The sequence below is a fragment of the Staphylococcus cohnii subsp. cohnii genome (assembly GCF_002902365.1).
Taxonomy (GTDB): domain Bacteria; phylum Bacillota; class Bacilli; order Staphylococcales; family Staphylococcaceae; genus Staphylococcus; species Staphylococcus cohnii.
The window spans coordinates 1-45,611 of sequence record NZ_PPQC01000025.1; the positions used below are offsets into that span (position 1 = coordinate 1).

The window sequence follows — 45,611 nt, forward strand, 5'->3', positions numbered from 1 at the left end:
TCCCTTCAAAGTTTACATTTTTAAGTGTCTACTTTGAAGGGAGCATATCACATGATATTCAAGCTCATTATATTTGTACAATGTGAATGATAATTATTGAGGGATAACTAGTTGTTGTCCATTATGAATATCATTACCTTGTAAACCATTAGCTTTTCTGATTTTTTCTACATTTTCAGGAGAACCACTTCCATAATATTGGATAGCTATTCTGTATAGATTTTGACCATTTACAGTATGCGTTTGTTGTCCTGAATTGTTGTTTGAAGATTGATTGTTCTGTTGATTATTTTGTTGATTGTTTTGGCTGTTAGTTGCTTGGTCTTGATTTGCTGAATCATTACCTTGATTCGTAGCTTGGTTATCTTGTTGAGATTGATCGTTTTGACCACTTTGTGCATTTTGATCACTTTGATTGCTTTGATCTGATTCAGTAGCTTGATTTTGATCGCTAGTAGCAGCATCATCAGAATTAGAATCAGTTTGATTTGAACTATCATTATTATCTGATTCAGCGCTATCGTCATTGTTTTTATTTGCTTTATCACTATCAGCATCTTTGTCTGAATCTTTTTTGTTGTCTTTGTCTGAGTCAGCATTTTTATCTTTATTATCAGCTACTTTTTTGTCGTCGTTGCTGCCACTATCATCATTATTACCAGTTAGTGCCATACCTCCAAAAATTCCGATTGCTGCTAAAATTAAAATTGCTGCTATAATAGGCAATATTTTTCCGAACAAACCGCCTTTTTTCTTGTTGTTATCATCATCATTATTATCGTTATTATTGTTACCATTACCATTACTTCCACCAGAGCCGTTGCCATTTGAATGTGCAGCTTTTGCTCCTGCGGCTCCTGCACCAGCTGCGGCTGCTCCGCCAGCTAAGGCAGCACCTTTTTTCTTGTTCTTATTGTTATCATCATTATTATTATTGTTACCGTTGCCGTTATTTCCACCGGAGCCATTGCCATTTGAGTGTGCAGCTTTTGCTCCTGCAGCTCCTGCGGCTCCTGCACCAGCCGCGGCTGCTCCGCCAGCTACGGCAGCACCTTTTTTCTTGTTGTCTTTATGCTCTTTATCTTTTTCAGACTTAGTATTAGTTTCTTCAGTATGTTGATCTTTATTATTAGTAGCACCTACGTCTGTGCTAGCACCACTTTCTTCTTTATCTTTTGTTGATGTGTTATCATCTTTTGAATCAACAGATTCGTCTTTTTTGTCATGATGTTTTTTAGCAGCATAGGCGCCAGCACCAGCTGCTGCCGTTCCACCAGTTACGGCAGCACCTTTTTTGTTATCGTTTTTATCTTCAGAATGGTTGTCATTGTGTGTTTCGTTATCTCTATCTTTTTCATCTCGGTTTTGATTAATATTATTGTTTTCTGAAGGGTCTTGATTCTTACTGATTTCATCTGTATTAGATGATGAATGTGTGTCTTGTTGTTGCTCATCATCTATTTGATTTGATGTATCATTATTCTCATCAACAGGTGTTTGGTTTCTTTCATTTTGATGTGTTGCCGTATCTCTTCTACGTTGTCTTCTTTGAGCATTTCTAGGAGGGAATTGTTCGTCTTTTTTATCAGAAACTTCCTCTTTTACGTTGTCAACGGAATCGTTAACAGAATCCTGTACATCATCATGATGTTCTTTTGGATCAATAGATTGACGATTTTTCTCAAAATCATCTTTGAAATTATTATTAGACAAATTCATCATCCTTCCGTCATTTAATTTTAGTATATACTGTTTTACCCTAAAAGGTAGTATATATGTATAAATTTTATATGAAAAATAAATAAAACTTTAGTGTATATCTAGTATTATAGCTTGATTGAAAAAGTGAAGTAAAGCATTTATCTTTTATTTGAATATATTTTGTAATTTTTCTTTATAATCCATTTTTCTTTTCACTTTTTTACTATTAATTATATGAATTGGGCTTAATTCTGAATCATTATCACAACACTGGGTTGGTTTAGTTGTTAAATTTTCACCGAAAAATTCTATCATATATGCTCTGCGACATTGATCTAAGTTTTTATAGCCTAGCATTCGATAATAACCTCGTTGTTTTCGTTCAAAAGCTGTTTTGAAAATAGCACGTAATTGTTCAATTTTATAATAGCTACTAAGAACGTCTAATATTTCATTTTTTTCAGGTGGTAAAAACATACCTAATTCAAATGCACTCACATCTTCTTCAGTAATGATATCGGCAAAGAGTAACGTTTCTAATAAATAGCTGTCATCTGGTTGATAAAGACTGATTGCCTGGCTTGACTTACCATCACGGCCTGCACGTCCAATTTCTTGCATATAACTTGATGGGCTCGTAGCTAAATGAAAATGTATGATTGTTCGAATATCTTTTTTGTTTATTCCCATTCCAAAAGCACTCGTTGCTACAATAATGGGTATTTCATTATTTATAAATTGATGTTGTACTGTATGTCTTTCCTGATAGGTTAAATCACCATGGTATATTCCTGTTAAAAAGCCATATTGGTAAATTGCTTTGGCTAAAGTCAGGCACATTTTTTTAGATGAAACATATATGATTGTTGGTCCTGATTGTTCTAACATTGGAAGTAACCACTTTAACTTTTCATGATCATCTTCGAAATTTTTGTGAGATAATGTAATATTTTCTCTATTCGTCGTTGTTTTCACAACAGTAAATGTTTTATTTAACATGTGATTTAGGTCGTATGTTAAATATGGTGGTGCTGTAGCAGTCAAAGCAAGTATGTTTGCTTTAGGAAAATGATTGATGATTTTCCCTACAAGTGCATAGTGTGGTCTGAAATCATAGCCCCATTCAGATAAGCAATGCGCTTCATCTAAAACAATTAACCCTAAATCCAAACTTTGTATAAGTTTAAAATTATGTGGTTGCAACAAAAATTCAGGACTTAAAAATATGAAGCGACTATGTCGCAAAGATTGTATATTTTGTTTTTTTTCATTTTCATCTAATCCTGAATGGATACATGAAACATAATGCTCACCTTGAAGTTTTAATTGCATGACTTGATCATCCATTAAAGATATTAATGGTGAGATGATGAGCGTTGGTTTTTGCTTAATATAGGTTGGTAATTGGTAACATAGACTTTTTCCGCTACCAGTAGGTAATATACCCAAAGTATTTTTATCATTTAATATATGTTCTATGATTTCTTGTTGTCCAGGTTTAAATGTATCAAAACCAAACCATTTTTTTAATTCATGATGTAACATTTAAATCACCTCTTTCAAAACCGATGATTAATAGTTTTATTTCAAAGTAATTTAATTTAGGAAATTTTTCTTTGTAGTTTCTTAGTCTTTCGCTACGGTTTTCTACATAATAACTTAAAAAATGTGTATACGTCTTCTCGTAGATAAATGTATCGTAGTGTGATAAATATCCTTTAATAAATAATTCTAGTATATGATCTTCGATTGTGTTTGGTTTTACATTTTGTATTTTGGCTAATTGTTTAAAATTGAGTCCTCTTTTTATGCCTTTGTAAGTTTCTTCTGTTTTAAAAAGTAAAGTAGGTAAAATAATCAATTGACTTAAAATAGGATATTTAGTTACATTTTCTAATTCAAACATCATTATTACTAAATCATTCATTTCTAGTACAAACAATTGTTGTTGAGAAATGCCTTCTATTAAGCTAACTTGTTGTCTTGTATACATACTTTCTTTATATCCTTGTAAATAGTAATGTAAGTACGTTTTATTATTCTTTTCCGTAATTGAAGAAAATAAAATGTTTAATTCGTTATTTATTTTGTATGATATGTCCTTATTTTTAAAGTTGTTATATACTTTTTTTACTCTATATTGAATTGTACTGTTGTGGGTTACAGGTACAAATTGAAATGAATCATGAGCTACATTCGAAATTGTTTGAGTTAATAATTGAATTGCCTTAAAAGTATTTAATAAACTATCGTATGTATACCTTGGATGTGTACGAATTAATTGCGTATCATCAACATCTTGTGTTTCATTTTGAGCATATCCAACAAATGATGGATATTTTAAGTTTGGTAAGCTATGATACAATGATAATAGTTGTTGGCTACAGGCGTCAAAAAAGGTTTGATGGGACTTTTTGCCTGTGATAATATTATATATGCTTTTTTCTGTTTTGTAATTATGTGCTTGCGTTCGTGTAAAGTGAATTAAATTATACATGTGTGCTCCCTCATTTTATAAAACAAAAACATTTGAAAAAATTTAAAACAGTAACTACAATACTAATTGTGTTATTAGTGTAGCATGTTTGTTAAAGGAGGCGAAGAGTTTGGCTAAATATACAATTGTTGATATGGATACATGCATTGCATGTGGTGCTTGCGGTGCTGCTGCCCCTGATATATATGATTACGACGATGAAGGTATTGCATACGTTATACTAGATGATAACCAAGGTACTGCGGAAGTACCAGAAGAATTATATGAAGACATGGAAGATGCATTAGAAGGTTGTCCGACAGATTCTATTAAAATTGAAGAGGAATCTTTTGACGGCGACCCTTTAAAATTTGAATAATAAAATTAATCACATAGATATTCATTTTTGAAAAAATTTAATTTGTATAAGCTCAGTGTATTCATTGTATTAATGAAAATGCTGAGCTTTTATATTATGAAAATATAAGCATTATGCAAGTTATCATTTTGAAATGAACGAGTAAAGCTTTGTACATAAATCTTATGTACAAAATAAATGACCAATCCGTATACAAAAGGATTGGTCATTTTTTATTTAATATTTTACGATTTTATGCGTGCTTGCTTGCCTGGGTATGGTGCGATCCTGTAGTCTCTCACTCATACTATTCCCCCCGGCGTCAGCACGTTACAAAATTGATATAAATGAGGCGTATAAGCACAACAAATAAAGAGACATGATAAATGTTAATAACTTCAAGTTTAAAATTTATCAAAGCCTTTTAATAACAAAAGAAGCTGAGATAATAAATTTATCTCAGCCAATCTCATGTCTTGTATACTTATTTGTTTCATATCTTTAGATTAAAACGTGTACTTATCTATTAGTTAAGTAAAATTTTTTTTAAACGTTTGAATAGTAGCATAAATATTAAAGAAATTATGATACCTTTTATTATGTTAAAAGGTATAACACCTGAAACTATAACAATTTTAATATTTTCAACTACATTAGTTAAGTTCATGATCATACCATATAGTGGTAATAAAACAAAATAGTTTAAAATACTCAAGACAATCGTCATGACAATTGTCGCTATAGCAAATCCAATAATTTGTGTTTTGACAGTATGTTTATTTTTAATAATATAAAAAGCACTTAAAATAAAGCTCGCACCAGCTAAGAAATTAGCAATGGGACCCACTGGATCACCTATATTAAATAAGAAATTAAGTAAATTTTTTATAAATAATATAATAATACCGGCTACTGGCCCTAAACTAAAAGTTGCTAATAAAGCTGGAATATCACTAAAGTCTAATGTTAAATACGGCGGTAAAAACGGAATTGGAAATTTGATAAACATCAAAATAAATGACACCGCACTTAACATACTTATTGTAATAAGTCGTTTGGTTTGTTGTTGCATATTCAATTATCTCCTTCCATTCATCTTACACAGAAAAGGAGGATTTAATTGCACAACAAAACCCTCCATCTTCTCCCATCCAGACTATACTGTCGGCTCTAGATTTACACTAGATCAGCCATTTATCTCATTAATAGATAAACGGGTCGCAGGCTTAAATTACTGCCGGTTGGGAATTACACCCTACCCCGAAGATGAATTTCTTAAATTTTATAAATATATCATAGCCTATTACTCAGATAAAAACAATAGTCGTGCTCTATTCTAAGTAAATGATATTAATTTAAAAAAAGACGAGATTGGAAATCAATATTAAAATAGTGATTTCTTATCTCGCCTTTTTCAGAACACGCATACTTCATAAATATTCATATTTATAAAGTGAATTAAATTTTACTTTATAATAATTAATTGATACTCAAGTGTTTTCATGTTCATCTGTTGGTTTTGGTAGATTTATTATAAATGTAGTGCCTTTGCCAAGCTCACTTTTAACGTCAATCGTTCCACCGTGTTCATCGATAATCATACGACAGATAAACAGTCCTAAACCAGTCCCTTGTTTACCCCGTTTACGAGCGGTATCAACTTTATAAAAACGATCAAATACTTGTTGTAAGTGTTCTGGAGCAATGCCAGATCCTGTGTCTGAAATGTATAAGATATTTTCAGTTTCTGTTTCTCCATAACTAATTGATATTAAATCACCAGGTTCTGTATATCTGGTTGCATTATCAATAAGATTGGACAACACTTGTTCAATTCTATCAGTGTCGAAATACCATAATTGATTGTGCGTATTTGGATTTAAATTCATCGTTAACTTTAAATCATTTGCTTGTTTTTGGTATTTTTGTTGCATTCTACTTAGCAGCGGATCAATCGGTTGTTTTACTTTTTCTACAGTTAGTCCTTCGGCATCCATTCGTGCAACATTAAGTAATTCATTTACTAATCGATTTAAACGCTTTGTTTCGTCAAGTACAATTGACAATGATTCATGTATTTTGTCTGGCTCTGTTACAATACCATCAACAATCGACTCTGTATATCCTTGTAATAATGAAATAGGTGTACGCAATTCATGTGATACATTAGCAATAAAATCTTTTTTCATTTGATCAATATTATGCTCATTGGTCATATCACGAATAATAGCTACAATACCACTTCTACCATCAGGTTGAATTTGTTCAATATAACTTGTAATAATGACAAAATAACGGGTACTAATTTCGTATTCTTCGAATTGTGTTTGTTGGGTTTTAAATGTTAATTCGTTTTGACGATCAAGTTTTTCTAAATCGTGAGCATCTAATATTTTCAAAATATTTTGTGCCATCTTGTTTGATATGATTATTTCTTGTTTATCATTAAAGCCAAGTACACCTTCAACCATAGAATTTATTAAACTATCTCTGATATTTTTAGATGAGGATAATGCGTCTATATGTTGTTGTATTTCGGAACTCATCGTGTTAAAAGCACGTGATAATTCTCCAATTTCATCTCGAGAATTAACAGGAACTACTTGAGCATAGTCACCTTTAGAAACTTTTAATGCTTGTGTCCTTAAATTTCTAAGCGGTTTTGTAATTCGTGATGATAAGAAAAAGGCAAACACAGTTGTAATAGATAAAAAGATTATTGCAATAATTAATATAATGACTGTGATCACATTATTGGTATCTTCTATCGTTTTCAAATCTTGATAGATAAAAACACCACTATATTTACTATTATGAGGACTAGACTCTAGATTTTTAGATGGATAGCCTATTAAAACATAAGTTTTTTGCTGTTTATTCATATCAATTGTCACGTGCTCTGATATCTGTTTTCCTCGATCGAACACTTTTTCATAGTTTTTATTACCTTTTATTTCTTTGAACATTTTTTCTTTTGTTTCATCATTATTAATACTATCCATATGTTTATGGTTCATGATGATGAGTCCTACTGGCCCCTCAATGAGAGATTTACTATGTTTTATGGCAGTTGCTTTATCATCTGAATTCTCAACTAAATGACTTATTCTTTTAGCATCTTCAAGTAATGAATCTTCTGTTTCTTGCGTAAAGTAAGATTGTATAAACGTTATAAGTGCTGCACTTAATAAAATTAAAACTGTCGTTACTATAAAGATTATAGTTAACCACAGTTTTACTACTACGTTATTGAGTCGGTTCATTTTCAGATTTAACCTCAAATTTATAGCCAACGCCCCAAACAGTCTGAATCATTTGGGCAGCTTCATCAGAAACGCGATTTAATTTCTCTCTTAAACGTTTTACATGTGTATCAACAGTACGCAAATCTCCGTAAAATTCATAGTGCCATACTTCTTTTAAAAGTTGTTCACGATCAAAGACTTTATTTGGCGTTTTTGCTAAAAAGATTAAAAGTTCATATTCTTTTGGAGTTAAGTTTACTTGATTGCCATCTGCTAGCACACGGTGTGCGTCATTATCAATAACAAGATGTTCAAATTCTATTAAATCTCGTGCATGTGGTTCGCTTTGTTCTGTATGTGCAACTTGAGTTCTTCTTAATAAAGCTTTGACACGTAAAACCACTTCACGTGGTGAAAATGGTTTTACAATATAATCATCTGCGCCGGATTCAAAACCTTCTACGCGGTTTGTTTCTTCTCCTTTAGCAGTTAACATAATAATTGGTGTTTCTTTTTGCTCTCTTAATCTAGATGCGACAGTAATGCCATCCATTTCTGGCAACATTAAATCTAATAAGATACATGCATAATCATGTTCCATTGCCATTTTGTATGCTTCTTGTCCGTCTCTAGCTTCATGAGTTTCAAAAGATTCTCTTTCTAAGTACAATTTCAATAATCGTCTGATTCTATCTTCATCATCGACGATAAGTATTTCATTTGCCATAGGTTCGTACCCTCCCGCACTGCTAACTTTCAATTTCAACCATATTATATCATAGGTTGAGCTATAAAAGTGTTTATGAATGAAAAGTTTGTGAAAAAATTATCAATATCAAGTTTTGTTAAAGTAAAGTCATATTTAATGTCCGTGTTCTGCAATTTGACGTAACGTTTTTACTTCATGAGGTGTAAGTACGCGACCTTCACCTGCATTGAGTCCTTTTAGGTTTAAAGGGCCAAATTCTATACGCTGTAATTTTGATACTTGATGACCAAAGTGTTCAAACATGCGTCTGACTTGTCTATTGCGACCTTCAGTTATTGTAATTTCAACAAGTGTAGTGTTTTTATCTTTATCTTGATTTTTAATTTTAACTGTCGCAGGTTGTGTTTTTCCATCTTCTAAATTAACACCTTGTTCTAATGCTTTAACTTCTTCACGCATAAGGTAACCTTTTAATTTAACTACATATTTCTTTTTGATTTTATAACGAGGGTGTGTCATTAAGTTAGTGAACTCACCATCGTTAGTAAGTAAAAGTAACCCTGATGTATCATAATCTAAACGACCGACTGGATAAATCCTTGTCTTAATTTGTTTAAAATAATCCGTAACGACCTTTCTACCTTTGTCATCTGATACGCTAGTGATAACTTGCGAAGGTTTATAGAAAAGAATATATAGTTTATCTTCTTGTTCTAATTTAATTCCTTCAACTTCTACCATATCTGTCGGTTTAACTTTAGTACCTAATTCTGTTTCAATTTCACCATTTACTTTTACTTTACCTTCTGTAATTAATGTTTCAGCTTTACGTCTTGATGTATAACCACTATTTGCGATACGTTTTTGTAATCTTTCTGTTTCTTTATTCATTATTATCTCCTTTTTGATTTACTAAATTACTAAAGAAAGCTTCTATTTCTTCGTCTTCTTCATCGGTAGTTGGTAAATCATCTAATTGTTCAATACCAAATACATTTAAAAATAATGCTGTTGTATATAATTGTTGACTTCTGGAATCTTCCTCATCTTTAGCTTCAATTAAACCACGTGCTATCAGAGTTTTGACTGCTCCGTCAGAATTAATGCCTCTAATCATTTCGATATCACTTCGAGATAATGGCTGATTATATGCTATTATCGATAAAGCTTCCATTGCTGCTTGTGATAATTTCATTTTAGATTTTTGTTCTATTAACTTCTCAATGTATTCTGACGCGTCTTTTTTAGTTGTTAAGACATAATGTTCCCCATAATGTTGGATTTCTAAGCCACAAGCGTCATATTCTTTTATTAATGTATGAAAACGATCTTGGTCAATGTCTAAAATTTCTAGAATTTGTTTTTCTTCAAGTCCTTCATCACCTGCAGTATAAAGTAATGCTTCCAGGATTCCTTTATCGTTCAATGCCATAATTAACTCCTCTTAAAATATTAATATCGTCAAAGCTTTTTTGTTGTTCAATATTTACTATTCCAGATTTAGACATTTCTAGTATTGCAAGAAAATGAGTAACAACCATTTCCAATGGTTCAGTAAAATTGAATAAACTAAAAAAGTTGAAGGATTCATGCTTTTGTAAACGTTGAGTTACTTGTGTAGTAGCTTGTTGAATTGTAAACGTTTCTTTTCGAATATCAACAGATTTAGGTGTTTGATATTCAACACGATTTTTCACTTTTTGGTAAGCTATGATTAACTCTGTTAAATCAATCGTATTATTAGGGTCCCAAGTTTCATTTGATTCTAAGTGCGTTAAATCTGTTGGATGCTTAGAATAATACTTTTCTCTTTCCGCCCTTTTTTCGTTTAAGAGCACTGTGTATTCTTTATAGTTTTGATATTCAATTAATCTCTCAACCAAATTTTCACGCGGATCATCATCTAAATCGTCAATTTCTTCTGAATGAGGCAATAGCATTTTGCTTTTTATCATAAGTAATTCTGAAGCCATAACTAAATATTCACTTGCCACATTAATTTCTAATTGACTCATCGCATGTATATATTGCATATACTGTTCTGTTAAAGATTTCATTGGTATATCATAAATATCAATTTCAAATTTTTGAATAAGATGCAATAATAAATCTAAAGGACCATTAAAGGCATCGAGTTTTACTTCATACATTTTATCTACCTCATATTAGCAAGTTAAGTGCGTAATTCACTAAATTATTATAGCATGTTTATTATAAACATTTAAAATCGGAGCGATATTCATGTTGAAAAATGCACTAAAAGATTTTTATTTTCAATTTCATACAAAGCAACATTATTTTCTTTGTCACGATATTTTAGAAGAAGCTTGGAAAACCAAACCAAATTACAATAAGGATGATGCTGTTGTGAGCCTTATATTGATTGCAACTGGATCTTATCATTACCGTAGACATAATTATGTAGGCGCCCACAAATCTTTTAATAAGGCATTAAGAGTTATTGAAAACTATGATTCAGCGATTAATATTGGACTTGATATACAAGCGTATAAAAGGCTGTTAGTCGAATTAATTAAAGCTACAAAAAAAGAGCAATCTTTTGAGCCATTTCATCTACCTTTAACAGATACAATGGAACAAATTATATTAGAACAGTACCCGAATTATGTGATGACATATTATAAAATTGAAGATGACTATATCATAGATCACCATTTAAAAAGGGATAGAACTGAAGTTGAAGCGGCGAGGAAACGTGCATTACAAGCGCGAAATAGATCAGTATAAACACTTATGATTTATGGCATCAATAAAAAAACACAGTCCAGTTATTCAATCGAATAAACTAGTCTGTGTTTATGCTCTTGGATGAAATTCGTTATACATCTTACGAATTTGTGATTTCGAAACGTGTGTATACAATTGTGTTGTAGATATATCAGAATGACCGAGCATTTCTTGAACTGCACGTAAATCTGCTCCGTTTTCAAGTAAATGGGTAGCAAATGAATGTCTTAATGTATGTGGTGTTAAAGTTTTTATTATATTTGCTTTGATACCATTTTGTTTAATCATTTTCCATATCGCTTGTCTCGATAAAGGTTTACCATGCATGTTTAAAAATAATGTGTCAGTAACCGTATTTTTTAATAATTGTGGTCTTACCGTTTCTAAATAAGTGTTTAAGTATTCAATTACTGTATCACCTAATGGTACAATTCTTTCTTTATTTCCTTTACCAAAAACACGTATAAAGCCCATAATTAAATTAACGTCTTCTAATTCAATCTGAATCAGTTCTGATACACGCATTCCGGTAGCATAAAGTAATTCTAACATTGTGCGATCTCTATAACCGTTGTTTTTGGATAAATCAGGTGTCTCTAATAGTCTAAGTACTTCATCTATTTCTAAAACATCTGGTAATTTACGATCATATTTAGGTGTTTCTATTAATACCGTTGGGTCTTTTGCTGCATATTTTTCTCTTAATGCAAACTGATGAAAACTGCGAATAGTAGAAATGAAGCGAGCTAATGATTTTGAAGATGCACCTTCATCATGTAAGTGACCCAAACACTCTTGAATGAGTTGTCTATCCACAAAATCAATATGACTAATTTTGTGTGATGTTAAAAATTCATCATATTTTTTTAAATCTCTTCGATATGCACCAATTGTATTTACACTTAACCCTTTTTCTAATTGTATAAATTTCAAATATTCATCTATAATATTTTTCACTGTACTACCTCTATTCTGAAATAGTATTTTTAAATTTATTTCCCTTTTGCTTGGCATGACGCACAAATACCATGGAATGTTAAACGGTGGTCTAATATTTTAAATTCGAATTCATTTTCAACTCTTTCTTCTACACGAGGTAATAAGTCTTCTTCGATTTCTTCTACTTTACCGCATTCCATACAAACAAGATGGTGATGAAAATGTTTTGCTCCTTCTTTTCTCAAATCAAATCGAGCAACACCATCGCCGAAATTTATTTTATCGACCACTTTTAATTCTGCTAGCAATTCTAAAGTACGATATACAGTTGCAAGTCCAATTTCAGGTGCTTTGTCTTTAACTTTCAAATAAACATCTTCTGCACTTAAATGGTCTTTTTCATTTTCAATTAAAACTCTTAAAGTTGCCTCACGTTGTGGCGTCAATTTATAAGATGATTGCTGTAATTGTTGCTTCACGCGATTTAATCGTTCTTCCACGGAAGCCTCACTCCCCTACTAATAATTATAATCATTTTAATTTAGTTATGATATATATATATAAAATACCAATAATTGATAAAATTCGCAAGTATTCTCGTATCTTATTTATAATGATTATAATTAAGTAATAAATGTTGTAAAGCAATTATAGTTTTTGCGTCTTCTAATTCTTTATTGTCTAATAATGTTTTAATTTCATTCATATCATAATATGCTAATTCTAAAAATTCATCTTCATCTAATTGCATTTTACCTTTTGTTAAATTTTCAGCTATATAAATTGATATTTTTTCATTTGAGAAACCTGGAGAACCATACATTTCCGTAATATGTTCTAATTCATCAGCAATATAACCTGTTTCTTCTTCAAGTTCACGTTTGGCAGCTGAAATTCGTTCTTCTCCTTGTTCCAATTTGCCTGCGGGTATTTCTAAAAGTGGTTTTTCACAAGCCTTACGAAATTGTTTCACTAATATCACTTTATTTTCAGGTGTAATTGGACAAACAGCGACAGCACCATTATGGTATATCAATTCACGTTTAGAAGTTTGTCCATCGGGTAGTTCAACATCGTGGACTTCTAAATCAATGATTGCCCCTTTATAAATAGAAGTACTATGTAAAGTCTTTTCAAATAGGTTCATAAATAATCACAGTCCTTTTAATTGGTTTAAGATATTGTTAAGATGTACTCATTAGTTATTATGGGAATAGCGAGGAACATATACATGTTTCATTTTTGCTATGTATAGATAGTTAATATTGAATATCCAACTTACTTTATTACGTCTACACCCCATTATTCAAGTGTATCGAAAGGAGATAAAACATGCAAAAAAATGTTTTGAAAAGCGGTATAGAAATTTCAGAGTTAGGTTTAGGTTGTATGAGTCTCGGGACAAATAAAAAGCAAGCAGAGCCTATCATAGAACGTGCAATTGAACATGGTATCACTTATTTTGATACAGCTGATATGTACGATAAAGGTGTAAACGAGACAATTGTTGGTGAGACTTTAAAGAAATACCAAAATAGAGATGATATTATCATTGGTACAAAAGTAGGAAATCGTTTAACGGAAGATGGTTCTACAACATGGGATCCTTCTAAATCTTATATTAAAGAAGCAGTGAAAGGCTCATTGAAAAGACTTGGGTTAGATCATTTAGATTTATACCAGTTACATGGTGGTACGATTGATGATCCAATTGATGAAACAATTAGTGCTTTCGATGAATTAAAGAAAGAAGGCATTATCCGTGCTTATGGTATTTCTTCAATCAGACCTAACGTGATTGATTACTATTTAAAACATAGCGATATCGAAACGCTAATGTCTCAATTTAACTTAATTGATAACAGACCAGAACAACTTTTAGATGATGTGCATGCTAAAAAAGTTAAAGTACTAGCACGTGGTCCAGTATTTAAAGGATTATTAACTGCTAAAAGTAATAATACGTTAGATTCAAAATTTAGTGATGGTATTTTTGATTATAGTTATCAAGAACTTGGAGAAACAATTGCATCAATTAAAGAAATTGAAAGTAATTTATCTGCACTTACTTTTAATTATTTAACTTCTCATGATGCATTAGGTTCTATCATTGTAGGTGCAAGTAGTACGGATCAACTAGATGAAAATGTAAAAAATTATCAACATTCAAAAGACATAAGTTTAGAAGCATTAAAAGCAGCGCAAGATCGAGTGAAAAATTTAGAATATACCCAACATTTAAAATAAATCTCTTTTCGTTGTCCTAAAACATGTATGTCTGAGCAAAGATGACAATATAAATAACTTCAATCAAAGCAAAAACGTCAATTTCTCTTATGATTTTATAGAAATTGACGTTTTTTGTTTAAAAAGCTTCATAACCCATGACATTGTTATCTTCTATTTTAATGCTATAGTCAAAATGATTATTACCCAACTTTGAATAAATGCTAACCTTTGTTCTTAAATAATGAAGTGAAGTTTTTTTCTATAAACCGTGGCATCAATTGATAAATTTTTAATAAATGATGCATCCATCTAGGTTGATTAATTTCTAATTTTTTCTCAATTATACCATTGATAATTTGGTTTGCTAATTTTTCAGGGTCAAGCATCATGTCACTGTATTTTTTGGCAAATTTCATAGATGGATCTGCTTTTTCATGAAATGGTGTCGCTATTGGCCCAGTATTAACAGTCATAATATGATAATTTGGTTTCTCAATACGCAGTGCATTTAATAATTGGTTAAAAGCTGCTTTACTTGCACCATAATGTGCAGCATAACCTTGACTTATAAAGGCAGCTTGGCTACCTATACCTACTATTATTGGAGTTTTTGAGAATGCCGGTTGTAGAACTTTCATTAATATATTGAAATGAAGCACATTTAATTTATATGTTTCAAGCATTTCTACAAATGTATGGTCTTCAATAGATTTAAAATACCCAAGGCCAGAACTGTATATAAGTCCATCAATAGTATGGTGTTGAAAGTATTCTTTTAAATCAATGATTTCTTGTTGTGATTGTAAATCGCATTTAATGATATTTAGATGTTCCGCATCATATTGTGTTGCGAATTGTTTTAATTTATCCGGATTTCGGGCAAGTACTGTAACATATGCTCTTTTAGATAATAATGCTTTTAATATGGCTTTACCTAATCCACTTGTACCACCAGTTAATACAAAATGTTTACCTATCATAGTAAATTCTCCTTGCTTTAAATTCATAGTTCAAGTATATGAGTGTAAACGATATTTTGCCACAGGTCTTTAAAAATTCTTAGCCATCATTTAAATCTATGTTAGTATGGAAACATAAAAAACAAAGAGGAAGTGAAGTCTTCACATGAAACTAGTATTTTATGGTGCCGGAAATATGGCGCATGCAATTTTTACAGGTATTGTTAGTTCTAAAGTGATTGATTCTAATAATATTTATTTAACGAATCGTTCAAATGAAGTTGCATTAAAAGAATATGCTGACGAGTTAGGTGTTAATTATAGCTATGATGATGCAGCATTGTTAAAAGATGCAGATTATGTATTCTTAGGAACGAAACCTTATGATTTTGATGATTTAGCAGAGCGTATTAAGCCATATATTGCAGAAAAGAATAAATTCATTTCTATTATGGCTGGTTTACCGATAAACTATATTCGTGAAAAATTGGCTTCTAACAACCCAATTGCGCGTATCATGCCAAACACAAATGCTCATGTTGGACATTCAGTTACTGGTATTAGCTTTTCCAATAATTTTGGCGCTAAGTCAAAAGAAGAAGTTGATAATTTAATAAATGCATTTGGATCTGCGATAGAAGTTTCAGAAGATAATTTGCATCAAGTTACAGCAATTACTGGAAGCGGTCCAGCTTTTTTATACCATGTCTTTGAACAATATGTCACAGCAGGCACACGTTTAGGTTTGGAAAAATCACAGGTAGAAGAATCAATTCGGAATTTAATCATAGGGACGAGTAAAATGATAGAACGTTCAGAATTGAGTATGGAACAGTTAAGAAAAAATATTACTTCTAAAGGCGGTACAACACAGGCAGGCCTTAATGCACTTGCAGAGCATGATATAGAAGCAATTTTCGAAGATTGTTTACGCTCTGCAGTAAATAGAAGTATTGAATTATCTAACCAAGATAATGATTAAAATTTAAAAAACCTAAAATTGTTATAAAAAAGTGGGACAGTCATCTAAATTGTAAAATACTACAATTTTTAGAAAACTGTCCCGCTTTTCATTTTTTAAAATTGCCAAGAATCAAAATCACTGACAAAACTAAATGGTGGCGTATTACTCAAAGCTTTAAGCGATTTACTAATATCGCACACCTCTTCTTTAGTATAACGATTGCTGATATGTGTTATTAAACTATAGTCAACATTTGCTTCTCTCATCAATTCAAAAACGTCATCAATATGGCTATGGTGATAGCTATTAGCTAATGATTTATCTCCTTCTATATATGTACTTTCATGTACCATGATATTTGCATCACGTGCAATTATCATTTCATTTTTACAAGGCATAGTATCTCCAAAAATTGCTACGACTGGACCTTTAATTGCATCATCTTTAAAATCTTTAGAGTTATAAATCTCACCTTTGTATTCGAATGTTTCATTGTTTTTTACATCTTGATATTTAGGTCCTGGTTCTAACCCAATGTTTCTGAGCGCTTCAACATTGATTTTACCAGATTTATATGGCGCTTCTACCCTATATCCAAATGAAGGAATACCATGATTTAGCATATGTGCTTCAACATTAAATCCATTATGATGATAAGAAAGTTGTTCCTCTATTTCAATATAAGTGATTGGATAATTTAATTTTGATTCTGATAAAGTTAAAGTAGTTTCTATATATGACTTAATACCTTTTGGGCCAATAATAGTAAGAGGCTTATCTTCGCCCCCTTGAAAAGATCGACTTGTGAGTAACCCAGGTAAACCAAATATATGATCACCATGCATATGCGTAATAAAAATGTGATTTACTTTTCCTAATTTGATTGAATGGTGTAATATTTGATGCTGTGTGCCTTCACCAACATCAAAAAGCCAAATGCTATTGGAGTATGGTTCCAAATTTAATGCAATCGCTTGGGTATTTCTTTCTTTAGTTGGCAGACCAGCACTTGTCCCAAAAAACGTAATTTCCATGCATATGCCTCCTCTTCTTGTTCATATTTTATCATATAAAAGTAATAAAAATATAATAAAATATGATATCACAAGCAAAATTGTGGGAAGATACTGGTGTATTGGTCTATAATAAATACAGATTTAATAAAGAATTGAGGTTTTGATCTTGAATACTAGAAATAAAGATATCCCATGCTTAATTACAATTTTTGGAGCAACTGGTGATCTTAGTCACAGAAAATTATTTCCATCATTATTCCATTTATACCAACAAGAAAATTTGAATGAGCACATTGCAATTGTTGGAATTGGTAGAAGAGACTTAACAAACGATGATTTCCGTAGTCAAGTGAAGTTGTCAATTCAAGAACACGTTAAAGATACTAAACACCTAGATAAGTTTATGGAACACGTATTTTATCACAAACACGATGTAAGTGATGAAGCAAGTTATCAATCACTATTAGAATTCAGCAATAAATTAGATCACGATTTCCAATTACAAGGTAATAGACTCTTTTATTTAGCTATGGCTCCGAATTTCTTTGGTGTTATATCTGATTATTTAAAATCTTCTGGATTAACAGATACAAGTGGTTTCAAACGTTTAGTTATTGAAAAACCATTTGGTTCAGATTTAGAATCTGCTGAAAAATTAAATGAACAACTACGTCGTTCATTTAAGGAAGAAGAAATTTACCGTATTGACCACTATCTTGGTAAAGATATGGTGCAAAATATTGAAGTACTTCGTTTTGCTAATGCAATGTTTGAACCATTATGGAATAACAAATATATTTCAAATATTCAAGTTACTTCATCGGAAGTGCTTGGAGTCGAAGACAGAGGTGGCTACTACGAATCTAGTGGTGCATTAAAAGATATGGTTCAAAACCATATGCTGCAAATGGTTGCTTTGCTAGCAATGGAAGCACCTATCAGTTTAAATAGTGAAGATATCAGAGCAGAAAAAGTTAAGGCTTTAAAATCATTGCGTAAATTAGAACCTGAAGAAGTTCGTCAAAACTTTGTTCGTGGTCAATATGATGAAGGTATCATAGAAGGACAGCAAGTTAAAAGATATAGAGATGAGGATCGTGTTGCAGAAGATTCCACAACGCCAACTTTTGTTTCTGGTAAACTAACCATTGATAATTTTAGATGGGCTGGCGTACCGTTCTACATAAGAACTGGTAAACGAATGAAGAGTAAAACGATACAAGTAGTCGTTGAATTTAAAGAAGTTCCAATGAATCTATACTATAAAACAGATAAAAAACTAGATTCCAACCTATTAGTTATTAATATCCAACCAAATGAAGGTGTTTCTTTACACTTAAATGCTAAAAAGAATGTACAAGGCATTGAAACTGAACCAGTTCAACTATCATATGCAATGAGTGCACAAGATAAAATGAACACAGTGGATGCTTATGAAAATTTATTATTTGACTGTTTAAATGGAGATGCAACTAACTTTACGCATTGGGAAGAATTAAAATCAACTTGGAAATTTGTTGATGCAATACAAGAAGAGTGGAACCAAAATGAACCCGAATTCCCTAATTATACGGCTGGAACAAACGGCCCATTAGCGAGTGATTTACTATTAAGTAGAGATGGTTTCCACTGGTGGGACGATATTCATTAAATAATTTTTTAAAAATAAGGCAATGATACAAGTTTCAATTTGAGCTTGTGTTGTTGCTTTTTTATTATACCTTATTTGTGTTATGATTTAGACTATTGATTAAATCATTCATATACAAATTTAGGATGTTTACATTTTACCCTATTTAATATTTTTGAGATGTAAGTCACATGAAAATGATGTAAAATAGAATTAATCAACAATGATTCATAACATTGTGTATAGAAAAGTAGCGACGAGGTACATAATCATTTGTATTTCGTTATCATTTAGGAGTGAAAGTTTTGGACGTTATCAAGCAAATCCAACAGGCAATTGTATATATTGAAGATCATTTGCTAGAGCCTCTATATTTGCAAGCACTTAGTGATTACGTTGGTCTTTCACCATTTCATATTGACCAATCATTTAAAATGATTGTAGGTCAATCACCAACAGAATATGCAAGGTCAAGAAGATTGACTTTAGCAGCACAAGACATTTTAAGTGGCTCAGCTCGCTTGGTAGATGTTGCAAAAAAGTATAGCTATAAAGACGCAAATGATTTTGCTAATGATTTTAGTGATTTCCATGGTGTTTCTCCTATTCAAGTCAATACAAAAAGAGACGAATTAAAATTGCAATCAAGGCTTTATATTAAACTTACTACTACAGAACGGGCCCCTTATGCGTACCGTTTGGAAGATACACAAGGTTTGTCTTTAGTAGGTTTTGCTAAGTTCTTAAATTCAGAGGAAATTGATAACCCTTTTAAAGTGCCTGATTTTTTAGAGGATTTATTAATTGACGATAAAATTAAAGAATTACAACGATATAATGATACAAGTCCACATGAACTCTTTGTGGTTAATTGTCCGCTTGATAATGGAATGGAAATTTTTGTAGGCGTACCGAGTGAAAGATATCCTGCGCACCTTGAAAGTCGTTTCTTACCTGAAAGACAATATGCTAAATTTAATTTACAAGGTGAGATGGATTATGTAGTCAATGAAGCTTGGTATTATATAGAGACCAGCCTTCAAATGACTTTACCCTATGAGCATAATAGTTTGTACGTTGAAGTTTATCCATTTGACATTTTATTCGATGATCCATTCACTAAAGTTCAATTATGGATGCCTGTTGATCAAGAACAATATGACATATTAGAATAAAAACATGAAAATACACTTAAATAATATATAGCGAGCAAGCAAACATATTTTTATATAAGTTGCTTACTCGCTATATTTTTGTTTGTTAATCATTATCCTAATTACTAGATAATAGATTCTAAAGTTTAATTACAAATGCTTCGTATGGTTGGATATTTTCAAAATCAATCGTACTATCTTTGTAGTTATGTAGTAATATGTTTTCTTCCAGGAAACTTGCATCAAAGGATAATTCAGCTTTTTTATTTGTTAAATTACCAACAATTAGTACATATTGATCATTTAATTCTCGTGTATATGCAAATATTTGGTTATTTTTTGAATCAACCAAATTAAATTCACCATATGTAAAAACATCATGAGATTTTTTTAACTTTATTAAAGCTTTATAGAAATTTAATATTGAATCTGGATCTTTTTGTTGATGTGCAACGTTAATGTTTTTGTAGTTTGGATTTACAGGAAACCAAGGCGTTACATCTGAAAATCCTGCAAAGTTAGAACTGTTCCACTGCATAGGTGTTCTAGAATTATCTCTATTTTCTTTTTTATGTTTATCTAATAGTTTTGAGACATCGCCACCTTGTTGTTTGACAATTTTGTATTCATTGACCACTGCAACATCATTAAAGGTTTCAATATCATCAAAAGGATAATTGGTCATACCAATTTCTTGACCTTGATAGATAAATGGTGTACCTTGCTGTAAAAAATATACGACTGCATGACTTGTTGCAGATTCAAACCAATAATGCGTATCATCCCCCCAAGTTGACACACGTCTTGGCTGGTCATGATTTTCAATAAACAATGCATTCCATCCAACATTTTCAAGTTTTTTTTGCCATTCATTGAGTACATTTTTATAGGCTTTGACGTCAAATTTAACGTCGCCTGAATTCCACAAGCTTAAATGTTCAAACTGAAAAATCATATTGAATTTGCCAGTTGTCTCACCTACCCAAGGTTCAGCGTTTTCTGGACTAACACCATTTGCCTCTCCTACGGTCATAATATCATAATGACTTAAAGATTTATCTTTCATTTCTTGTAACCAAGTTTGTATGCCAGGCTGATTCATATCTACTTCAAAAGCTGGTGCATAATCTTTTCCTTCTGGTAGTTTTAAGTCACCAGCTTCAAATGTTTTTTTAATATGTGTTATAGCATCTACTCTAAAACCATCTATACCTTTATTAAACCACCAATTCATCATTTCAAAAACAGCATTTCTAACTTCTTGGTTTTCCCAGTTTAAATCTGGTTGCTTTTTACTGAATAAATGAAAATAATATTGACCTGTTTGTTCATCAAATTCCCATGTAGATCCATTAAATATACTTTCCCAATTATTTGGTTCCGATCCATCTGGTTTCGGATCTTTCCAAATGTACCAGTCGCGTTTAGGATTATCTTTACTGGATTTCGATTCTATAAACCATGGATGTTCGTCTGATGTATGATTAACGACTAAATCTAGTATTAACTTCATATCTCTTTGATGTATTTCATTTAATAATTGATCAAAATCCTCCATGGTTCCAAACTCATTCATGATATCTTTATAGTCGCTTATATCATAGCCATTATCATCATTTGGCGATTTATACATTGGGCTAAGCCAAATAACATCAATTCCTAAATCATTTAAGTAATCTAACTTTTCTATCACACCTTTTAAATCTCCGATACCATCGCTATTAGTATCATTAAAGCTTCTTGGATAAACTTGATAAGCGATTGCTTCTTTCCACCATTCCCTTTTCATATAAATCCCCCTATAAAGGTATTAAATTTGTTAAATCCTATCAATATTTATATCTGAAAATTTAACTATGAACTAGCGTGCCATATAAATATAGTATGAAAAATAGTACCAATGTTTAAACAGTCATAGCTTAATACAATATTAAATATAATAGACTTAATCATATATATTAATAGATTAATTAATGTACGTATAAAAGTCAAAATTTTAGCGCAATCGCTTACAAATGAATATATTTATTATTTTTAAAACGAAAAAAACACTTCCGTATAAATTCATTTTTTATTACGAATTCAACGAAAGTGTTTTAATTTCACTCCATAAATTGAAGTTATTATTTATTTATGTTAATAAATATATTTTAAAGCCTGAATTGTGTATGTCTCTGACAATTTTAGGTCTTCTGAGATAGTTATTCAAAAACTAACTATTATAAAATATCTAAATTATTCTTCAATCCATTGTGTATGGAAAATACCTGAACGATCTTTACGTTCATAAGTATGTGCACCAAAGTAATCACGTTGTGCTTGGATTAAGTTAGCTGGTAAATTTTCTGAACGATAACTATCATAGTAGTTAATACTTGCTGAAAAACCTGGTGTTGGAACGCCGTTTTGAACGCCTGTTGCAACAACGTCACGTAAAGCTTCTTGATAATTCGTAACGATATCTTTGAAATAAGGATCTAACAATAAGTTTTGTAGATCGCTATCATTATCATATGCTTCTTTAATTTTTTGTAAAAATTGAGCACGGATAATGCAACCTTCACGCCAAATCATAGCAAGCTCATCAAGTTGAAGGTTCCATGTATTGTCTTCACTAGCTTTTCTCATTTGAGCAAAACCTTGTGCATAAGAACAAATTTTACTCATGTACAGTGCTTTACGGATTTTTTCAAGGAATGCTTCCTTATCACCTTCAAATTTGGCATTAGGTCCATTTAATTGTTTTGAAGCATTTACACGTTCTTCTTTAATTGAAGAAATAAAACGAGCAAATACAGACTCAGTGATAATTGTTAAAGGGATTCCTAATTCTAAAGCATTTATAGATGTCCATTTGCCTGTACCTTTTTGGCCAGCTGTATCTAATATTTGTTCAACTAACGGACCATTTGTTTCATCATCTAATTTATTGAAAATATCACCAGTAATTTCTATTAAATAACTTGATAATTCACCAGCATTCCAATCTTTAAATGTTTGAGCAATATCTTTATGTGACATACCTAGCAAGTCTTTCATCATTGCATAACTTTCTGCAATTAATTGCATGTCAGCATATTCTATACCATTATGAACCATTTTAACGTAATGACCCGCACCATTTGGACCAATATAAGCTACACATGGTGCACCGTCTTTTGCTTTTGCTGATATTGCTTCTAATATATGACTCACTTTATTAAAAGCTGCTTCTTGTCCACCAGGCATAAGTGAAGGTCCAGTCAATGCACCAACTTCACCGCCAGATACACCCATACCAATAAAGTTAACACCACTTTCAGCTAAAGCTTTGTTGCGTCTGATTGTATCTTGATAATTTGTATTACCACCATCAATTAAAATATCATCATCATCTAATAATGGTAATAGCGTATCAATTGTTGCGTCTGTTGCTGTACCAGCCTTTACCATTAATAAAATTTTACGGGGTTTTTCTAAGGAATTTACAAATTCTTCCATTGAATATGTTGGATGTATGTTTTTTCCTTCAGATTCTTTTACCATTTCATCTGTTTTTTCTGAAGAACGGTTAAAAACTGATACACTGTATCCGCGTGATTCAATATTCCAAGCAAGGTTTTTACCCATTACGGCTAAACCAACTACACCTATTTGTTGTGTCATTTAACTAACCTCTCTTATTAAAGTTTTCTAGTACATTGTATCACAAAGGTATCTTTATATTCACTTAATCAGTTTATAGATTGTTTAATAAGCACATCGTTGATACTTAAAAGTTGGTTAGCTAACTGATTTAAAGATTTAATTGAAATTCTTTCTTCAGTAGTGTGAATGTTTTCATAACCGACACCTAAAATGACTGTTGGTATACCAAGTTGATTGATTATATTACCATCAGATCCGCCACCAGCAATGACGGTATTTGCCTCTAAACCTAAAGATAAAGCGCTAGATTTTGCTATAGAAGTAACTGTTGCATCATCAGAAATTTTAAATCCTGGATAACTTTTGATGATTTCTACTTCTGCATGACAATGATACTTTTTTGCAGTTGTTTCAAATACAGATTTCATATGATTCACTTGTTTGATAATACTTTCATCTGAATGTGAACGTGCTTCTGCATTTAATGTTACTTTTTCAGCCACAATATTAGTAGCTGATCCACCTTCAAAGCGCCCGATATTAGCTGTAGTATATTCATCTATTCGACCTAAGTTCATTTCACTAATTGCTTTTGCAGCTACATTTATTGCGCTAATTCCATGATTAGGCGTACTGGCATGTGCAGTTTTTCCAAATATTGTGGCATTTAATTTCATTTGAGTTGGCGCACCTACTACTGTTGTACCGACTGGAACACTTGCATCAATCGCAAAGCCATAATTTGCGTCTAGTAAAGTTTTATCAATAGTTTTCGCACCTTCTAAACCTATTTCTTCTCCCGCAGTTAAAATAAATTGTATTTGACCATGGGGCAAATTTTGTTCATTAATGACACGGATAAATTCTATAATAGCTGCTAAACCTGCTTTATCATCTGCACCTAAAATTGTAGTTCCATCTGAGTATATGTATCCATCTTCTTTTACAGTCGGTACAATATTTTGACCTGGTACAACCGTATCCATGTGACTTGTAAAATATATTTTCTCAAGATGTTCAAAATTTGGAGTAGCCTTTAATGTGCATATTAAATTATTAGCACCTAATGCTTCATTTTGAATACTTGCATTGTCTTCACTGATATTTATATTTTGTTGTTCCATCAATTTTTTTAAATGGTTTTGTATAGTTTGTTCATTTCCACTTTCTGAATCAATTTGAACGAGTGTTAAAAATGTCTCTAATAGACGTTCTTCATTTATCATATTTATCCCCTTTTCTATAATCACAATTTATTTTAGTTTACATAAGTTTAAAGTTTAGTAAAACAAATATGTTTATACGTATTAGACTTGTTATGTTATAATATACATTGTTAAAATAATGATATTTAAAATTATTGTGGATGCTTCAAAGTACAATAATAATTAATAAGATGCATTGGGTATATTATGGAGGAATAAAGATTGAATAACAATAAAGTGCTTAGATTTATAATTGTAGTTATGTTGGTAGCAGTAGTACTTGCACTAATCTTGACAAGTATAGTTCCTTTAACGAGTTAAAATTATAAACTTAATTTTATCTTAACTTTAAAAAATTTTTGTCTATCGGATTTGGTCATAAATCCGTTTAAAATAGCACTTAGGTGATTTAATTCAATTCATCTGAGTGCTATTTTTTTATTCAATGTTTCGTATTGTTGGCTCCCTTTCTTAAGCGACAGCTTTATCCTGTAGTTTTCAACTTCACTCAAGCGTCTCGCTAAAATACGTCGCATTTATATGTATTTTCACAATATATTACTATGAAAAAAATAAGGAGAAATTATAACTAAAAATATTTCAAAGTCCCAATCAATCAAAAGCCTTCGGAACCAAAAACAAAAGAAATTTACAATCAAGAAAAATTATGGCCTAGGTATAAAGAAAATAGATGTCATTTTCTTACCTAGGCCAAGGTGATTATTATTGATGCTTTCTATGAAAAAATTGTTGATTTTGTATCTTTATGTAATTTTAAGGATCCAAATTGTGATTTAACTTCTAAATATTCTTCTAATTCATTGAGTAGTTGTTTAATACTAGCTCTAGTTCTAAATGAAGCATGTGTATTTGGTAACTCTAATTGTTCTAACTCTATTTTAATTTCATAGAGAGAATGCAATCGTAACACCGTATAGTCATTACTATTTACGTTATGAGCCACTTCCAAAAATAAACTGCTGATTTTAGTTAACAGCGTATCTTTCGTTTCAATGTTTTGTATCATTTTAGACATTCTTTCAAGTAGTTCTAATTGCTCTTCTCTCATATCAAAATAATGATAGTAAGAATTTTCATTACGTACAAAATGATTTTTAACATCCCTAAATGCAATTGATTTTGCCTTTTGAATCGTAAGTTGTAATTGGTTGAATGAAATACTTAATGAAGCATTAGGTTCTTTACAAGTATTACTAAACGTTTCAAAAATTGTTGTAAATTGATTTTCTATTTCTTCTTTATATTGTTTAAGTTTAAAGTCTAGGCTAGGCATGATTAGATTCATTATAAATGCAATACCAAGGCCCACAATTAATAATAAAATTTCATTGATAAACAAATGCATGTCAATCACTTCAGCATTAAATACATGCAACAAAATGACACAACTTGTAACTACGCCTTCCTGTACTTTAAATACAACAGTGAGCGGTATAAAAAATAAGACGATTAGACCTAAAATAATAGCATTTTGACCGAAGTAACTGAAAGCTATTGACCCTATTATAAGGATTAATATACAAGATACAAATCTAGATATAATTGCTTGAAGTGAATGCACTTTGGTATGTTTAATACAAAGCACTACTAAAATGGCACTAGAAGCAAAATTATCTAATCCCATTAATTTAGCAATGATAATTCCTAGTGCCATACCTACAGCAGTTTTAATTGTTCTAAATCCGATTCGATATGGATTTAATCGCATCATCGGTGTCAACCTCTATCTTTCAACACAATAAGTATCAAATAAATTTTGTAATTGATTAATAACGTCCATCACATCATGGCCTTCGATTTGATGACGTTCTATCATTTGTGTGATTTCACCATTCTTTATTAATGCAAATGATGGGCTTGACGGTGCGTATCCTTTAAAATAATCTCTTGCTTGTTGTGTAGCTTCTTTGTCTTGTCCAGCAAACACTGTTACTAGTCTGTCTGGTAATTTATCATAATGTAAAGCATGCGTAGCTGCTGGTCTAGCAATTCCACCTGCACAACCACAAACTGAATTAACCATAACAAGTGATGTACCTTCTTGACTGAACACTTTATCAACTTCATCTGCTGTTGTTAATTGTTCATAACCCGCTTCCTCGATTTCATTTCTTGCTTGGCGTACTACATCATTCATATATAAATCAAAATTTAAATCCATATTCAAATCACCTTTCATTATCAATTTATTAATTTCATTTTACTAATATATAGACAATAGTTCAACATGTGTGTTTAATGAGAAAGTAAGTTTACTAATCGTGTAATACTTGAACAATAATCATTAAAAAATAAGTTAGAAATCAAAATAAGCAAAATTGATTTCTAACTTACCATTTTCATATAAATTAGCACTTGTTTATACAATAAAAACTAATAAATACTTGTATTTTCTATAGAGTATTGCTCAATTCTTGTCTTAACGAAATTCATAAATCTACCTGCTTGCAAACCATCTAATATACGATGGTCAATAGAAATACATAGATTAATCATGTGTCTAATAGCTATCATATCATCAATAACAACGGGTTTTTTGATGATGGATTCAATTTGCAGTATAGCGGCTTCTGGGTGATTGATAATACCCATAGATGATACTGAGCCAAATGTACCAGTATTATTGACCGTAAAAGTACCACCTTGCATATCTTCAGATCTTAATTTTTTATTACGTGCTTTTTGCGCTAAATCGTTTATTTCTCTAGCAATGCCTTTTAAGGATTTTTCATCTGCATTTTTGATTACAGGAACATATAATTTTTCTTCATCAGCTACTGCAATTGAAATATTGACATCTTTATGCATAACTATTTCAGAATTTTGCCAACTACTATTGAGTAAAGGATATGCTTTTAATCCTTCTGCAACTGCCTTTACAAAGAACGCAAAATAAGTGAGGTTATAACCTTCATTTTCTTTGAAACTATTTTTATGATAATTTCTTGTTTTAACTAAGTTTGTAGCATCTGCCTCTACCATCATCCAAGCATGTGGGATTTCATTAACACTGTTCACCATATTTTCAGCTATTTGTTTGCGAACACCATTTACTGGAATCGCAGAGCCGGGAGATGGTTCGTTATATTGAACTTGCTTATTGACTTTCGGAGAGTCTTTAGGAGCGATGATTTCTGAGCCTAGTTTATTAGTACCTTCTTTGATTACTTTCTCTATATCTTTTTTGGTTACTCTACCTTCAAAGCCAGTCCCTTTGACTTGTGAAAGGTCAATTTGATGCTCAGACGCAAGTTTGAATACTACCGGTGAAAAGCGTCCGTTATTTTTCGGAAGATTATCTGATGAGTCAATCGTGCTATCATTTACATCAGAGGAATCAGCCATAGTTTGTGTTGCTTCTGATGTATATTCATCTTGTTCGTTTGTAGTATTGTTATCGGTATTTTCATTAGACAGTTCTTCCTCAGTATCTAAATAACAAATCACTTCGCCTACTTCTACTGTTGTACCTTCCTCCACAATAATTTCGCGGATTGTACCAGCATATGATGAAGGCACTTCTGCAGTTACTTTATCCGTAATAACTTCACAAAGTGGGTCATACTCTTCTACTTTATCGCCTACTGAAACGAGCCATTGTTCTATTGTGCCCTCATGCACGCTTTCTCCGAGTTTAGGCATTTTTATTTCCATCATTGTGCCTCCTTAAAATTCTGCGAGTTCACGCATTTTAATTTTTATCTTATCTGGATTAATCATAAACTCATCTTCGAGTGTTGGTGCAAATGGCATTGAAGGAACATCTGGTCCAGCAAGTCTCATTATCGGTGCATCTAAATCAAACAGACAATTTTCAGCAATAATTGCAGCAACTTCAGATATGATACTACCTTCTAGGTTATCTTCAGTGACCAATAAAACCTTACCTGTTAATTTAGCTCTCTCAATAATTGTTTCTTTATCTAAAGGATAGACTGTGCGTAAATCAACCACTTCAACATTTATATCATCTTCAGCAAGCATATCAGCTGCTTGAATACAGTAATTGACACAAAGACCATAAGTAAATACAGTTATATCATCGCCTTCACGCTTAACATCTGCTTTACCAATTGGGACGGTATAATACGATTCAGGTACTTCTTCTTTAAGTAAACGATACGCTTTTTTATGTTCAAAATACAATACGGGATCATTGGATTCTATTGATGAAAGTAATAGACCTTTAGCATCATATGGTGTGGAAGGAATAACTATTGTGAGACCCGGCGTAGAAGCGAAAATGGATTCAACACTTTGTGAATGATAAAGTGCGCCATGTATACCTCCACCAAATGGAGAGCGAATAGTAATAGGACAATGCCAATCATTATTAGAACGGTATCTCATTTTTGCTGCTTCACTCATAATTTGGTTCGTTGCAGGTAAAATATATTCAGCAAATTGAATTTCTGCAACTGGTCGTTTACCTAACATAGCAGCACCAATACTAGTACCTACAATATTCGATTCAGCAAGTGGTGTATCTAATACTCTTGCTTCTCCATATTTTTGCTGTAAACCTAACGTGACTCCAAACACGCCACCTTTTTTTCCTACATCCTCACCCAATACAAAAACGTCATTGTCTTTTTCCATTGCTTGGTCTAGGCCTTGATGAATTGCTTCTAAATAAGATAATTTAGCCATTATTTAAGCTCCCTTCTTCGTAGACATATGTGTAAGTTTCTTCTGGTGATGGATAAGGTGCTTTTTCAGCTTCTTTTGTTGCTTGATTTACAATCTCTTTATGTTCTTTTTCTATTTCATCTAACCATTGTTCATCAATGATACCTTCTTCTAATAAAAAAATTTTGAATTTTAGGTTGCAATCTAATGATTTTAACCCATCACGTTCTTCTTGTGTACGATACTTGTCATCATCATCTGATGAGTGTGCAGTCATTCTTGTACACATTGCTTCGATTAATGTCGATCCCTCACCATTCAATGCGCGTTCTCTTGCTTCTTTCATTACTTTATACATTGCTATCGGATCATTACCATCTACATGCTCGCCATGTATACCATAACCAATAGCACGATCAGATAATTTTTCTGCACCATATTGTAGCGTGTCGGGTACTGAAATTGCATATTTGTTGTTTTCAATCACACAAATAAATGGAAGATTATGAACACCAGCAAAATTGAGACCTTCATGAAAATCTCCTTGGTTTGAACTACCTTCTCCCACAGTTGCCATAGCAATATTAGGTTTATTATCCATTTTTAATGCTAATGCAGCACCTACAGCGTGTAATATTTGTGTTCCAACAGGAGAACTTTGAGATAATATACCTTTTTCTCTTTTTCCAAAATGAGAAGGCATTTGTTTTCCACCGGAATTTATATCATCACGTTTACCGAATGCAGCTAACATTGAGTCTAATGCTGTCATGCCCATATAAGTTACAAACGCTAAATCTCTATAATAAGGTGAAGATATGTCTCCCTCATGCATAGCATATGCCATACCTATCTGTGTCGCCTCTTGCCCTTGACAACTTATGACAAATGGGATTTTCCCAGCACGGTTTAAAAGCCACATACGCTCATCAATTTTACGACCTAAGTCCATCCATTTATACATGGTTTGTAAGTCAGACGCTTCGAGTCCAACTGATTTATAATCAAACATCTTATTTCCTCCTTATTTAAACATGAATCGCTCTGTTTTCAACTTTTAAGCCTAACTCCATTAACACTTCAGACAGCGATGGATGAGCATGAGTAGTTAATCCAAGTTCTAGAGTGGAGCCATTCATAAATTGCATTAATGATACTTCATTAATTAATTCTGTTACGTGCGGACCGATCATATTAAGTCCAAGTACAGTATCATTATCCTGATCGATTATGATTTCGCAAAAGCCTTTTTGATTTGTAACATCTTCTATAACAGCTTTGCCGATTGCTTTAAACGGAACTTTAAAGGCTTTTGCATTAAACTTTTTAGATTTTGCTTGTTCTAAATTTTGCCCAATACTTGCAACTTCAGGTTGCGTATAAACACATTTTGGCATTTTATCATAGTCAACGGATATTGGTGAAGCATCAAACATATGGTCGATTGCCGTTATGCCTTCTTTAGATCCTACATGTGCGAGTTGTAATTTACCGATACAATCGCCTGCAGCATATATATGTTTGTCTTGAGTTTGTTGATATTCGTTTACGATTATATGGTTGGCATCTGATAGTTGTATTTTTGTATTATTCAAGCCAATATCATGCGTATTTGGCTTTCTACCAATTGCGACTAAGCATTTTTCAAAATGAGCCGTTTCATCATTCAATAAAATATTGATACCAGAGTCTTCAATTGAAACTTGTTCATTTGATAGTTGTGTATTTTCATAAAATTTCACACCACGTTGTATTAAATCATTTTTTAATGTATTTGCGATGGATTTACTCTCAGTCGGTAAGATACGTTTACCTGCTTCTATGACAGCTACTTCAACCCCAAAATCTGTCATTAAAGATGCGAATTCTAAACCTATGACACCTCCACCGATGATTGCCAGTGATTGGGGTAATTTATCTAGTTTTAATATATCATCACTGGATAACACAGTGTTTCCATCAAATGGTAAAAAGGGTAAAGGCAATGGAGATGAACCAGTACAGATTAATACATTATTATTTGGAATTAATTCCGATTCACCATTTTCGTATTCTACTGAAATAGTACCGCTTTGAGGTGAGAAAATAGATGGACCTAATATTCGTCCAACCCCATTAAATACGTCAATTTTATTTTGATTCATAAGTTGTTCAACACCTTTGAACATTTGTTGGACAACTTCTTTTTTACGTGCTTGAATGCGTGAAAAATTTAATTTAAATGCATCTACATCTACACCAAATTCACTCGAATTTGCTACTGTTCTTAATACATCAGCTGATTTCAAAAGTGCTTTTGTTGGTATGCATCCTTTATGTAAACATGTGCCACCTAAAAGTGACTTTTCTACAAGTGCAACTTTTTTCCCTAATTGAGATGCTCTAATTGCTGACACATACCCAGCAGTACCTCCACCTAAAATTATTAAATCATATTTTTCGTCTGCCATATTTTTACTCCTAACTGTAATCTTAGTATTATGTCAATAATCGTATTTAAACAAAAAATTGAGCAAAGTAATTGAAAATCAATATATAACAACAAAATTAAATTCATAACAGATTTAAATTTTTATTAAACTGAATTGTTTGAAATTAATTATTTTAAACATGCGAATAAAATCACCTTTGAGTTTTAAAAGTGATTTCAATGCGTGTTTTTTAATTTTCTAAACTCTTTCATTTTTCAAATACTTTAATTCTACACTTTAAAAGAATTGTCTAGTTAATGAAATATTGATGATTACTATGATTACAATAAGTCTTTTATAGAAAAATCGTATTCTTCATCCTTTACTTAATACAAGCGCAAAATAATAATTTTCTATTCATTTATATCCTTTACTATCTTACATCAAAATTCAATATTATAAAATTAATAACCCAAATAATAGTGTAAAAATTCAAATATAATTAGAAGTTAAATCCATTTTGCGACTTCAAAGCAAGTAATAATGAGTTTAATTTATTTTGTTTACTTTCTGTCCTCGATGTGAAGACAATAGGGAATTTTGCTCCTAGTAACAAACTAGAAACAGAAGCATTGCCAAAATAAGTTAAAGATTTTAACAATACACTCCCAACATCTATATTGGAAACTAGAAGTGCATCAACATTACCAGCAATACTAGATGTATTATTTTTTTCAATTGCTCTTTTTTTACTGATTGCATGATCAAAAAGAATGGGGCCATCTATTTTCACATCTGTATCAGATGTGAAAATATTTTTTAATTTTTCACCATCTATAGATGACAAAATCTTTTTAGATGCTTGTTCTACTGAAGATAATAAACCTATGTTAAATTCATCATAACCTAGCGTTTTGCTGAAAGTAGTTAAATTTTTAATGATTTGCTTTTTCTCTTCAATTGTCGGAGCTACGTTATATGCGACATCACTAATCATTAAAGTTTTGTGATAATTAGGTATACTAAAGCATGCAACATGATTTAAAAAGCCATATTGATCTATAAAGTTTTTATTACTTAAAAGAAAAGAAATCATTGATGTGGCTTTCATTTTCCCTTTCATTAAAACGGTAACTTTTCCTTGTGATAGATCTTCTGAACATTGTTTTAGTAATTCGTAATCACTTGAAAATGTTAGCACATGAATTCTATTTAAAATTTGTGGTTCTAAATCAAAAGAACGTATGATTTCCGTAGTGTCTTGGGTATCATAAATAAAATTATCTATGTTAGTTAATTCTAATGCTTTAACTAATACTGCTATCATTTTCTCATCATTTGCATATAAAACCGCTACATTTCCAGCCATTGTTTCACATGGTTCAACTAATTGTTGGAATCGCATAAAATCAACATCCTTCACCGATTATTTATCAAATTCAGCTAGCACTAAAAATAACAATAATGAATTTAAATTTTTATTATAGATTGTGATTCTGTTCTATCATTTCCTTAGCATTTTGTCTGGTTAATTTTGTCACAGTAGCACCTGAAATCATTCTCGCTACTTCATCGATACGTTCTTCTCCTGACAATTCTTTAACTTGCGTTGTTGTTCTTTCATCATCTGTATTTTTACTAATAAATAAATGATGGTCACTCATTGATGCAACTTGTGGTAGATGCGAGATGCATATCACTTGAATGTGTTCAGCCAGTCCTTTCATTTTTTCTGCCATCTTTTGAGCAGCTTTACCAGACACACCAGAATCTACTTCATCAAATAAAATGGCTGTTTGGCCTCTAGTTTTTACAAAGATAGTTTTTAACGCTAACATAATTCTGGACAATTCTCCTCCAGAGGCTATTTTATTTAAGCTTTTTAAAGGTTCGCCTTTATTTGGACTGATTAAAAATTCTACAAATTCTATACCTTCTCGATTAGGTGAGTCTAATGTTTTAAATGAAATTTCTAAATTAGCATCGTTCATCTGAAGGTTTTGGATTTCATCTACAATATGATTACGCAAAGATTGAGCGACAATTCTTCTTTCTTGTGATAACTTTTCCCCTAATTGCATAACATTTTTATATAAATCATCTATTTCTTGACGTAATTGAGCAGTACTTTCTTCATAGTTTTCAATCTTATTAATTTCGTCAGCCATTTTATCTTGATACATAATGAGTTCATTGATATCTTTACCATATTTACGCTTTAAGCTATTTAATAAATTCATCCTGGATTCTAATTCATTTAAATATTGTTCATCAAATTCTGTATTCGTTAAATCATCATATAATTGATGTTTAGCGTCTTCAAGTGTGTAATAAAACTGGTCGACATCTTCTTTTAATGCATCGTATTTTTCCGGTAAAATTTCACTGATTGATTGTAATTGATGACTCAATTCGTATAAACGATCTGTAATGGCATGCTCATCCGTTAATGTAATATGTGCGTTGTTTAACGCTAAACTAAGACTTTCGGAATTTTGAATACGTTTGATATCAGTTTCAAGTTGTGGGACTTCGTTTTCTATAAGATTCGCTTCTTGTAATTCATCATATTGAAATTTCAACAAGTCTAGCCGTTGTAATAATGCTTGATCAGCTGACTCTAACTCAGCTAATTCTTTTTTCTTAGCTTTATATTTATCAAAAGTATCAACATACGATTCAAGTAGCGTTTGATATGTATTTTCTGCATAACTATCTAATAAATGTAAATGATATTTTTGTTTTAATAATGTTTGTGTTTCATGTTGGCCATGTATATCTAACAATTCTTGCATTATTTTTCGCAAATCTTGTAAAGTAACTGTTTGATTATTAACTCTACAAATACTCTTACCAGAGCTAAATATTTCTCTTTTTACTAATAAAAAGTCCTCATCTATATCGATTGATAAATCATGAAGTATTGAAATGGCTTCTTTACTATTATCAATATCAAAGATACCTTCAATCACTGCTTTTTTCTCACCGTGTCTAACATAGTTTGATGATGCACGCATGCCAATGAGTTGCCCAATTGCGTCTATAATAATTGATTTACCAGCACCAGTTTCACCACTTAAAACAGTTAAGCCATCACCAAAACTCACTTCTAATTCATCTATAATTGCGAATTGTTTAATCGATAAGGTTTGTAGCATTCATAATCACTTCCTTATACTTATAGTAAATTAAAGATACGCGTTTTAATTTTTTCGCTTGCAGATTCATCTCTGCATATAATCAAACAAGTATCATCACCACAAATTGTGCCTAGCACTTCATCCCAGTCTATTTGGTCTAGGATTGCGCCAATTGATTGAGCGTTGCCAGGTAATGTTTTAAGTACTAAAAGATTACCTGTACCATCAATATTTACAAATGAATCCATTAAGTAACGACCGAGTTTTTCTAAGGGATGATATTTTCTGTCATTAGGTAAACTATAAACATATTGACCAGAAGGTGTGGGTACCTTAATTAATTGTAATTCTTTAATGTCGCGAGAAACAGTTGCTTGAGTTACATTTAACTCATATTCATTTAAACGCTTTACCAATTCATCTTGTGTTTCAATTTTTTCATTAGATATAATTTCTCTTATTTTAATATGTCTAACTGATTTTTTTGCCATGTATAGCACCTCTATAAACGAATATTTATACAATAATTTTAACACATGGATGATGATACTACTACTAAAGTTAATTTAATTGAAATACTTTTATTCACTGTTATATATACTACTTGCCTATTTCCTAAGATTGTTTAATATTGCACATACTTCTATTTTATAAGGCTAATACTGTTACAATTTTAGTGGCAAATGAATATTTATTTATAAAATTATAAATTCGTTTTAATAAAAAAATCATGCTACGATCAGTAGCATGACTAAATGTTTGAAATAATATAAAAGGACAATAACAGTTACTAAGTCTTTTAAGATTCTCTATTATTAAATAATTCAATTATAAATTTTAAATTACTTGTGTCATATTGCTCAGGTAAACGAGCTAAACAAGCATATGCAGATTCAGTATGTGATTTTAACTTCTCTTCTGCACCATTTTGTCCTAACAATGAAACGTAAGTACTTTTATCATTTTCGATATCACTACCTGTAGCTTTTCCTAGTTTTGCTTCATCGCCGTAAATATCTAATAAATCATCTTTTATTTGAAACATTAATCCTAAATGCTCACTATATGATTCTAATAAACCGGCGACATTTGTTTCTGGTTCAGCAATATCTACTGCAGCCATTACAGCAAATTTTAATAACGCCCCTGTTTTAGCATGGTGTATATGTTCTAACGTATTCAGGTCAACTGAAGATCCTTCACCTTCGCTTTGCATATCTAGCGTTTGGCCGCCCACCATACCTAAATGTCCACTTGCAGATGACAAGCGCTTGATAAGTTTTACTTTAACATCATCTTTCAGATTGTCATCATTAATAATAATATCAAAAGCTTTAGTGAGCAATGCATCACCAGCAAGTATTGCTTTCCATTCACCATATACTTTATGATTTGTCAATTTGCCTCTTCGATAATCATCATTATCCATTGCCGGTAAGTCATCATGAATAAGAGAATACGTATGTACCATTTCTAATCCAAGTGCTGAAGAATAGCCAAGTTTATAATCCTTTGCTAGCATATCCAGTGTTAATAAAAGCAAAACAGGTCTAATTCGTTTACCACCTGCTTCTAACGAATATCTCATGCTATTTTCTAAATCTGTATTTAGTGATGAATTCGGAATTGAATTTTGCAATAATTTATTTATTTCACCAGTTAAATTGTCAATTTTATGATTCATCATGATTTTCTTCCTTTTCAGTTTCTTCATCGCTTTCAACATTTTCTTCAGACATAAGTTCATTCACTTTTCTTTCAGCATTTTTCAATGTTTCATCACAATTTGCTGATAATGTCATACCTCGTTGATATAAGTTTAAAGATTCTTCTAAAGAAACATTTTCATTATCTAATTTTTGAACTATATTTTCTAATTCTTTCATCATTTCTTCAAAACTTTGTGATTTATTCGTCATCTTTACACCTTACTTTCATAACTTGTGCATCAACAGAACCGTCTTTCATTGTTAATACAATATTATCATTTTCAGTTAAATCGCTCGTGCTCGTTACTATCCTATCTTCTTTATTCACAATCGTATAACCACGTAACATTGTATTGGTTGGACTAAGATTATTCAAATTCTCTATTTTATTAGTTAAATTATTTCTTTGTTTTACAATGAGGTGATTCATTAATTTTACAAGATTCGTTTGTTGTTGATTGATCGTTGCTTGTTCTCTCTGAATACTTTGTTTGAAATGTTTTAAGTTGAAATTCTGTTTTATTAATTGTAATTTTTGTACCTGTTGATTGACTTTAAAGTTTATTGATAAATTAAGTTGTTTCTCTAAATCATCACGTTTTTGGATCTGTTGATCATATAACAAAGTTGGCGTTTTAAATTTATAGTATGAAGCAACATGTTGTAGATACTGTTTTCGATGTTGAATTTGTTGTTTCATAAACCTAGTTAGAGAAAATTTTTGTTGCTGAATATATTGTCTTAATTCATATTGATCAGGAGTAGCCATCACTGCTGCTTGTGTAGGTGTTGCTGCACGTGCATCTGCTACGAAATCACTAAGTGTAAAGTCTGTTTCGTGACCCACTGCTGATATAATTGGTGTTTTACATGTATAAATCGCTTTTACAACATCTTCTTCATTGAAGTTCCATAAATCTTCTATAGAACCACCACCACGACCAATTATAATAGTATCTACATTTAAATCATCAGCTTGTTTTATTTTTTCAATGATATCATGCTTAGCCTGCTCACCTTGTACTAAAGTGTTAATTTGAATTTGTTCAACTAAAGGATATCGACTATTGATAGTTGTGTGGATATCTCTTATTGCTGCACCAGTGCCAGCAGTCAACACAGCAATTTTTTCAGGAAACTTAGGAATCATTTTTTTGTGGTTTTGATCAAAATACCCAACTTTGGTTAATTTCTTTTTTAATTGTTCTAATTTTTGATATAAATTACCAATGCCATCTATATGCATTTTATTAACATAAACTTGATAATTGCCACGTCTTTCATATACAGAAACACGTGCTTCTAAAAGCACTTCGTCACCTTCTTTAGGCTCGAAGTCAATTTTTGAAGCATTTCCTTTAAACATCATTGCACTGATTACGCTATTTTTATCTTTAACATTAAAATAAAGATGACCGCTACTATGTTTTTTAAAGTTAGAAAGCTCTCCTTTGAGCAATACATTTTGTAGATGTGGATCCTGATCAAATTTATATTTAATATATTTAGTTAAAGCTGACACACTTAAATAATCTGACATATTATATCACTCTTTTATTCAATATTACTTAATACACCATTGATGAACTTATAATGATCATCATCACTAAATTGTTTTGCTAATTCAACTGCTTCATTGATGATTACTTTTTGTGGCGTTTCGCTATTTAACAACTCAAAAGTTGACATTCTTAATATGATACGGTCAGATTTTAATAACCTGTCGATCGTCCAATCTTTTAAATGTGGCGCAATTTTGTTATCTAACACAGATTCATGATCTTTTACACCAGTAACTAGCCAATTAATAAAATCAAATTCTAAATCCGGATTATCATCTTTAATAAAACTAATTGCTTCATCAATCGTTAAGTCACTATTTTTCATTTCTAATTGAAATAGTGTTTGAAAGGCTTGTGTTCTAGATTCTTTTCGACTCATTATAAACTCCTTTTAGCATTGTACGCTTTATGACTAATATAAAATAGAATTTTGTTAATCACTTGATTATGGAACTCCTGTTTTATGACTACATTAAAGTCATAGTGCTATTTTTAATTTGTAGATACGATATGTGTAATGTGAACATTAATTTGATTTGGTATGATGGTTGTCATCGTAGATAATGAGTTATAAATGGCATTTTGTATTTTTCTTGCAGTTTCTGAGATATTTATGCCGTATGAAAATGAACAATAAACATCTATATGAATACCATCATCTTTTGTATCTACTTTAATGCCACGTGCTAATTGTTTTTTTGTAACTTTTTCAACACTTAGATCTTTAATTTCTTTAAAGTGTCCTTCTAGGCCTTTTATTTCTGAGGTTGCTATACTTGCTATAACAGTCAAAACCTCAGGTGCTATTTCTATTTTTCCTAAATTGGAATGTGATGATTCTGCTACTTTGACCATTTCACAAACCTCCTATTTAGATTATTCATCCATTATATTATAAGTTTCTAAGAAGTTAGTATTAAATTTACCGCTTTTAAATATATCATTATTTAAAAGTCGAATATGGAACGGAATTGTAGTGTCAATTCCTAATACTAAATATTCACCTAAAGCTCTCAATCCAGTCATAATTGCTTCATCTCTTGATGGTTCATGAACAATTAATTTTGCTACCATAGAATCATAATATGGAGGGATTGTATAATTAGTATAACATGCGGATTCGATTCTTACTCCAAAACCACCTGGTGCTAGATATTGTGTAATCTTCCCTGGGGAAGGCATAAAGTTTTTATACGGATTTTCTGCGTTAATCCTAAATTCGATTGCGTGCCCTTTGATTTCAATATCTTTTTGTGTATATGGCAATTTCTCACCCATTGCAACTTTAAGTTGCAGTTTTACTAAATCAATACCAGTTACCATTTCTGTAACGGGATGCTCTACCTGAATACGCGTATTCATTTCCATGAAATAGAATTCATTAGTGTTTAAATCATAAATAAATTCAATAGTACCAGCATTTTCATAATTTACAGCTTTTGCTGCTCTTACTGCTGCATTACCCATTTCTTGTCTTTTAGCATCAGTTAAGATTGGAGATGGTGCTTCTTCCACAAGTTTTTGCATACGTCTTTGAATTGTACAATCTCGCTCTCCTAAATGGATGACGTTACCATAACTATCTCCCATCACTTGTATTTCAATATGTCTAAAGTTTTCAATAAATTTTTCAAGATATAATCCACTATTACCAAAAGCAGTTTCTGCTTCTTGTTGTGTCATTTTGAAGCCAGTTTCCAATTCTTTTTCATCACGTGCGACACGTATACCTTTACCACCACCACCAGCAGTAGCTTTGATAATAACAGGATAACCTATATCTTTTGCAATTTTCTTAGCTTCTTTAATGTCTTTAACTAATCCTTCACTTCCAGGAACTACAGGAACTTCAGCACGTTTCATTTCTTCTTTAGCTACGTCTTTAATACCCATTTTTTGAATTGATTCATAACTTGGACCAATAAATTTAAGTTGACAAGCTTCACACAGTTCAGCAAAATCACCATTTTCTGCTAAAAAACCATATCCAGGGTGGACACCATCACATCCTGTAGAAGTTGCAATGGATAAAATATTAGGGATGTTTAGGTAAGAATCTTTAGATTGAGTGGGACCGACACAATATGCTTCATCAGCAATTTGAGTATGTAATGCATCTTTGTCTCCCTCAGAATATATTGCTACAGTTTGCAATCCTAAATCGTGACATGCACGTATAATTCTTACGGCAATTTCCCCTCTATTTGCTATTAAAATTTTATTCATTATTTCACCTTAAATAACGGTTGGCCATACTCTACCATTTGACCGTCTTCTACTAGTATTTCAGCAATTTCCCCTGTGACTTCTGCTTGTATTTCATTAAATAATTTCATAGCTTCCAAAATACATACAGTAGATTCGTTTGAAACAGAATCTCCTACTTGAACATATGGGTTTTCTTCTGGTGAAGGTGATTTATAAAACGTACCAACCATCGGTGCATTTATCGTTTTTAAGTTATCATTTTCTTGAGAAGAACTTGTCTCTTCTGTACTTTGAGCATCGAGTTGATTTGATACAGCCGATTGTTGTGGTGCAATTTGTTGCATCGGTTGTTGTGAAACTTGAGGTGTAATAATCTCAGTTTCTTTCTCTTTTTTTAAATTAACTATATTCCCTTTATCTTCTATATTAATTTCAGTCAAGCTGGATTGATCAAGAATTTCAATTAATTCTTTAATTTCTTTAAAATTCATAAATACTGACTCCTTCAGATTGTTTTCATTACCTAGTTTATTTTACTTTAGTGAAATGTTCAATTCAAGCATATACATATTTTCTATTATAACTCATTAATTACTATATTTAATCAATGGTTAACTATAATTTGTGTCATGATTATTTTCCTTTTACGCATAAATAACAAAAGCCCTTCCATTTAAATAATTGGAAAGGCTTTTTAGTAATTTGCAAGATACTGTATTCATATTATGTGTGAAGTTGATGAATTAAGCTCTTGATACGTAACTACCATCGCTAGTGTTAATTACTAAAGTATCTCCTTCATTAACAAATAGTGGCACATTTAAAGTATAACCTGTTTCTACTGTCGCAGATTTTGTAGCACCGGTAGCAGTATCACCTTTAATACCTGGTTCTGTTTCTGTGACTGTAAGTTCAACGTTTTTAGGTAATTCAACACCTAAAGTTTCATTTTCATAACTTTGAATTTGAACTTCCATATTTGCTTTTAAGAAATTTAATTCGTGTTCTAAATAATCAGCAGATAATTCAATTTGATCGAATGTTTGATTATCCATGAAAACATGCGTATCTCCATCAGCGTATAAATATTGCATACGGCGATTTTCAATCATAGCAGTTTCAACTTTTTCTCCGCCTCTAAATGTTTTCTCTTGGATAGCACCTGTTCTTAAATTACGTAATTTAGAACGTACAAATGCAGCACCTTTTCCTGGTTTTACGTGTTGGAAATCTAAAACTTTCCAAATTCCATTATCTACAGAGATTGTTAAACCTGTTTTAAAATCATTAACCGAAATCATTCAGTTTCCTCCTTAATATAAGGTCTTCTATAAAATAATAAGGTCTTTAGACGATTTAGTAAAGCGTTCGCAACCATTTTCTGTAATTAATATATCATCTTCAATACGTACGCCACCAATTCCATCTAAATATATACCGGGTTCAATTGTAACACAATTATTTAACTCTAATGGAGATTCAGATTTTTTAGATAAATTTGGACCTTCGTGTACTTCTAATCCAATACCATGGCCCAGTGAATGACCAAACGCTTCACCATATCCTTTTTCAGTGATATAATCTCTTGCAACTGCATCAAGTTCTTTTCCGGTCATTCCTTTTTTAGCTGCTTCAATTCCTTTTACATTTGCTTGTAATACAATTTGATATATTTCTTTTAACTGAGCATCCGGTTCGCCTATAGCAAAAGTACGCGTAATATCTGAGGCATATCCATTGTAATAAGCACCATAATCTAAGGTGATTAATTCTCCTTGATTAATGACTTTATCACTTGCTACGCCATGTGGGAGCGCCCCTCTGACTCCAGAGGCAACAATTGTATTAAAGGACGGACCTTCTGAACCTAAATCTAGCATTTTGCTTTCTAATTTTGCTTTCAACTCAAGTTCTGTCATTCCTGCTTTAGCAACCGTTAAAATATACTCATAAGCATCATCAACAATCTGAGCAGCTTTTTGAATATTTGCTATTTCTTGCTCATCTTTGACTTCTCTAATTTTTTCAATTAATCCAGAAATACTTATTAAACTAATATAAGATTTACTTAACTGTAAATAAGTATCATAGCTCACTAAATCACCTTCAAAGCCAACATTTTGCACATTTAATTCTTCAAGTGTTGATTTAATAGATTCTATCAATTGTCCCTGTTGCTTAATTATTTTAAAATCAGTAGCCTGAGTAGTCGCTTGTTCTATGTATCTGAAATCAGTAAGTAATAGTTTTTCTTCATTTGTAATAATAAGTGCACCACTGGTTCCAGTGAATCCAGATAAGTAGCGTCTATTATAATCAGATAAAACGATAATTGCTTCTAAATGCTTTGTTTTTAGAGCAGCTTTTAATTTATCTATTCTATTCAACAGTAATCACCCTATTCAATAAATTTGTACATTTCCAATATATACATTAAAATGATAGCATAATTAATGTATCAATTTATAGTTTTTGAATTAGGAGAGAGTTATGAAGAAAAAATTATTCGCTATTTTAAGCGCTTCGTGTATACTCGCTGGGTGTGGGAGCCAAAATTTAGGGCCATTAGAAGAGAAAACAACAAAACTTCGCGATGAAAATCATAAATTAAAAAGTGATATTCAAGATTTAAAATTAGAAATAAAAAAAGAAAAAACAAATATTACTGCATTAGAAAAAGATAAAAACAATATTAAGAATGCAAAAAGTAATAAAAATAAGCTGAATCATATTAAGGCGTCTTCTGAATATTATCAAGATGTCGCAAAAGCAATTGATGATTATAATAATATTGAAGATGAGGTTTCAAAAAATAAACAAAGTGAAAAAACTCAAAACAAATTAACAGATATTACTAATAAAATTGATGCTGCTTTTTCTACATATAAAAATAAAATTGATAAAGATAAAATGAATGCTGAAGATAAAAAGAAACATAAAAGTATTACTAAATTAAACAAATCACTAGATTCAGCTATGAGTGATATAAGGGATGGTTATAACGAAAAAGATAAGAAGAAACTTAATAAAGGTCAAACTACTTTATCAAAAGTAAGTATAAGTAATGAGTAACGTGATATATAAATAGGAGTGTTTATTTTGAAACAAGCAATATTCTATATCGTAATCGCAATTGCATTAGTTGGTTTAATACTTAACTTAGATGCATTTTTATTTAGTTTTGTAAAAATGGCCATAAGTTTAGCTATTTTTGCAGGTATAATTTATTTAATTTACTATTTTTTCTTTTTAACTGAAGATCAAAGAAAATATAAGCGTGCCCAAAGAAAGTATAGAAAAAGAAATAAAAAGAGTTAATGTTAAACTTTAAAAGTTTAACATTAACGAAAAATCAAAGCATTCACCCTACAATATTTGAAAATATTGTAGGGTGAATGCTTTTTATAAAGAATATAATTATTTTCGATAAGTCCATTCTGATGATTTGTACTTTTCAATTAATGCTTCAACTTCATCATTTTGTTGTGGGGTTAATTCTAAAGGTTTTAAATTGATATTTAATCCCTTTTTAAATCCACTTTCGAATGCGCTTTCCATTTCATCTATAGTAATGTAGCGATCAGAAATATCATTAATTGCTACTGCTTTATCAACAAAAGCTTGTTTCATTTTTTCTTTCAATCGGTCATTTTTAAATATAAACATATCAAACAAATCATCGATATCTATATCTTGTAACAATGAACCATGTTGCAGTATAACACCTTTTTGTCTCATTTGAGCACTTCCTGCAATTTTACGTCCTTCTACAACTAATTCATACCAACTCGAAGCATCGAAACAAACTGCACTTCTTGGTTGTTTTAATTTAGACCTTTCTTCTTTGGATCGTGGAATAGCAAAAGAAGCATTAAAACCTAATGTTTTGAATCCTTCAAGCAAACCCTCAGAAATGACCCTATATGCTTCTGTAACAGTTTTAGGCATGTTCGGATGGGATTCTGGTACAATAACACTATAAGTTAATTCTTTGTCATGTAAGACGCCTCTGCCGCCTGTTTGTCTTCTAACAAGGCCGTAACCTTTATCTGTCACCTTGTCTATATCAATTTCTTTTGTCAATCTTTGAAAGTAACCAACTGAAAGTGTAGCTGGATCCCATGTGTAAAATCTTATTACTGGGTCAATCTCACCTCTGGAAACAAAATTTAATAACGCTTCATCCATTGCCATATTGTAAAATGGATCATTACTACCCGTGTTGATAAAATGCCATGTTTCAGTCACAATCAAAACTCCATTCATTAAAATTAAATTGTGATAACATCCAATGTGTGTTATCGTTTTCAATAATTGTACAAAAATGTCAGTATTATGTAATTATCATGATAAAAATATTTTGATAATTTATGCTAACAGTCTTATAATATATAATATCGGTTAATTAGGGAGGATGCAAGATGAGTAATTTTTGGTTTATAGCTTTAGCAATATTAATAGTAATCGTCGCTTATATGTTGTTCAATAAATATTTGAACAAAAAAGCGGTAACAGAATTAAACCAAAATGAATTCCATAATGGTTTGCGAAAAGCTCAAGTGATTGATGTGAGAGAAAAAGTAGACTATGATTATGGTCATATTAATGGTGCTCGTAACATTCCAATCACAATGTTTAAACAAAGATTTCAGGGATTGAGAACGGATCAACCAATCTATCTTTGTGATGCGAATGGTATTGCCAGTTATCGTGCCGCTAGAATATTAAAAAAGAACGGATATAAAGATATATTCATGCTTAAAGGCGGATATAAAAAATGGACTGGTAAAATCAAATCAAAAAAGTAAATGGTTAAATAAACATTTAAAGATTGAGTTCGGACATAAATGTCTCTGACTAAACAGAAAACGATAATTTCTATTGAAATAATGTAGAAATTGTCGTTTTCTTTATTTTTATCAAATAGTGTAGCTCGTTGAGCTACTATTTTCCTTACATTCAATGCCATAA

At 31.3% G+C, this 45,611-nt stretch carries 45 protein-coding genes, 2 pseudogenes and 1 riboswitch; of the genes and pseudogenes, 10 read left to right on the forward strand and 37 right to left on the reverse strand.

What is annotated here, in order from left to right:
* Nucleotides 1–93 precede the first annotated feature (93 nt).
* The 3 genes from ebpS to CD032_RS04625 all read right to left on the reverse strand — a co-directional run bounded on the left by ebpS (nt 94) and on the right by CD032_RS04625 (nt 4,198).
* Nucleotides 94–1,719, reverse strand: coding sequence for an elastin-binding protein EbpS (gene ebpS / locus CD032_RS04615; RefSeq protein WP_103211227.1), 1,626 nt, complete (start codon nt 1,717–1,719; stop codon nt 94–96).
* A 147-nt stretch (nt 1,720–1,866) separates the two neighbouring features.
* Entirely contained in the window at nt 1,867–3,246 is a 1,380-nt protein-coding gene (locus CD032_RS04620; protein ID WP_019468349.1) for a RecQ family ATP-dependent DNA helicase, read from the reverse strand.
* The gene (locus tag CD032_RS04625) at nt 3,233–4,198 is read right to left on the reverse strand and encodes a helix-turn-helix domain-containing protein (protein ID WP_019468350.1); all 966 of its coding nucleotides are present in this window, start codon (nt 4,196–4,198) and stop codon (nt 3,233–3,235) included. Before CD032_RS04625 ends, CD032_RS04620 begins: the two co-directional genes overlap by 14 nt.
* A 109-nt stretch (nt 4,199–4,307) precedes the next feature.
* Here CD032_RS04625 and CD032_RS04630 point away from each other — a divergent pair, with 109 nt between their 5' ends.
* The gene (locus CD032_RS04630; protein WP_019468351.1) at nt 4,308–4,556 is read left to right on the forward strand and encodes a ferredoxin; all 249 of its coding nucleotides are present in this window, start codon (nt 4,308–4,310) and stop codon (nt 4,554–4,556) included.
* A gap of 505 nt (nt 4,557–5,061) precedes the next feature.
* Here the strand turns inward: CD032_RS04630 and CD032_RS04635 are convergent.
* The 6 genes from CD032_RS04635 to CD032_RS04660 form a co-directional block, all read right to left on the reverse strand.
* On the reverse strand, nt 5,062–5,607 hold the full coding sequence (locus CD032_RS04635; protein WP_019468352.1) for an ECF transporter S component: 546 nt from the start codon (nt 5,605–5,607) through the stop codon (nt 5,062–5,064).
* Between the two features lie 63 nt (nt 5,608–5,670).
* A riboswitch (FMN riboswitch) is annotated at nt 5,671–5,807 on the reverse strand.
* Nucleotides 5,808–6,025: 218 nt separating this feature from the next.
* The gene (locus CD032_RS04640) at nt 6,026–7,798 is read right to left on the reverse strand and encodes an ATP-binding protein (RefSeq protein ID WP_103211228.1); all 1,773 of its coding nucleotides are present in this window, start codon (nt 7,796–7,798) and stop codon (nt 6,026–6,028) included.
* Entirely contained in the window at nt 7,782–8,507 is a 726-nt protein-coding gene (locus CD032_RS04645) for a response regulator (RefSeq protein WP_019468354.1), read from the reverse strand. Before CD032_RS04645 ends, CD032_RS04640 begins: the two co-directional genes overlap by 17 nt.
* Before the next feature lie 135 nt (nt 8,508–8,642).
* Complete coding sequence (locus CD032_RS04650; RefSeq protein WP_019468355.1) at nt 8,643–9,380, reverse strand: pseudouridine synthase; 738 nt, start codon at nt 9,378–9,380, stop codon at nt 8,643–8,645.
* Nucleotides 9,373–9,921, reverse strand: coding sequence for an SMC-Scp complex subunit ScpB (gene scpB, locus CD032_RS04655; protein ID WP_019468356.1), 549 nt, complete (start codon nt 9,919–9,921; stop codon nt 9,373–9,375). Before scpB ends, CD032_RS04650 begins: the two co-directional genes overlap by 8 nt.
* Entirely contained in the window at nt 9,905–10,639 is a 735-nt protein-coding gene (locus tag CD032_RS04660) for a segregation and condensation protein A (RefSeq protein ID WP_019468357.1), read from the reverse strand. Before CD032_RS04660 ends, scpB begins: the two co-directional genes overlap by 17 nt.
* 91 nt (nt 10,640–10,730) lie before the next feature.
* On the opposite strand from CD032_RS04660, the gene CD032_RS04665 reads away from it, so the two are divergent.
* Nucleotides 10,731–11,237: a DUF309 domain-containing protein gene (locus CD032_RS04665; RefSeq protein ID WP_019468358.1), complete on the forward strand. Its 507-nt coding sequence runs from the start codon at nt 10,731–10,733 to the stop codon at nt 11,235–11,237.
* Between the two features lie 69 nt (nt 11,238–11,306).
* On the opposite strand, the gene xerD is transcribed toward CD032_RS04665, so the two are convergent.
* From xerD to CD032_RS04680, 3 genes are all read right to left on the reverse strand, one after another.
* Nucleotides 11,307–12,194, reverse strand: a complete 888-nt coding sequence (xerD, locus tag CD032_RS04670; RefSeq protein ID WP_019468359.1) for a site-specific tyrosine recombinase XerD — start codon at nt 12,192–12,194, stop codon at nt 11,307–11,309.
* Nucleotides 12,195–12,229: 35 nt separating this feature from the next.
* Complete coding sequence (fur, locus tag CD032_RS04675; RefSeq protein WP_019468360.1) at nt 12,230–12,676, reverse strand: ferric iron uptake transcriptional regulator; 447 nt, start codon at nt 12,674–12,676, stop codon at nt 12,230–12,232.
* Between the two features lie 104 nt (nt 12,677–12,780).
* Complete coding sequence (locus CD032_RS04680) at nt 12,781–13,323, reverse strand: NUDIX hydrolase (protein ID WP_019468361.1); 543 nt, start codon at nt 13,321–13,323, stop codon at nt 12,781–12,783.
* Nucleotides 13,324–13,508: 185 nt separating this feature from the next.
* On the opposite strand from CD032_RS04680, the gene CD032_RS04685 reads away from it, so the two are divergent.
* Entirely contained in the window at nt 13,509–14,423 is a 915-nt protein-coding gene (locus CD032_RS04685; protein WP_019468362.1) for an aldo/keto reductase, read from the forward strand.
* Between the two features lie 203 nt (nt 14,424–14,626).
* On the opposite strand, the gene CD032_RS04690 is transcribed toward CD032_RS04685, so the two are convergent.
* Entirely contained in the window at nt 14,627–15,385 is a 759-nt protein-coding gene (locus CD032_RS04690; RefSeq protein ID WP_019468363.1) for an SDR family NAD(P)-dependent oxidoreductase, read from the reverse strand.
* 145 nt (nt 15,386–15,530) lie between these two features.
* Between CD032_RS04690 and proC the strand changes: the two genes are divergently transcribed.
* Complete coding sequence (gene proC, locus CD032_RS04695) at nt 15,531–16,346, forward strand: pyrroline-5-carboxylate reductase (protein WP_019468364.1); 816 nt, start codon at nt 15,531–15,533, stop codon at nt 16,344–16,346.
* A gap of 95 nt (nt 16,347–16,441) precedes the next feature.
* Here the strand turns inward: proC and rnz are convergent, their stop codons facing one another.
* A complete protein-coding gene (rnz, locus tag CD032_RS04700; RefSeq protein ID WP_103211229.1) occupies nt 16,442–17,362 on the reverse strand; it encodes a ribonuclease Z in 921 nt (306 codons plus the stop codon).
* 148 nt (nt 17,363–17,510) lie between these two features.
* Here rnz and zwf point away from each other — a divergent pair, with 148 nt between their 5' ends.
* Together zwf and CD032_RS04710 are read left to right on the forward strand one after the other, a co-directional pair.
* Nucleotides 17,511–18,995: a glucose-6-phosphate dehydrogenase gene (gene zwf, locus CD032_RS04705; RefSeq protein ID WP_103211230.1), complete on the forward strand. Its 1,485-nt coding sequence runs from the start codon at nt 17,511–17,513 to the stop codon at nt 18,993–18,995.
* 284 nt (nt 18,996–19,279) lie between these two features.
* The gene (locus tag CD032_RS04710; RefSeq protein WP_019468367.1) at nt 19,280–20,149 is read left to right on the forward strand and encodes an AraC family transcriptional regulator; all 870 of its coding nucleotides are present in this window, start codon (nt 19,280–19,282) and stop codon (nt 20,147–20,149) included.
* A 118-nt stretch (nt 20,150–20,267) separates the two neighbouring features.
* Here the strand turns inward: CD032_RS04710 and CD032_RS04715 are convergent, their stop codons facing one another.
* The 3 genes from CD032_RS04715 to CD032_RS04725 all read right to left on the reverse strand — a co-directional run bounded on the left by CD032_RS04715 (nt 20,268) and on the right by CD032_RS04725 (nt 24,981).
* A complete protein-coding gene (locus tag CD032_RS04715; protein WP_040030039.1) occupies nt 20,268–21,917 on the reverse strand; it encodes a glycoside hydrolase family 13 protein in 1,650 nt (549 codons plus the stop codon).
* A 446-nt stretch (nt 21,918–22,363) separates the two neighbouring features.
* Entirely contained in the window at nt 22,364–23,773 is a 1,410-nt protein-coding gene (gnd, locus tag CD032_RS04720; RefSeq protein WP_103211231.1) for an NADP-dependent phosphogluconate dehydrogenase, read from the reverse strand.
* A gap of 68 nt (nt 23,774–23,841) precedes the next feature.
* A complete protein-coding gene (locus CD032_RS04725; RefSeq protein WP_019468370.1) occupies nt 23,842–24,981 on the reverse strand; it encodes a M20/M25/M40 family metallo-hydrolase in 1,140 nt (379 codons plus the stop codon).
* A gap of 210 nt (nt 24,982–25,191) precedes the next feature.
* Between CD032_RS04725 and CD032_RS13065 the strand changes: the two are divergent.
* Nucleotides 25,192–25,281, forward strand: a pseudogene (locus tag CD032_RS13065) (hypothetical protein); the annotation flags it as partial.
* Between the two features lie 415 nt (nt 25,282–25,696).
* Here CD032_RS13065 and CD032_RS04730 read toward each other — a convergent pair.
* From CD032_RS04730 to CD032_RS04815, 18 genes are all read right to left on the reverse strand, one after another.
* Nucleotides 25,697–26,692: an aromatic acid exporter family protein gene (locus tag CD032_RS04730; protein ID WP_019468371.1), complete on the reverse strand. Its 996-nt coding sequence runs from the start codon at nt 26,690–26,692 to the stop codon at nt 25,697–25,699.
* Nucleotides 26,693–26,704: 12 nt separating this feature from the next.
* Nucleotides 26,705–27,142 (reverse strand): bacilliredoxin BrxB, encoded by a 438-nt coding sequence (gene brxB / locus CD032_RS04735; protein ID WP_019468372.1) that lies wholly within the window; start codon nt 27,140–27,142, stop codon nt 26,705–26,707.
* A 212-nt stretch (nt 27,143–27,354) separates the two neighbouring features.
* The gene (locus CD032_RS04740) at nt 27,355–28,635 is read right to left on the reverse strand and encodes a dihydrolipoamide acetyltransferase family protein (protein WP_019468373.1); all 1,281 of its coding nucleotides are present in this window, start codon (nt 28,633–28,635) and stop codon (nt 27,355–27,357) included.
* Nucleotides 28,636–28,647: 12 nt separating this feature from the next.
* A complete protein-coding gene (locus CD032_RS04745) occupies nt 28,648–29,631 on the reverse strand; it encodes an alpha-ketoacid dehydrogenase subunit beta (RefSeq protein WP_019468374.1) in 984 nt (327 codons plus the stop codon).
* Nucleotides 29,624–30,622, reverse strand: coding sequence for a thiamine pyrophosphate-dependent dehydrogenase E1 component subunit alpha (locus tag CD032_RS04750; RefSeq protein ID WP_019468375.1), 999 nt, complete (start codon nt 30,620–30,622; stop codon nt 29,624–29,626). The genes CD032_RS04745 and CD032_RS04750 overlap by 8 nt, the downstream gene beginning before the upstream one ends.
* 16 nt (nt 30,623–30,638) lie before the next feature.
* A complete protein-coding gene (lpdA, locus tag CD032_RS04755; RefSeq protein WP_019468376.1) occupies nt 30,639–32,060 on the reverse strand; it encodes a dihydrolipoyl dehydrogenase in 1,422 nt (473 codons plus the stop codon).
* Nucleotides 32,061–32,523: 463 nt separating this feature from the next.
* Entirely contained in the window at nt 32,524–33,426 is a 903-nt protein-coding gene (locus CD032_RS04760) for a phosphate acyltransferase (protein ID WP_103211232.1), read from the reverse strand.
* A 76-nt stretch (nt 33,427–33,502) separates the two neighbouring features.
* Nucleotides 33,503–35,179, reverse strand: coding sequence for a DNA repair protein RecN (gene recN / locus CD032_RS04765; protein WP_019468378.1), 1,677 nt, complete (start codon nt 35,177–35,179; stop codon nt 33,503–33,505).
* 20 nt (nt 35,180–35,199) lie between these two features.
* Entirely contained in the window at nt 35,200–35,652 is a 453-nt protein-coding gene (ahrC, locus tag CD032_RS04770) for a transcriptional regulator AhrC/ArgR (RefSeq protein WP_019468379.1), read from the reverse strand.
* A 308-nt stretch (nt 35,653–35,960) separates the two neighbouring features.
* A complete protein-coding gene (locus CD032_RS04775) occupies nt 35,961–36,848 on the reverse strand; it encodes a polyprenyl synthetase family protein (RefSeq protein ID WP_019468380.1) in 888 nt (295 codons plus the stop codon).
* Nucleotides 36,835–37,080, reverse strand: coding sequence for an exodeoxyribonuclease VII small subunit (locus tag CD032_RS04780; protein ID WP_019468381.1), 246 nt, complete (start codon nt 37,078–37,080; stop codon nt 36,835–36,837). Before CD032_RS04780 ends, CD032_RS04775 begins: the two co-directional genes overlap by 14 nt.
* Nucleotides 37,070–38,410 (reverse strand): exodeoxyribonuclease VII large subunit, encoded by a 1,341-nt coding sequence (xseA, locus tag CD032_RS04785; protein ID WP_019468382.1) that lies wholly within the window; start codon nt 38,408–38,410, stop codon nt 37,070–37,072. The genes CD032_RS04780 and xseA overlap by 11 nt, the downstream gene beginning before the upstream one ends.
* 14 nt (nt 38,411–38,424) lie before the next feature.
* A complete protein-coding gene (gene nusB, locus CD032_RS04790) occupies nt 38,425–38,811 on the reverse strand; it encodes a transcription antitermination factor NusB (RefSeq protein WP_019468383.1) in 387 nt (128 codons plus the stop codon).
* A 113-nt stretch (nt 38,812–38,924) separates the two neighbouring features.
* Nucleotides 38,925–39,287, reverse strand: a complete 363-nt coding sequence (locus CD032_RS04795) for an Asp23/Gls24 family envelope stress response protein (RefSeq protein WP_019468384.1) — start codon at nt 39,285–39,287, stop codon at nt 38,925–38,927.
* 21 nt (nt 39,288–39,308) lie between these two features.
* The gene (gene accC, locus CD032_RS04800) at nt 39,309–40,658 is read right to left on the reverse strand and encodes an acetyl-CoA carboxylase biotin carboxylase subunit (protein WP_040030036.1); all 1,350 of its coding nucleotides are present in this window, start codon (nt 40,656–40,658) and stop codon (nt 39,309–39,311) included.
* The gene (accB, locus tag CD032_RS04805; protein WP_019468386.1) at nt 40,658–41,131 is read right to left on the reverse strand and encodes an acetyl-CoA carboxylase biotin carboxyl carrier protein; all 474 of its coding nucleotides are present in this window, start codon (nt 41,129–41,131) and stop codon (nt 40,658–40,660) included. Before accB ends, accC begins: the two co-directional genes overlap by 1 nt.
* A gap of 252 nt (nt 41,132–41,383) precedes the next feature.
* Nucleotides 41,384–41,941, reverse strand: a complete 558-nt coding sequence (gene efp / locus CD032_RS04810) for an elongation factor P (RefSeq protein ID WP_019468387.1) — start codon at nt 41,939–41,941, stop codon at nt 41,384–41,386.
* Nucleotides 41,942–41,968: 27 nt separating this feature from the next.
* Nucleotides 41,969–43,027: a M24 family metallopeptidase gene (locus CD032_RS04815; RefSeq protein WP_019468388.1), complete on the reverse strand. Its 1,059-nt coding sequence runs from the start codon at nt 43,025–43,027 to the stop codon at nt 41,969–41,971.
* A gap of 103 nt (nt 43,028–43,130) precedes the next feature.
* Here CD032_RS04815 and CD032_RS04820 point away from each other — a divergent pair, with 103 nt between their 5' ends.
* On the forward strand, nt 43,131–43,712 hold the full coding sequence (locus tag CD032_RS04820; RefSeq protein WP_019468389.1) for a hypothetical protein: 582 nt from the start codon (nt 43,131–43,133) through the stop codon (nt 43,710–43,712).
* Nucleotides 43,713–43,739: 27 nt separating this feature from the next.
* Nucleotides 43,740–43,958: an SA1362 family protein gene (locus CD032_RS04825; protein ID WP_019468390.1), complete on the forward strand. Its 219-nt coding sequence runs from the start codon at nt 43,740–43,742 to the stop codon at nt 43,956–43,958.
* 99 nt (nt 43,959–44,057) lie between these two features.
* Here CD032_RS04825 and CD032_RS04830 read toward each other — a convergent pair whose 3' ends face one another.
* A complete protein-coding gene (locus tag CD032_RS04830) occupies nt 44,058–44,888 on the reverse strand; it encodes a lipoate--protein ligase family protein (protein WP_019469336.1) in 831 nt (276 codons plus the stop codon).
* 173 nt (nt 44,889–45,061) lie between these two features.
* Between CD032_RS04830 and CD032_RS04835 the strand changes: the two genes are divergently transcribed.
* On the forward strand, nt 45,062–45,448 hold the full coding sequence (locus CD032_RS04835) for a rhodanese-like domain-containing protein (protein WP_019469337.1): 387 nt from the start codon (nt 45,062–45,064) through the stop codon (nt 45,446–45,448).
* Here the strand turns inward: CD032_RS04835 and CD032_RS13300 are convergent.
* Nucleotides 45,346–45,611: pseudogene (locus CD032_RS13300) on the reverse strand (hypothetical protein); the annotation flags it as partial. The gene CD032_RS04835 and the pseudogene CD032_RS13300 overlap by 103 nt on opposite strands.

Excerpts from the sequence above, each read along its gene's own strand:
- CD032_RS04725 (WP_019468370.1), bottom strand. The coding sequence starts at position 24,981 with ATGATAAATGAAGAACGTCTATTAGAGACATTTTTAACACTCGTTCAA.
- CD032_RS04795 (WP_019468384.1), bottom strand. The coding sequence starts at position 39,287 with ATGGTCAAAGTAGCAGAATCATCACATTCCAATTTAGGAAAAATAGAA.
- scpB (WP_019468356.1), bottom strand. The coding sequence starts at position 9,921 with ATGGCATTGAACGATAAAGGAATCCTGGAAGCATTACTTTATACTGCA.
- ebpS (WP_103211227.1), bottom strand. The coding sequence starts at position 1,719 with ATGAATTTGTCTAATAATAATTTCAAAGATGATTTTGAGAAAAATCGT.
- recN (WP_019468378.1), bottom strand. The coding sequence starts at position 35,179 with ATGCTACAAACCTTATCGATTAAACAATTCGCAATTATAGATGAATTA.
- CD032_RS04780 (WP_019468381.1), bottom strand. The coding sequence starts at position 37,080 with ATGACGAATAAATCACAAAGTTTTGAAGAAATGATGAAAGAATTAGAA.
- CD032_RS04760 (WP_103211232.1), bottom strand. The coding sequence starts at position 33,426 with ATGCGATTCCAACAATTAGTTGAACCATGTGAAACAATGGCTGGAAAT.
- CD032_RS04660 (WP_019468357.1), bottom strand. The coding sequence starts at position 10,639 with ATGTATGAAGTAAAACTCGATGCCTTTAATGGTCCTTTAGATTTATTA.
- nusB (WP_019468383.1), bottom strand. The coding sequence starts at position 38,811 with ATGAGTCGAAAAGAATCTAGAACACAAGCCTTTCAAACACTATTTCAA.
- accB (WP_019468386.1), bottom strand. The coding sequence starts at position 41,131 with ATGAATTTTAAAGAAATTAAAGAATTAATTGAAATTCTTGATCAATCC.
- CD032_RS04745 (WP_019468374.1), bottom strand. The coding sequence starts at position 29,631 with ATGGCTAAATTATCTTATTTAGAAGCAATTCATCAAGGCCTAGACCAA.
- ahrC (WP_019468379.1), bottom strand. The coding sequence starts at position 35,652 with ATGGCAAAAAAATCAGTTAGACATATTAAAATAAGAGAAATTATATCT.
- CD032_RS04645 (WP_019468354.1), bottom strand. The coding sequence starts at position 8,507 with ATGGCAAATGAAATACTTATCGTCGATGATGAAGATAGAATCAGACGA.
- CD032_RS04835 (WP_019469337.1), top strand. The coding sequence starts at position 45,062 with ATGAGTAATTTTTGGTTTATAGCTTTAGCAATATTAATAGTAATCGTC.
- CD032_RS04665 (WP_019468358.1), top strand. The coding sequence starts at position 10,731 with ATGTTGAAAAATGCACTAAAAGATTTTTATTTTCAATTTCATACAAAG.
- CD032_RS04685 (WP_019468362.1), top strand. The coding sequence starts at position 13,509 with ATGCAAAAAAATGTTTTGAAAAGCGGTATAGAAATTTCAGAGTTAGGT.
- CD032_RS04820 (WP_019468389.1), top strand. The coding sequence starts at position 43,131 with ATGAAGAAAAAATTATTCGCTATTTTAAGCGCTTCGTGTATACTCGCT.
- CD032_RS04635 (WP_019468352.1), bottom strand. The coding sequence starts at position 5,607 with ATGCAACAACAAACCAAACGACTTATTACAATAAGTATGTTAAGTGCG.
- CD032_RS04640 (WP_103211228.1), bottom strand. The coding sequence starts at position 7,798 with ATGAACCGACTCAATAACGTAGTAGTAAAACTGTGGTTAACTATAATC.
- CD032_RS04690 (WP_019468363.1), bottom strand. The coding sequence starts at position 15,385 with ATGATAGGTAAACATTTTGTATTAACTGGTGGTACAAGTGGATTAGGT.
- CD032_RS04620 (WP_019468349.1), bottom strand. The coding sequence starts at position 3,246 with ATGTTACATCATGAATTAAAAAAATGGTTTGGTTTTGATACATTTAAA.
- CD032_RS04625 (WP_019468350.1), bottom strand. The coding sequence starts at position 4,198 with ATGTATAATTTAATTCACTTTACACGAACGCAAGCACATAATTACAAA.
- xseA (WP_019468382.1), bottom strand. The coding sequence starts at position 38,410 with ATGTCAGATTATTTAAGTGTGTCAGCTTTAACTAAATATATTAAATAT.
- CD032_RS04775 (WP_019468380.1), bottom strand. The coding sequence starts at position 36,848 with ATGATGAATCATAAAATTGACAATTTAACTGGTGAAATAAATAAATTA.
- lpdA (WP_019468376.1), bottom strand. The coding sequence starts at position 32,060 with ATGGCAGACGAAAAATATGATTTAATAATTTTAGGTGGAGGTACTGCT.
- CD032_RS04715 (WP_040030039.1), bottom strand. The coding sequence starts at position 21,917 with ATGAAAAGGGAATGGTGGAAAGAAGCAATCGCTTATCAAGTTTATCCA.
- efp (WP_019468387.1), bottom strand. The coding sequence starts at position 41,941 with ATGATTTCGGTTAATGATTTTAAAACAGGTTTAACAATCTCTGTAGAT.
- accC (WP_040030036.1), bottom strand. The coding sequence starts at position 40,658 with ATGAATAAAATTTTAATAGCAAATAGAGGGGAAATTGCCGTAAGAATT.
- CD032_RS04680 (WP_019468361.1), bottom strand. The coding sequence starts at position 13,323 with ATGAACCTATTTGAAAAGACTTTACATAGTACTTCTATTTATAAAGGG.
- CD032_RS04650 (WP_019468355.1), bottom strand. The coding sequence starts at position 9,380 with ATGAATAAAGAAACAGAAAGATTACAAAAACGTATCGCAAATAGTGGT.
- brxB (WP_019468372.1), bottom strand. The coding sequence starts at position 27,142 with ATGGATTTAAATTTTGATTTATATATGAATGATGTAGTACGCCAAGCA.
- rnz (WP_103211229.1), bottom strand. The coding sequence starts at position 17,362 with ATGGAAATTACGTTTTTTGGGACAAGTGCTGGTCTGCCAACTAAAGAA.
- gnd (WP_103211231.1), bottom strand. The coding sequence starts at position 23,773 with ATGACACAACAAATAGGTGTAGTTGGTTTAGCCGTAATGGGTAAAAAC.
- proC (WP_019468364.1), top strand. The coding sequence starts at position 15,531 with ATGAAACTAGTATTTTATGGTGCCGGAAATATGGCGCATGCAATTTTT.
- CD032_RS04740 (WP_019468373.1), bottom strand. The coding sequence starts at position 28,635 with ATGGAAATAAAAATGCCTAAACTCGGAGAAAGCGTGCATGAGGGCACA.
- CD032_RS04730 (WP_019468371.1), bottom strand. The coding sequence starts at position 26,692 with ATGATGCGATTAAATCCATATCGAATCGGATTTAGAACAATTAAAACT.
- CD032_RS04750 (WP_019468375.1), bottom strand. The coding sequence starts at position 30,622 with ATGTTTGATTATAAATCAGTTGGACTCGAAGCGTCTGACTTACAAACC.